Source organism: Sphingomonas sp., from assembly GCF_019746665.1.
Lineage (GTDB): Bacteria > Pseudomonadota > Alphaproteobacteria > Sphingomonadales > Sphingomonadaceae > Sphingomonas.
In genome coordinates this window covers 1-52,645 of sequence record NZ_JAIERS010000003.1, presented here as the reverse complement: position 1 = coordinate 52,645, position 52,645 = coordinate 1, and the positions used below count along the sequence as shown (strand labels likewise).

At 69.7% G+C, this 52,645-nt stretch carries 61 protein-coding genes (1 of these 61 cut by a window edge); 15 read left to right on the top strand and 46 right to left on the bottom strand.

Annotated features, from left to right (window positions below):
- On the top strand, nt 1-960 hold the 3' portion of the coding sequence (locus tag K2X73_RS01780; RefSeq protein WP_294108022.1) for an MFS transporter. Its footprint begins 294 nt before the window's first position; only the last 960 of its 1,254 coding nucleotides appear in the window; its start codon lies beyond the left edge, outside the window; its stop codon occupies nt 958-960.
- A gap of 31 nt (nt 961-991) precedes the next feature.
- A complete protein-coding gene (locus K2X73_RS01775) occupies nt 992-1,888 on the top strand; it encodes an alpha/beta hydrolase (RefSeq protein WP_294108020.1) in 897 nt (298 codons plus the stop codon).
- On the opposite strand, the gene K2X73_RS01770 is transcribed toward K2X73_RS01775, so the two are convergent.
- From K2X73_RS01770 to K2X73_RS01655, 24 genes are all read right to left on the bottom strand, one after another.
- The gene (locus tag K2X73_RS01770) at nt 1,881-3,125 is read right to left on the bottom strand and encodes a cation:proton antiporter (protein ID WP_365980185.1); all 1,245 of its coding nucleotides are present in this window, start codon (nt 3,123-3,125) and stop codon (nt 1,881-1,883) included. The two genes, K2X73_RS01775 and K2X73_RS01770, sit on opposite strands and share 8 nt — an antisense overlap.
- Nucleotides 3,126-3,219: 94 nt before the next feature.
- Nucleotides 3,220-4,362: an OmpA family protein gene (locus tag K2X73_RS01765; protein ID WP_294108018.1), complete on the bottom strand. Its 1,143-nt coding sequence runs from the start codon at nt 4,360-4,362 to the stop codon at nt 3,220-3,222.
- 121 nt (nt 4,363-4,483) lie between these two features.
- On the bottom strand, nt 4,484-4,954 hold the full coding sequence (locus K2X73_RS01760) for a DUF2793 domain-containing protein (RefSeq protein ID WP_365980184.1): 471 nt from the start codon (nt 4,952-4,954) through the stop codon (nt 4,484-4,486).
- A gap of 11 nt (nt 4,955-4,965) precedes the next feature.
- The gene (locus K2X73_RS01755) at nt 4,966-7,080 is read right to left on the bottom strand and encodes a phage tail protein (protein ID WP_294108014.1); all 2,115 of its coding nucleotides are present in this window, start codon (nt 7,078-7,080) and stop codon (nt 4,966-4,968) included.
- A gap of 26 nt (nt 7,081-7,106) precedes the next feature.
- On the bottom strand, nt 7,107-7,496 hold the full coding sequence (locus K2X73_RS01750; RefSeq protein ID WP_294108012.1) for a peptidoglycan endopeptidase: 390 nt from the start codon (nt 7,494-7,496) through the stop codon (nt 7,107-7,109).
- Nucleotides 7,493-8,293: a DUF2163 domain-containing protein gene (locus K2X73_RS01745; protein WP_294108010.1), complete on the bottom strand. Its 801-nt coding sequence runs from the start codon at nt 8,291-8,293 to the stop codon at nt 7,493-7,495. The genes K2X73_RS01750 and K2X73_RS01745 overlap by 4 nt, the downstream gene beginning before the upstream one ends.
- Nucleotides 8,294-8,297: 4 nt before the next feature.
- Nucleotides 8,298-10,568: a DUF2460 domain-containing protein gene (locus K2X73_RS01740; protein ID WP_294108008.1), complete on the bottom strand. Its 2,271-nt coding sequence runs from the start codon at nt 10,566-10,568 to the stop codon at nt 8,298-8,300.
- Between the two features lie 174 nt (nt 10,569-10,742).
- Nucleotides 10,743-11,309 (bottom strand): tail tape measure protein, encoded by a 567-nt coding sequence (locus K2X73_RS01735; protein ID WP_294108006.1) that lies wholly within the window; start codon nt 11,307-11,309, stop codon nt 10,743-10,745.
- Complete coding sequence (locus tag K2X73_RS01730; RefSeq protein ID WP_294108004.1) at nt 11,302-11,505, bottom strand: phage tail assembly chaperone; 204 nt, start codon at nt 11,503-11,505, stop codon at nt 11,302-11,304. Before K2X73_RS01730 ends, K2X73_RS01735 begins: the two co-directional genes overlap by 8 nt.
- Complete coding sequence (locus K2X73_RS01725) at nt 11,495-11,803, bottom strand: GTA-gp10 family protein (protein ID WP_294108001.1); 309 nt, start codon at nt 11,801-11,803, stop codon at nt 11,495-11,497. Before K2X73_RS01725 ends, K2X73_RS01730 begins: the two co-directional genes overlap by 11 nt.
- On the bottom strand, nt 11,800-12,201 hold the full coding sequence (locus K2X73_RS01720; RefSeq protein WP_294107999.1) for a phage major tail protein, TP901-1 family: 402 nt from the start codon (nt 12,199-12,201) through the stop codon (nt 11,800-11,802). Before K2X73_RS01720 ends, K2X73_RS01725 begins: the two co-directional genes overlap by 4 nt.
- 30 nt (nt 12,202-12,231) lie before the next feature.
- On the bottom strand, nt 12,232-12,618 hold the full coding sequence (locus tag K2X73_RS01715; protein WP_294107997.1) for a DUF3168 domain-containing protein: 387 nt from the start codon (nt 12,616-12,618) through the stop codon (nt 12,232-12,234).
- A complete protein-coding gene (locus tag K2X73_RS01710) occupies nt 12,615-12,818 on the bottom strand; it encodes a hypothetical protein (RefSeq protein WP_294107995.1) in 204 nt (67 codons plus the stop codon). Before K2X73_RS01710 ends, K2X73_RS01715 begins: the two co-directional genes overlap by 4 nt.
- Complete coding sequence (locus K2X73_RS01705) at nt 12,805-13,356, bottom strand: hypothetical protein (protein WP_294107993.1); 552 nt, start codon at nt 13,354-13,356, stop codon at nt 12,805-12,807. Before K2X73_RS01705 ends, K2X73_RS01710 begins: the two co-directional genes overlap by 14 nt.
- A gap of 68 nt (nt 13,357-13,424) precedes the next feature.
- Entirely contained in the window at nt 13,425-14,471 is a 1,047-nt protein-coding gene (locus tag K2X73_RS01700; protein ID WP_294107991.1) for a phage major capsid protein, read from the bottom strand.
- 3 nt (nt 14,472-14,474) lie between these two features.
- On the bottom strand, nt 14,475-14,852 hold the full coding sequence (locus K2X73_RS01695) for an HK97 family phage prohead protease (protein WP_294107989.1): 378 nt from the start codon (nt 14,850-14,852) through the stop codon (nt 14,475-14,477).
- A 56-nt stretch (nt 14,853-14,908) separates the two neighbouring features.
- Nucleotides 14,909-15,217, bottom strand: a complete 309-nt coding sequence (locus K2X73_RS01690; protein WP_294107987.1) for a DUF6127 family protein — start codon at nt 15,215-15,217, stop codon at nt 14,909-14,911.
- Nucleotides 15,218-15,253: 36 nt separating this feature from the next.
- Nucleotides 15,254-16,354, bottom strand: a complete 1,101-nt coding sequence (locus K2X73_RS01685) for a phage portal protein (RefSeq protein WP_294107985.1) — start codon at nt 16,352-16,354, stop codon at nt 15,254-15,256.
- 34 nt (nt 16,355-16,388) lie between these two features.
- A complete protein-coding gene (locus K2X73_RS01680) occupies nt 16,389-16,967 on the bottom strand; it encodes a PIN domain-containing protein (protein WP_294107982.1) in 579 nt (192 codons plus the stop codon).
- On the bottom strand, nt 16,964-17,413 hold the full coding sequence (locus K2X73_RS01675; protein WP_294107980.1) for a helix-turn-helix domain-containing protein: 450 nt from the start codon (nt 17,411-17,413) through the stop codon (nt 16,964-16,966). Before K2X73_RS01675 ends, K2X73_RS01680 begins: the two co-directional genes overlap by 4 nt.
- Nucleotides 17,414-17,531: 118 nt before the next feature.
- On the bottom strand, nt 17,532-18,833 hold the full coding sequence (locus K2X73_RS01670) for a terminase family protein (RefSeq protein WP_294107979.1): 1,302 nt from the start codon (nt 18,831-18,833) through the stop codon (nt 17,532-17,534).
- The gene (locus tag K2X73_RS01665) at nt 18,817-19,209 is read right to left on the bottom strand and encodes a hypothetical protein (RefSeq protein WP_294107977.1); all 393 of its coding nucleotides are present in this window, start codon (nt 19,207-19,209) and stop codon (nt 18,817-18,819) included. The genes K2X73_RS01670 and K2X73_RS01665 overlap by 17 nt, the downstream gene beginning before the upstream one ends.
- 238 nt (nt 19,210-19,447) lie before the next feature.
- On the bottom strand, nt 19,448-20,380 hold the full coding sequence (dapF, locus tag K2X73_RS01660) for a diaminopimelate epimerase (protein ID WP_294107975.1): 933 nt from the start codon (nt 20,378-20,380) through the stop codon (nt 19,448-19,450).
- 197 nt (nt 20,381-20,577) lie between these two features.
- Entirely contained in the window at nt 20,578-21,054 is a 477-nt protein-coding gene (locus K2X73_RS01655) for a DUF6456 domain-containing protein (RefSeq protein ID WP_294107973.1), read from the bottom strand.
- 89 nt (nt 21,055-21,143) lie between these two features.
- Here K2X73_RS01655 and K2X73_RS01650 point away from each other — a divergent pair, with 89 nt between their 5' ends.
- Nucleotides 21,144-21,746: a helix-turn-helix transcriptional regulator gene (locus K2X73_RS01650; RefSeq protein WP_294107970.1), complete on the top strand. Its 603-nt coding sequence runs from the start codon at nt 21,144-21,146 to the stop codon at nt 21,744-21,746.
- Here the strand turns inward: K2X73_RS01650 and K2X73_RS01645 are convergent.
- From K2X73_RS01645 to K2X73_RS01620, 6 genes are all read right to left on the bottom strand, one after another.
- Nucleotides 21,701-22,450: a hypothetical protein gene (locus K2X73_RS01645; protein ID WP_294107969.1), complete on the bottom strand. Its 750-nt coding sequence runs from the start codon at nt 22,448-22,450 to the stop codon at nt 21,701-21,703. The two genes, K2X73_RS01650 and K2X73_RS01645, sit on opposite strands and share 46 nt — an antisense overlap.
- Nucleotides 22,451-22,466: 16 nt before the next feature.
- On the bottom strand, nt 22,467-22,790 hold the full coding sequence (locus K2X73_RS01640; RefSeq protein ID WP_294107967.1) for a hypothetical protein: 324 nt from the start codon (nt 22,788-22,790) through the stop codon (nt 22,467-22,469).
- A gap of 109 nt (nt 22,791-22,899) precedes the next feature.
- Nucleotides 22,900-24,456 carry an alpha,alpha-trehalase TreF gene (gene treF, locus K2X73_RS01635; RefSeq protein WP_294107965.1) on the bottom strand — a complete coding sequence of 519 codons (1,557 nt, stop codon included), beginning with the start codon at nt 24,454-24,456 and terminating at the stop codon, nt 22,900-22,902.
- Nucleotides 24,457-24,653: 197 nt separating this feature from the next.
- Nucleotides 24,654-27,344, bottom strand: a complete 2,691-nt coding sequence (locus tag K2X73_RS01630) for a TonB-dependent receptor (RefSeq protein ID WP_294107963.1) — start codon at nt 27,342-27,344, stop codon at nt 24,654-24,656.
- Between the two features lie 87 nt (nt 27,345-27,431).
- Nucleotides 27,432-28,403, bottom strand: a complete 972-nt coding sequence (locus tag K2X73_RS01625) for a FecR domain-containing protein (protein ID WP_294107961.1) — start codon at nt 28,401-28,403, stop codon at nt 27,432-27,434.
- Nucleotides 28,400-28,942: a sigma-70 family RNA polymerase sigma factor gene (locus K2X73_RS01620; RefSeq protein WP_294107959.1), complete on the bottom strand. Its 543-nt coding sequence runs from the start codon at nt 28,940-28,942 to the stop codon at nt 28,400-28,402. The genes K2X73_RS01625 and K2X73_RS01620 overlap by 4 nt, the downstream gene beginning before the upstream one ends.
- A gap of 99 nt (nt 28,943-29,041) precedes the next feature.
- Here K2X73_RS01620 and purE point away from each other — a divergent pair, with 99 nt between their 5' ends.
- Nucleotides 29,042-29,521 carry a 5-(carboxyamino)imidazole ribonucleotide mutase gene (gene purE, locus K2X73_RS01615; RefSeq protein WP_294107957.1) on the top strand — a complete coding sequence of 160 codons (480 nt, stop codon included), beginning with the start codon at nt 29,042-29,044 and terminating at the stop codon, nt 29,519-29,521.
- Nucleotides 29,514-30,587 (top strand): 5-(carboxyamino)imidazole ribonucleotide synthase, encoded by a 1,074-nt coding sequence (locus tag K2X73_RS01610; RefSeq protein ID WP_294107956.1) that lies wholly within the window; start codon nt 29,514-29,516, stop codon nt 30,585-30,587. The genes purE and K2X73_RS01610 overlap by 8 nt, the downstream gene beginning before the upstream one ends.
- A gap of 129 nt (nt 30,588-30,716) precedes the next feature.
- Here K2X73_RS01610 and K2X73_RS01605 read toward each other — a convergent pair whose 3' ends face one another.
- The 5 genes from K2X73_RS01605 to K2X73_RS01585 all read right to left on the bottom strand — a co-directional run bounded on the left by K2X73_RS01605 (nt 30,717) and on the right by K2X73_RS01585 (nt 35,492).
- Nucleotides 30,717-31,268: a methyltransferase gene (locus K2X73_RS01605; protein ID WP_294107954.1), complete on the bottom strand. Its 552-nt coding sequence runs from the start codon at nt 31,266-31,268 to the stop codon at nt 30,717-30,719.
- Complete coding sequence (locus K2X73_RS01600; RefSeq protein WP_294107952.1) at nt 31,265-31,654, bottom strand: acyl-CoA thioesterase; 390 nt, start codon at nt 31,652-31,654, stop codon at nt 31,265-31,267. Before K2X73_RS01600 ends, K2X73_RS01605 begins: the two co-directional genes overlap by 4 nt.
- Before the next feature lie 112 nt (nt 31,655-31,766).
- A complete protein-coding gene (locus tag K2X73_RS01595; RefSeq protein WP_294107950.1) occupies nt 31,767-33,815 on the bottom strand; it encodes a S9 family peptidase in 2,049 nt (682 codons plus the stop codon).
- A 45-nt stretch (nt 33,816-33,860) separates the two neighbouring features.
- Entirely contained in the window at nt 33,861-34,499 is a 639-nt protein-coding gene (locus K2X73_RS01590) for a hypothetical protein (RefSeq protein ID WP_294107948.1), read from the bottom strand.
- Between the two features lie 48 nt (nt 34,500-34,547).
- Nucleotides 34,548-35,492: an alpha/beta fold hydrolase gene (locus K2X73_RS01585; protein ID WP_294107946.1), complete on the bottom strand. Its 945-nt coding sequence runs from the start codon at nt 35,490-35,492 to the stop codon at nt 34,548-34,550.
- Nucleotides 35,493-35,640: 148 nt separating this feature from the next.
- On the opposite strand from K2X73_RS01585, the gene K2X73_RS01580 reads away from it, so the two are divergent.
- The 5 genes from K2X73_RS01580 (at nt 35,641) to K2X73_RS01560 (ending at nt 39,201) form a co-directional block, all read left to right on the top strand.
- Complete coding sequence (locus K2X73_RS01580) at nt 35,641-36,495, top strand: SMP-30/gluconolactonase/LRE family protein (RefSeq protein ID WP_294107944.1); 855 nt, start codon at nt 35,641-35,643, stop codon at nt 36,493-36,495.
- A complete protein-coding gene (locus tag K2X73_RS01575) occupies nt 36,492-37,349 on the top strand; it encodes a 2-dehydro-3-deoxygalactonokinase (RefSeq protein WP_294107943.1) in 858 nt (285 codons plus the stop codon). Before K2X73_RS01580 ends, K2X73_RS01575 begins: the two co-directional genes overlap by 4 nt.
- On the top strand, nt 37,346-37,978 hold the full coding sequence (locus tag K2X73_RS01570; protein WP_294107942.1) for a 2-dehydro-3-deoxy-6-phosphogalactonate aldolase: 633 nt from the start codon (nt 37,346-37,348) through the stop codon (nt 37,976-37,978). The genes K2X73_RS01575 and K2X73_RS01570 overlap by 4 nt, the downstream gene beginning before the upstream one ends.
- Before the next feature lie 72 nt (nt 37,979-38,050).
- Nucleotides 38,051-38,767, top strand: coding sequence for an FCD domain-containing protein (locus K2X73_RS01565; protein ID WP_294107940.1), 717 nt, complete (start codon nt 38,051-38,053; stop codon nt 38,765-38,767).
- An 11-nt stretch (nt 38,768-38,778) separates the two neighbouring features.
- Nucleotides 38,779-39,201 carry a hypothetical protein gene (locus tag K2X73_RS01560; RefSeq protein WP_294107938.1) on the top strand — a complete coding sequence of 141 codons (423 nt, stop codon included), beginning with the start codon at nt 38,779-38,781 and terminating at the stop codon, nt 39,199-39,201.
- A 343-nt stretch (nt 39,202-39,544) separates the two neighbouring features.
- Here the strand turns inward: K2X73_RS01560 and K2X73_RS01555 are convergent, their stop codons facing one another.
- Both K2X73_RS01555 and K2X73_RS01550 read right to left on the bottom strand, forming a co-directional pair.
- Complete coding sequence (locus tag K2X73_RS01555) at nt 39,545-39,871, bottom strand: hypothetical protein (RefSeq protein WP_294107936.1); 327 nt, start codon at nt 39,869-39,871, stop codon at nt 39,545-39,547.
- Between the two features lie 106 nt (nt 39,872-39,977).
- Nucleotides 39,978-40,568 carry an ankyrin repeat domain-containing protein gene (locus K2X73_RS01550; RefSeq protein WP_294107934.1) on the bottom strand — a complete coding sequence of 197 codons (591 nt, stop codon included), beginning with the start codon at nt 40,566-40,568 and terminating at the stop codon, nt 39,978-39,980.
- 59 nt (nt 40,569-40,627) lie between these two features.
- On the opposite strand from K2X73_RS01550, the gene K2X73_RS01545 reads away from it, so the two are divergent.
- Genes K2X73_RS01545 through K2X73_RS01535 form a run of 3 tightly spaced genes read left to right on the top strand, consistent with a single transcriptional unit; the run spans nt 40,628 to nt 42,335 of the window.
- The gene (locus K2X73_RS01545; RefSeq protein ID WP_294107932.1) at nt 40,628-41,227 is read left to right on the top strand and encodes an SCO family protein; all 600 of its coding nucleotides are present in this window, start codon (nt 40,628-40,630) and stop codon (nt 41,225-41,227) included.
- Nucleotides 41,224-41,655 carry a YcgN family cysteine cluster protein gene (locus K2X73_RS01540; protein ID WP_294107930.1) on the top strand — a complete coding sequence of 144 codons (432 nt, stop codon included), beginning with the start codon at nt 41,224-41,226 and terminating at the stop codon, nt 41,653-41,655. The genes K2X73_RS01545 and K2X73_RS01540 overlap by 4 nt, the downstream gene beginning before the upstream one ends.
- Nucleotides 41,652-42,335 carry a SprT family zinc-dependent metalloprotease gene (locus K2X73_RS01535; protein ID WP_294107928.1) on the top strand — a complete coding sequence of 228 codons (684 nt, stop codon included), beginning with the start codon at nt 41,652-41,654 and terminating at the stop codon, nt 42,333-42,335. The genes K2X73_RS01540 and K2X73_RS01535 overlap by 4 nt, the downstream gene beginning before the upstream one ends.
- Here K2X73_RS01535 and K2X73_RS01530 read toward each other — a convergent pair.
- The 6 genes from K2X73_RS01530 to K2X73_RS01505 all read right to left on the bottom strand — a co-directional run bounded on the left by K2X73_RS01530 (nt 42,305) and on the right by K2X73_RS01505 (nt 48,714).
- On the bottom strand, nt 42,305-44,434 hold the full coding sequence (locus K2X73_RS01530) for a PBP1A family penicillin-binding protein (RefSeq protein WP_294107926.1): 2,130 nt from the start codon (nt 44,432-44,434) through the stop codon (nt 42,305-42,307). The two genes, K2X73_RS01535 and K2X73_RS01530, sit on opposite strands and share 31 nt — an antisense overlap.
- A 149-nt stretch (nt 44,435-44,583) precedes the next feature.
- On the bottom strand, nt 44,584-44,976 hold the full coding sequence (gene msrB, locus K2X73_RS01525; RefSeq protein WP_294107925.1) for a peptide-methionine (R)-S-oxide reductase MsrB: 393 nt from the start codon (nt 44,974-44,976) through the stop codon (nt 44,584-44,586).
- A 66-nt stretch (nt 44,977-45,042) separates the two neighbouring features.
- A complete protein-coding gene (locus tag K2X73_RS01520; protein WP_294107923.1) occupies nt 45,043-45,924 on the bottom strand; it encodes an AraC family transcriptional regulator in 882 nt (293 codons plus the stop codon).
- Between the two features lie 487 nt (nt 45,925-46,411).
- On the bottom strand, nt 46,412-46,591 hold the full coding sequence (locus tag K2X73_RS01515; protein ID WP_294107921.1) for a hypothetical protein: 180 nt from the start codon (nt 46,589-46,591) through the stop codon (nt 46,412-46,414).
- 465 nt (nt 46,592-47,056) lie between these two features.
- Complete coding sequence (locus K2X73_RS01510; RefSeq protein WP_294107919.1) at nt 47,057-48,118, bottom strand: VacJ family lipoprotein; 1,062 nt, start codon at nt 48,116-48,118, stop codon at nt 47,057-47,059.
- A gap of 2 nt (nt 48,119-48,120) precedes the next feature.
- Entirely contained in the window at nt 48,121-48,714 is a 594-nt protein-coding gene (locus tag K2X73_RS01505; protein WP_294107917.1) for an ABC transporter substrate-binding protein, read from the bottom strand.
- A gap of 305 nt (nt 48,715-49,019) precedes the next feature.
- Here K2X73_RS01505 and ispH point away from each other — a divergent pair, with 305 nt between their 5' ends.
- Together ispH and hpnH are read left to right on the top strand one after the other, a co-directional pair.
- Nucleotides 49,020-49,991, top strand: a complete 972-nt coding sequence (gene ispH, locus K2X73_RS01500) for a 4-hydroxy-3-methylbut-2-enyl diphosphate reductase (RefSeq protein WP_294107915.1) — start codon at nt 49,020-49,022, stop codon at nt 49,989-49,991.
- A gap of 12 nt (nt 49,992-50,003) precedes the next feature.
- Entirely contained in the window at nt 50,004-51,149 is a 1,146-nt protein-coding gene (hpnH, locus tag K2X73_RS01495) for an adenosyl-hopene transferase HpnH (RefSeq protein WP_294107913.1), read from the top strand.
- 73 nt (nt 51,150-51,222) lie between these two features.
- Here the strand turns inward: hpnH and K2X73_RS01490 are convergent, their stop codons facing one another.
- The 3 genes from K2X73_RS01490 to K2X73_RS01485 all read right to left on the bottom strand — a co-directional run bounded on the left by K2X73_RS01490 (nt 51,223) and on the right by K2X73_RS01485 (nt 52,490).
- Nucleotides 51,223-51,474: a BrnA antitoxin family protein gene (locus K2X73_RS01490; RefSeq protein WP_294107911.1), complete on the bottom strand. Its 252-nt coding sequence runs from the start codon at nt 51,472-51,474 to the stop codon at nt 51,223-51,225.
- Nucleotides 51,431-51,712 carry a BrnT family toxin gene (locus K2X73_RS15480; RefSeq protein ID WP_365980173.1) on the bottom strand — a complete coding sequence of 94 codons (282 nt, stop codon included), beginning with the start codon at nt 51,710-51,712 and terminating at the stop codon, nt 51,431-51,433. Before K2X73_RS15480 ends, K2X73_RS01490 begins: the two co-directional genes overlap by 44 nt.
- A gap of 160 nt (nt 51,713-51,872) precedes the next feature.
- Nucleotides 51,873-52,490 carry a phosphorylase gene (locus K2X73_RS01485; RefSeq protein ID WP_294107909.1) on the bottom strand — a complete coding sequence of 206 codons (618 nt, stop codon included), beginning with the start codon at nt 52,488-52,490 and terminating at the stop codon, nt 51,873-51,875.
- Nucleotides 52,491-52,645: the final 155 nt, after the last annotated feature.

Genomic DNA, 52,645 nt, shown 5'->3' with positions numbered 1-52,645 from the left:
GGCTATGCCGGCGGCTTTTTGGCGCTGCTGGTGCTGCGGCTGCTGCTGGGGCTGGGCGAGGCGGCGATGTTCCCGTGCGCCTCGAAGCTCATCACCGATCATGTGCCGCCCGAACGCTATGGCCAGGCCAATTCGGTGACCGCGCTGGGTCTGTCGATCGGCCCCGCCTTCGGCACCTATGTCGGCGGGCTGGTGATGGCGCATTATGGCTGGCGGCCAAGCTTCGTGCTGTTCGGCACGCTCTCGCTGCTGTGGTTGCTGCCCTGGCTGCGGCTGAGGCGCGATACCGCGCGCCCGCACGCGGCGTCGGCGCCGGCGCCCTCGCTGCTCGCCATCGCCCGGCGGCGGCCGGCGATCGCGGCGGCGCTCGGGCATTTCTGCGTCAATTACAGCTTCTACTTCATGCTCGCCTGGCTGCCGGTGTATCTGGTGAAGGTGCACGGCTATTCGATCGCCGGGATGGCCGCGATGGGCGGGCTGCTCTATCTGGTCGAGGCGGGGAGCGCGCTGCTGTTCGGCTATCTGCCCGATCGCTGGATCGCCGCCGGCGCCAGCGCCAATCTGGCGCGCAAGACGATGATGACCGGGGGAACGCTGATCAGTGCCGCCGCGCTGGTGGGCGCCGCGTTGGGCGACGCGCGGGTCGCGCTGATCGCCCTGTTCGTCGCCAAGCTGTTCGGCGGGATGACCGGGAGCAACATCTACGCGACCGGCCAGACGCTCGCCGGCCCCGCCGCCGCCGGCAAATGGATCGGCTTCCAGAACGCGGTGGGGAACGCCGCCGGCATCGTCGCGCCGTTGCTCGCGGGGTGGCTGGTCGATCGCGCGGGCAATTTCACCGCCGCGTTCCTGGTCGCGGCCACGATCTCGCTCTGTGGCGCCTTTTGCTGGAGCGTCATGATAGGGCGGATCGAACCGCTCGATTGGCCGGGGGTTCCCCGCGCCGACGCCACCCGCTAGCCTCGGCCTCCGCGCTCAGGAGATTGGCTGCATGACCGAGGCTTTTCCGCTCACCCGCATCGCGCTGCCCACCGGCGTCTCGCTCGATGTCGCGACCGCGGGCGATCCGGCCGCGCCGGCGATGATCTTCCTCCACGGCTTTCCCGAATCGCACCGCACCTGGCGGCACCAGATCCCCGAATTCGCGCGCGATCATTTCGTCATCGCGCCCGATCAGCGCGGCTTCGCGCGGTCTGACAAGCCCGAGCGGGTCGAGAATTACACCCCCGACAAGCCCGTCGGCGACATGCTCGCGCTCGCCCGGCATTTCGGCAAGGAGCGCTTCACCCTGATCGGCCATGATTGGGGCGGCGCGATCGCCTGGATGGCGGCGCTCCAGAATCCGCAGGCGGTCGAGCGGCTGATCATCCTCAACGCGCCGCACCCGCTCGTCTTCCAGCGCAGCATGTTCGATGGGCTCGATCAGCGCCGCGCGAGCCAGTATATCCGCGCTTTCCGTGATCCGGCGATCGAGACGATGATCGCCGGGATCGGGGTGGAGGCGTTCTTCGACAAGACCTTTGTCGGCCACGCCGATGCCGACAAGCTCGCGGCCGAGCGGCCGTTCTACGTTGATCAATGGTCGCAGCCGGGCGCGCTGACGGCGATGTTCAACTGGTACCGCGCGAGCGCGATCCAGGTGCCGGCGATGGACGAGAACCCGCCGCGTCCCGCTTTTGTCGACGCGCCTTTCCCGCCGGTCATCCCGCCGACGCTGGTGATCTGGGGGATGGGCGACACCGCGCTGCTGCCCTGCCAGCTGGAGGGGCTCGACGCGCTGGTCCCGCGCCTGACCGTCGTGCGCGTGCCGGAGGCGGGGCATTTCGTGCCGTGGGAAGCGCCCGACGCGGTGAACCGCGCGATCCGCGATTGGCTGGCGGCTAGCTGACCGCCGGCGCCGGGCGGCGCTGGACCAGCTCGAACAGCGGCGCCGCCATCAGCGTGGTGACGATCGCCATCACCACCAGCATTGCGAACAGCGGCGGCCCGATCAGCCCGCGCTGCAGGCCGATATTGATGATGATCAGCTCCATCAGCCCGCGCGCGTTCATCAGCGCGCCGATGCCGAGCGCGGTCGGCTGATCCTGGCCGGTAAGCCGCGCGGCGAGCCAGCAGGCGCCGAACTTCGCGGCGATCGAGGCGGCGAGGATCGTCAGCGTCACCAGCGCGAGCGCGGGATCTGCGACAAGCGCGAGCTGGGTGTTGAGCCCTGAATAGGTGAAGAAGATCGGCAGCAGCAGCACCACGGTAAGCGGCAACAGCCGGGCGCGGAGCTGACCGGCGAAGGCGCCGCGCGGCATCGCGGTGCCAAGCAGAAAGCCCCCGAACACCGCATGCATCCCGACCCAATCCATCAGGAAGGCGGCAAGGAGGAACAGGATCAGCGCGGTGGCAAGGCCCGCATCGGTGGATAGCCTCGCGATACCCCCGACCAGCCGCCGGCCGGGGCCGAGCATCAGCACAGCGAAGGCGAGCCCGCCACCGATCGCCTTCACCGCGACGAGCGGCCCGTCGCCGAAACTCGCCAGCACGATCGCGAGCACCGCCCAGGCGGCCGCGTCGTCCATCGCTCCCGCCGCGAGCGCCAGCGCGCCGAGCGGCGATCCGGCGAGGCCGCGCTCCTGAATGATCCGGGCGAGCATAGGGAAGGCGGTGATCGAGATGCACGCACCGGTGAAGAGCACCGCCTGGGCAAGCGTGAAATTGGGCGCGAACAGGCCGGGCAGGCTGAGCAGCCAGGGCGCGAGCAGTAGGGCGAGGCCGAACGGCGCCGCCATCCCCGAGAGCGATACCGCGAGCGCGCTGCCGCGGTGCGCCCGAAATTCGCGGGCGTCGAAGCCGAGCCCGACGATGAACATGTAAAGCCCCACGCCAAGCTGGGCGAGGACATAGAGCAGCCGTTTGATTTCGACCGGAAACAAAAAGCCGGTGAGCGCGGGGGCGGCGAGACCGAGGAGCGACGGCCCCAGCAAGACCCCGGCGATCATCTCGCCCACCACCGGCGGCTGGCCGAGCCAGCGGCGCCCGGCGTAGCCGCAGAGCCGCGCCGCGAGCAGGATGAGCGCGAGATCGAGAAAGAACCTGACGCTGAGTTCGGCGACGGGAAGCGGGGTGGGGGTCATCATCCGCGCTCCTGCGTTACTCGTGTTAAGCCGCGCAAGGCAAAAGAAAAGGGAGGCAGGTCGCCCTGCCTCCCCAATCTTGTCCCGAGCGGAAGACTTACTGGCCCGAACCGGGGCCGTAAGTGATTTCCACGCGACGGTTCTGCACTTCGCGCACGCCATCGGCGGTCTGCACGCGCAGGCGGGTCGGGTCTTCGCCGAACGCCTGGGTGGTGACGACGCCCTCAGCGATGCCGTGCGAGGTCATGTACGCCTTGACCGCGTCCGAACGGCGCTGCGACAGGCCGAGATTGTACTTCGGCGTGCCCGAACGGTCGGTGAAGCCGGCGAGCATCACCTGCGCGCTGCCGCAATTCTGGTACTGCGAAACGGCGTTGTCGAGGATCGACGCCGCTTCCGGCGTGATGTCCGACTTATCCCACTCGAAGAACACGATGAACGGACCCGGCGAGCACGGCACCGCAGCGGGCGGCGGCGGCGGCGGCGGGGGAGGCGGCGGCGGGGGAGGCGGCGGCGGCGGGGGAGGCGGCGGCGGCGGCGGCGGAGTCGGCGCGCCGAAGTTATAGGTGATGCCGCCCATCAGCGAGTGCGAACGGAACGTTCCCTCGAACCGGTTGCCGCGCACGTCGACGAAGCGCGTGTTCGGCGCCGTGAAGAAGCGATACTTCAGCGAAACGTCGATGTTCTTGGTGACCGGCGCGCGGATACCGGCGAGGCCCTGATAGGCGAAGCGCGTGTCCGAATCGTCAAGGAAGCTGCCATTCTGGTTCAGCGCGTACTGGCCGGCCTTGACGCGAGCGACGCCGACGCCACCGCCGACAAAGCCCTGCAGCCCGTCTTCGTCGCCGAAGTCGAACAGCGCATTGGCCATGAAGCTGAGCGCCGAGGTGTTGCCGCCGACGCCACGATAGCTGCCGGCAGGCGCATTGCCCAGCGTGCCGTTGGCCGCAAAAGCCGGCGTTGCAACTTGCGAGGTGTAGTCGCGCACATGCGCACGGCGATAACCAACTTCGGCTTCCAGACGGAAAACACCGAAATCATAGCCAATGTTGCCCGAAACGTCGAAACCATATTCATGCGACGTGTTGGCGGCCTGGCGCTGCGCGCCAATGTCATAACGGATATTTTCGACGATCGTCCCGCCGCCTTCGACACCGACATACCAAGCCTTGTCGCGCGCGAGCGCCGGCGTGGCAATGGCGGTGGAGGCGAGCGCCATAATAACGGCAAGCTTCCGCATCATTGTCCCCTTTCTTGAGTGTCACTACGGACAGCCCAAACTCACTAGCCAATGGTTGGTTTCGGCGCAAGCGCGCAAATGGGGAGAAGTGTGGCATGAAGGCCACAGGGACATGAATCCGTCAAGTCGCGATTATACCTAGTGCGGTGAGCGCGGCGATCACCGCGGCGAGCGTCGCACGCGCTTCAACGTCGATCGTGGCGCCGCCGCTCGGCGCCGCGATGGTCGGGCGCGCCGCCCCAAGCGCGGCGCCCGCCCCGCTCCGCCACGCTCCGGCGCGATAGCGCGCGGGCAGGCCGGGTTCGCTCAGCCACAGCGCCAGCCCCTCGCGCGGCGCGATGAAGCGCCAGCCGCCGCCCGTCCAGCCGGCTAGGTTGCGCTCCTGCCCCGCCCAGGCGCCGCTCGCGCCATCACCGACGATCCAGGCATCGCCGGGTTGCGGGGTCGCGGGCGGCACGGCGGCGATCGCGCGCACCGTACCGGGCACGATCAGATCGAGCAGGGCGAGCGCTTCGTTGTGATAGAGTTCCTTCTGCGCCTGGCCCGGCTGGAGCAGGGGCAGCGCGAGGCATGGCGTGGTCTGATCGAGCATCATCCTCTCCTTCAATCACGCCGCAACCGCGCCGGCGGCGAGAGCCCCGCGGCGCCTTGCTGGCGCACCTCGATCCAGCCGCGCCCCGCATCGCCCGGCAGCGCGAGCGACGGAGCGGCGGTGGTTATGATGGCGCCGCTCGGCAGCGTGACCTGATAGCCCTCGCTCTCCTCGCCGAGCGGGGCATCGGTGCCATCGAGCCAGCGCCAGCCGAGCCGACTGCGCCGTGTCCAGCGCAGCACGCCATCATGATCCAGGCGCAGCTGCACCGGCGCCGGAGGCAGCAGGCTCGCGCCGGTGAGGGCGACGGGCAAGCGCACCGGCGCGCTGTCCCCCTGGCCGGCGCCGAGCAGTACGGCTTGGCCGCCGAGGCTCGCGAGCGGCACCGTCAGGCTGGCGAGGCTATCGCTCGCGAGCAGCACGAAGCGGTCGCCAATGGCTTGCACCCCCGCCGCCGCCTCGGTCCCACGCCGGCCGCGCAGCAGCTGTGTCAGGCGCCAGCGATTGCCGCCCAGTGGCTCGGCGCGGCCGAACTGCACCAGCTCGTCGCCCGCGAGCGCCAGGTTCGCGCCGGCATCGAGCGCGGCCGCGTCGGCGTCGCCGAGCTGCATCGCGTCATGCGCCAGCCGCACCTCGATCACGCCGGCGGTGTCGAGCAAAGCGCCGCCGGCCGGGCGGGGCGGAGTGAGCACCGTGCCGATCACCGCCGGCGGCGCGGTGACGCCGACGGGATCGAAGCGCGCGCCATCGGTGCTGAGCAACAAGCTTGCCCGCCGCCAGCCGGGCGCGGTGCCGGCGGCGGCGACGATCAGGCGCGGCGCGCTCGGCGGCGTATCGTCGAGCGGGGGGAGTTCGGCGGCGACGAGCAGCGTCGTGCCGATCACCGCGTCGGGGCTTGCGAGGACGCGGCCGGAACTCGCCGCCGGCGCCGGGCCAGGGGCGGCGAGGCGGACGAGGTCGAGGCTCAGCACCATCGCCTCGAGCGACCAGCCGCTCACGCGCCACAGCCCGGGCGCGCCCGCGATCGTCACCACTTCGCCCGGGCGTACCGCGAGGTCGGCGAGGCTCAGCGCCACTTGCCGCCGCTCGCGCCCGGCTTCGGCGCGGGCGAGCGCCGCCTCGGCCACCGCGCGGGCGACGCCGGCATCCAGCGCGGCGGCGAGCGTCAGCGTCTCCTCACGCCCGCCCGCGCCCGGGCGCAGCGCGCTTTGCCGCCCGGCCTGATAGTCGCGCGCCGGATCATAATGCGCGACCGACAAGCTTTTCGGGATGCGCTCGATCGCGGTGATCGCGTGCGCGCGGCGGCGGCCTTGGCCGCGCGCGGCGAAGCCGGCGTCGGCGAGCGCGCGGGTCGCGACCGGCATGTCGCGCAACGCGAGCCGGCCCCCGGCGGGCGCGACCCAGGCGCCGCTCGCCTCGGCCAGCACCTCGACCACCCCGCGCAGACTGTCGCCATAGGCCGAGAAGCCGGTGAGGCGGAGCGCGGCATCCCCGGTGATCGCGCCATCGCTCAGCGCCGTGGCGATCGCGCCGGCGGTGATCGCGGCTTCGTCGGCGATCACTTCGAAAGTGAGCGAGGGGATGCGATTGCCATAATCGGCGAGCTGGAACTGTTCGAACACCGCATAGGCCAGGCCGCGATAGGCGGGGGTCGCGCCTTCGGCCGAGGCGATCAGCGGATCGGGCGGCTGATCTTCGCCGCCCAGGTGCAGGCGGAACCCGGTCGGTGTCTTGAAGTCGCCCGCCGCGCCGCGCAGCAGCTTGCCATCGGCCCAGATCCGCCCGACACCCCGGATCGGCCGCGACGACAGCGCCACCGCGAACGATACCGCGTAGCTATAGGTCGTCACGTCGGGCTGGCCCTTGGCGCCCCGGGTGCTGCGGCTTTCGATCAGGTCGGTCGACCAGATCACCGTGCCCGCCACGCGCAGCGTGCCGAACAGCTTGGGCAGCGGCGTGCCATAGGACGAGGTCTGCACCGCCAGCTCGGTGAGGCGTGGCCCCTGCCGGCCCTTGGGCTTGAACAGCAGATTCTGGTCGATCGCCTGCCCGGCGAGCGCGCCGATCGAGGCGCCGATCGGTCCGCCGATCACCCCGCCGACGACGGTGAGCACTAAGGTAGCCATGAAACGCCTCGCTCGAACAGGTTTGGCTAGGGCTCGCAGCGCAGCCGCCACGCGCCGAGCAGCGGCCAGGGCGCGGGGCCGGGACGCTCGACGACGCGGCGCAGATGCGCGTCGGCGTGGATGATGCCGGCCTCGCTCGCGATCGCGAGGTGCAGTTGCGCGGGGCCGGGCTGGAACAGCAACAGGTCGCCCGGCACCGGGTCGCGCGCGCACGCCAGCACCGCGTCGAGCCGGGCGATCACTGCCTCGGCATCGGCGGTGCGCAGCGCATAGCCGGTGGGGATCGTCGCCGTGACACCCCCCGCCCGCGCCGCCAGCCCGGCGAGGCCGACGCAATCGAGCCCGCTTTCCGGCGCGCGCCCATGGAGCCGGAACCGCGCCCCGATCGCCGCGCGCGCGGCCGCGAGCGGGCTCATGCGCCGGGATAGCGGGTGAGCAGGTCGATGCCGGGCAGATGCGGCTCGCCCCGGAAGTTGAGCGCGTTGGCGAAGCGATCGCGGCAGGTCTCGAAACGCTTGTCGCAGCCCTCGATCAGCTCGATCAGCGTGCCTGGCGCGGGTGCGTGGCGCGGCGGCAGGCGCAGCGTCACGCTCGCGCCGTCCGACGCGGCGACCGCGCTTTCCAGGCCGGCATTTTCCCCGCCGAACCAGCGCAGCAAGCCCGCGCCATAGGCGTTGGCGGAAGGCTCTTCGCGGTCGAGCGTCAGCAGCCGGTCCTCGGCCGCCGTCACCCGCGCGAAGCGGCGGCGCGCCGCCATCGCCACCCGGCAGCGCGCGTCGCCCAGTTCGGCGCGACAGGCGGGGCTCGTCGCCTCTACCACCGCGCGGTCGAGCAGCGCCGCTGGCCCGCGCAGTTCGGCGGTGAAGCCGCCATCCTGCGTCTCGATCGCGCCGAGCAACCCTTCGCCGAGCGGCACCGGCGCCCCGCCTCCCGCCCAATCATAAGCGAAGATCGCCACCCGCGCCCCGTCCCACCGCCCGTCGAGCAGATCGGTTTCGCCGAGCGCCGCGCTGGTGAGCGCGCCGGTCACGTCCATCGTATCGGCGTCGAACCCGTCGCCGCGCTTGATCGCCGATGGGGTGATCCCCGGCGCGGCGCGGTGGATCAGGCCCTCCACCGCCAGATCGCGGTCATGGTCGGTCAAGGCGATCGTCACGCCATCGCGCCGCGCGATCCGCCAGCACAGCGCGTAGCTGGTGAGGCTGTCCGCCATCGCCTCAATCCTCGCGCAGTTCGACGAGCGGCACCGAGGGCGCCGCACCCGCCAGGAAAGTGGCGCGGGTGACGCTCAGCCGATCCTCGGCGAAGCGCACCGGCACGTCGAAGCGGAACCCCGCCGTCACCGCGACGCCCGCCGCGGGTGCCGTATCGAGCACCACCCAGCCGCCGGGTTCCAGCGTGAAGCCGCTCGTCTCGGCGCCACCGACGGCGACGCGCACGCTGCCGGCAACCGGCCGGGTGATCCGCCGCGCCTGCTCGCCATAATGTTTGACGAGCGCGAAGCGGACGTTCTGCCCGTCGCCGATGCCGAGCCGCGCATCGAGCGGGGTCGGCGGCTCGGCGCTCGCCTGATCGAACGGATCGCGCAGGCGAAACCCGCGCGCGGGGCCGAGCCGGGCACGGAAAAAGGCGAGCAGCGTGGCGATATCGGCCTCGCCGCGCACCCCCGGCCCCACGTCATAGCGGGTGCGCGCGCCCGCCCAGCTGGCGTTGCGCGCCTCATGTCCGCCCGCGCTGGTGACGATCGCGGTGGAGAAAGCCGGGCTCACTTCCGCCTCGCGCCCCAGCGCCAGCGGGAACAGCACATCGTCGAAAGCCTGCACGTCATCCTCGCCCGCGAAATGGAGATAGCCGTCCCGCAGCACTTGGGGTGCCGCCCAGATAAAGGTCGCCGCCACCCCGCGCGCGTGCGCCGCGCCGGCGGCGGCGTCGATCAGCCGCCACTGCGCCGTTTGATCGGGTCGCAGCACGAAGCCGCTGAGATAATGCTGTTCCCCCGGCGGATAGCCGAGCCGCGCCGCCGCCGCCGCCACGCCACGCGCGCTCTGCGCGGTGTCGCCGGCGGTGACCCAGTCATAATCCTCGAGCTGGAGTATATCGAAGGCGGGCCGCGCCCAGCCGATCGGCAGGTTGAGCCGGTACGCCTCGGGCCGCGCGCGATCGAGCAGGGTGGGCAGGTAGATCAGCAGATGCGTCACGCACTTCGGCGCCGCGGCGCGCGCGGCCGCCGCCAGATCAGCGGTGGATCGGGCGAGCAGCGCGCCCGCCGCTTCCAGCACCGCGATCGTCGCGGCGCTTTGCGGCCCGTTCAGGTCGATCGGCGGTGGATCGCCGAGCGCGGCGCGGGCGGCGCCGTCATAAAGGCAGGGCTTGCCGTCCGCCGGCAGCCACCACCATGGCTCCCCCACCTGGAATTTGGGCGGCAGTTCGGCCGCGAGCGCGATTTCCATGAACGCGCGCGCCACCGCCTGAAGATACGCCATCGCTTCTGCATTGGCGGGCGAGAGCAAGGTCGAGGGCGGCACCCAGCCCGTGAGCGCGGGGCCGCCATCCGCCGCGCGCTGCTTCCAGCTTTCGGGGCAATGCGCGTCGAACAGTTCGTAGCTCAGCGACCAGATGATGCCGAAACCGAGCGCCTTCGCGCCTTCCGCGAAGGCGCGGTGCCATGCGGCGCACGGGGCGCAGAGCGCGCCGCCGTCGAGCGTCACCAGCGCCCCGTCGAGCCGGAAATAATGGCTCATCCCCACATAATGATTGATGTCGCCGCGATAGCCGAGGTGCAGCATATTGCGCAGCAAACGCTGCGGCGTGAGGTTATAGCTGTCGTCATAACCGCTCGCGATCGACAGGCCGTGCTCGGGCACGATCGCGTCGCCGATCGCGATCACCGCACCGGGGCCATCGACGGTGATCTCGCTCAGCTCGACCCAGCTTTCCGCCGGCGCGGCGAGCGGCACGGCGGCGCCGCTATAGCCGGCGGGGACGAGCGAGACGAACAGCCGGTCGATATCGCCCGCCCATACCGGATCGGCCTCGCCCGGCAGTAGGAAGCCGCCTTGCAGCCTGGCGAAATCGAGCGTGACGCGCGCGTCTTCGGGCGTGCCCTGGGCATAGTTCCACAGCCGTACATACCAGGCGCGGGGGTTGCCGCTGGCATCGCGCCCCTCGATGGTGAGGACGGGGCCGTTGACCGCGTCGAGCGCCCGGACCCCGCTCGATCGCCAGCGGAACGACAGGCGGACCTCGCGGAAATCGCGCCGCGTCTCATAAGCGAGCAGCGGATGGTCGAAGCGATCCTCGGCTTCCCAGATCAGCCCGGCGAGATCGTCCTGCCGGTAGAACACCGCGTCCACCCGCAGCGCGTCGGGCGCGGTGGCGATGACCGAGGCCATCATCGGGCGCGGGAAGTTCACCGTCCAGAAGCGCGGATCGAAGCGGGTGAGGAAGCCCTCGCGCGGGTGATCGCGCGGGACGATGCTGTGGGGCATGGCTGGGCTCCGTTGAGGGGTTTGCGCGGAGAGGCGGCGGAGGGGTGCCGACATGCCGTCGTCCCCGGCGTTCGCCGGGGAAGACATTTCTCGGGCAAGATGGCGCGACAGATCGCGCTTGGCCCTCTCTCGCTTGCGCGGGAGCGGGCTTAAGCGTGGACCGTCTGCGTGACCCTATTCCGCCAGAGCCGCGCGCACCGCGCGCGCGACCTGGCGCGACGACTGCGCCAGCGCCTGCGGCTCGGCGCCGGGGGCGTTCACCGTGATCGCCACGCGCACCTCACGCGCGCCGCCCGCGCCCGCCACTATCGGCGCGACCGAGCCCGCGGAGGTCGGCACGAACAGCTCCGGCCCGCGCTCGCCGACCAGATAGCCGCGCCCGGGCGCCACCGGGCCACCGGTCGCGCGGCCGGGCAAACCGAACAGCGCGCCGATCCCGGCGAGCAGGCCACCCGCGCCGCCGCTCCCGCCCCCACCGCCGAACAGCGCGTCGAGGCCGCTCTTCACCGCGCTCGCGGCGATCTCGGCGAGTACCGAGAGCGCGACGCGCTGCAAATCCTCGAAGCCGAGCTGCCCGGTACGCGCGGCGCGCAGCAGCGCGCGCTCGATCCCGCGCCCGGCCAGCTCGGCCCCGCGCGCGAGCGGCCCTTCCAGCTCGCCGCGCATCGCCGCCACGTCGCGCGCGAAGCCGCTGGTATCGGCGCGCACGCTCACCACCAGCCGGTCGATTTCTTCATCCATCGGGGAATTGCTCCATCAGCCGGGCGATTTGCGCGGGATCGGGCGGGGCGCCGGGATCGTCCCCGCGCGCGGCAGCGACGAGCGCGGCGAGTTCGGCCGGGGTCGCGCGCCAGAACTCATCCGGGCGCCAGCCAAAGGCGAGCCCAGCGAACCCCGCCAGCTGCGCCGCGCGCGCCGCGAAACGCTCAGCGTCCACCCAGAATCTGCCCGAGCAGCAGCTTGAGCGGCGGGGTGAGCGTCGCCAGGCCCTGCGCCGCCAGTGCCTCGCCGAAACCCTCGCGCGTCAGCCCCTCGGGCCGCTCGGCGAGGCAGTGCCAGAACAGCGCCACCAGCTCGCTCAGGCGCAGTTCCCGCGCGGCGGCGCGCTCGACCAGCGCGAACAGCGGCCCCAGCTCCTCCTCGGCGGCGACCAGGGCGGCGAAGCTCGGCCGCAGCACCAGCGCCGCGCCCGCGATCCGGAGCGCCGCCTCGCCGCGCGCGGGATTGGCGCTCACGCCACCGCCCCCGAGCTTTCGAGCGACAAAGTATAGGTCCGCTCGCCGTTGAAATCGCCGGCATATTCCAGCCGGGTGACGAGGAACTTGCCGGTCATCGTCTCGCCGCTTTCGAAGCTCAGCCGGTAATCGTCGATCCGGCCCGAGAGCGCGTTGGCCTTCAGCCGCGCCTCCGCCGCCGAGCCCGTGAACAGCCCCGCGCCCGACACGCTGACCGAACGCACCCCCGCGCCCGACAGCAATTCGCGCCAGCCCCCCGAATCCTTGCTGGTGATGACCACCGCCTCGCCGTTGATCTGCAGCTGCGTGGTGCGCAGCCCGGCGACGGTGGTGAAGGCGGGCGGCGTCGCGCCGTCGCCGATCTTGAGCAGGAAGGCGGAGCCTTTTTCAGCGGGCATGGTCGGTCCTTTCGAGCGAGAGGGTGGGCATTATCCGGCGAGCAGCCGGGCGCGGTGTTCGAGCAGCACCAGCCAACCGGGGCGCTCGCGCACCAGGCGGCGGCGAACGAGGACGAGGCTCACCAGCCGCCAGTCGCCGAGTGCGGGGCCGAGCGTCGCCAGCGCGGCTTCGGCGGTGTCGCCCAGCGCCTGCGCGCGATCGGGCACGTCGCTCGCGTCGCGGATCAGCACCAGGCTGCGCAGTTCGCGCCCCGCCGCGTCCTTGGTGCTCCAGTCGCCCGCGAGCAGTTCGCCAAGCTCGACATAGGGCGCGGTGGCGGTCGCGCTCGGCCCCTGGACGATGGCGTTGACCTGGCCTGCCAGCCCGGCGCGCAACCCGGCGAGCAGCGCGGCGTGGAAGCTGCGTTCGGCGCTCATCGCAGCAGCCCCGCGATCCAGCGCAGCCGGGCATCGGTGCGCGCGCGGGCGGCGAGGCGGCGCCCGGTGAGCCGCACGCCGCCCGCGACGATCTCGGCACGCACCCCCGGCACCGCGCCGAGCGCCGCCGCCAGTCGCCCGACCACCCGCCGCCGCCTAGCCTCGGCAAGCCGCGCCGCGTGTTGCTCAAGCGCGCGCATCGGCGGCCTCCAGTCGCAGCCCGCGATAGGGGCGCCACAAGGCGGTCACTGCCCCCGGCGGCGGCTGGTTGGTGTCGCGCGCGGCGTAGAGATAGCCCGCGAGCAGCGCCGCGCCCTGGCGGATCGGCGCGGGGAGCCCGGCCCAGGCGTCGGCGATGCCGGCGCGGGCGTTCACCGTCACCAAAGCCTGGGGTGCCGCGTGGAGCCGCACCCAGCCGCCGCCGCGCGCGTCGAGCTCGATCTCATAGCCATCGACCGCGAGCGGCGCCCCGCCCGCGCTCACCCCGGTGATGGCGCGCACCGGGGTGACGGGGAGCAATTGCCACCCCGTCACCGCCGGCAGGCTCAGCGCGAAATCGCGCACGATCAGCGCCGCGCCGACGAATTGCTCGGCCAGCCCCAGCGCGGTTTCGGCGAACGCCGCGATCAGCGCATCGTCGTCGGCGAGCGTCACGTTGCTCGCCGCTTTCACCGCCGCCACCGCCGCGGCACGATCGGCGGCGGACAGCGTCAGCACGCCCAGGCCTTCGCCTTGCATGGTTGTTTTCCTTGTTGTGGGTGGGATGGCTCAAGCTCCCCCCCTGGAAGGGGAGGAGCTAAAGAGGCTCAGCTCGCCGAGAAGCGCATCAGCTTGATCGCCTCGCTGTTCGTCACGCAGCCGCCGATGCGCTTGCTGGCGTAGAAGGCGACGAACGGCTTGTTGCTGTACGGATCGCGCAGGATCGTCGTCTCGCGCCGCTCGGCGATCAGATAGCCGAGCGCGAAATTGCCGAAGCCGATCGACAGGCTGTTGGCGGCGATGTCGGGCATGTCTTCCGCCTCGACCACCGGATAGCCGAGCAGCGTCGCTGGCTGGCCGGCGGTGAGCGCGGGCGACCAGAGGAACTGGCCGTCGCTCGTCTTCAGCTTGCGGATGCGCGCGAGCGTCGCCGAGTTCATCACCCAACTCGCGCCCTGGCGGTAGGGCGCGCGCAGCGTCTGGACGAGGTCGATCAGCCGGTCCGCCGGGTTGGCGCCGAAATCGCCCGCCGCGCCGCTCGCCAGATATTGCAGCGTGCCGAAGGCGCGGGTCGCGTCGCCGGTCGCCGCGACCGGCTGCTGGAGGAAGCCGCGCGGGCGGTTGCTGCCGCTGCCGTTCACGAACGCGGCGCCTTCGGCGCGGGCGAATTCGGTCGCGATCTCGCTCGCGAGCCATTCCTCGACATCGAACTGGGCATCGTCGAGCATCGCCTGGGTGGCGCTGGGGTTAGCCCACAGCTCGCCCATCGGCGGCGCGATCTCGACGAAGCTCGGCGTCGCGGTATCGGGGCGGGTGCCGTCCTCGGCCGCCCAGCCCGAGACGATGCCGCCCGTCGTCACCAGCTTGCGATAGCCCGCCGAGCCGACTTGCACCACATTGGCGATCGCGCGGATCGGCGAGATCGTCTTGAGCGTGGCGTCGATCCGCGCGTCGATCTCCTCGGGGATGGCGACGCCGCCGCTCGCGTCGCTGGTGCCGGCGAACGCCTTCACCTCGATCGCGGTGCCGGCGCGCAGGAAGCGGGCGAAGCCGGGATCGGCGGCGCTTTCCGCCCCGGACAGCGCCGGGCGAGCGACGGCGGCGGGCAAGGCGAGCCCGCTCAATTGCGTGTTCAACGGATCGGGTGCGGTCATGGCTCAGTTCTCCTCGATGAAATAGACGCGCGCGAGCGGCTGCATCGGCGCCGACACCAGGCTCACCTCGATCAGATCGAGGCTAAAGAGTTCACGATATGTTCCTTGGCGCGCCGCGCGCTTGACGCGGTAGCCGAAGGACAGGCCCGGGGGCGCCGCGCGCAGCCGGTCGGCGCGGGGGCCATCGGGCAGCGCGCCGATCACGCGCAGCCCGCGCGCATCCTCGGCGAGCGTCTCGATCGTGCCGATCGGCGGCCCGGCATGGTCCCACAACAGCGGCACGCGCTCCGGCAGCGGCTGGAAGGCGCCGGCGCGGATCACGTCGCCCCCGCGATCGGGGCGATCGAACAACGCCGCGTACCCCGCGAAGCGCAGGCTCATTTGGGCCAGCCTCACTTGGGCCAGCCTCACTTGGGCCAGATTCATTTGGGCCAGATTCATTTGGGGATGTCCACGAAGCCCACCTTGATCGCGACGCCCGCGAGCAGCACCGCGGCGGCGACGCGCCCGGCCCAGCTGAGAAAGGCGCGCCACAAGGTGCTGCGCGCATCGCGCCACGCGGCAAGCAGCTCGCGCAGTTCGCCCATGTCGTGCCCGGCCTGGGGATCATCGAGCCCGAGCCGCGCCAGCGCGCGCTGCGCGGCAAGCTCGCCCGCCTGCTCCACCAGCCCGCGCAACGTGGCGAGATCGGCGCCCTGGTTCTGCGCCTGCGCGATCAGCTGCGCGAGGACGAGAGGTTCGCTCATGCTATCACTCCTGAATGGGGGGACGGGGGGACGGGGTTACAGCCCCACCGCCGCGCGCTTTTCCTCGGGCGTCAGGAAATCGGCCGCGCTCACCTGCGCCCACAGCCGCTCGCGATCCTCGGCGAGCGCCGGGACGCGGTCGAGATCGATCCGCAATTCGGCGTCGGGGAACCAGTCGCGCGCGGCCTGCACCAGCGCGGCGAACAACGTGTCGGCGATCGGCAGGATCGTCTGGCGCCACAGCGCCCGGCTCGCCTCGCGGTAATTGGCATAGGTCGCGTCGCCGGGCAGGCCGAGCAGCATCGGCGGCACCCCGAAGGCGGTGGCGATCTCGCGCGCCGCCGCCGCCTTCAGCCCGACGAAATCCATGTCGGCGGGGGACAGGCTCAGCGCCTGCCATTTTAGCCCGCCTTCCAGCAGCAGCGGCCGCCCGGCATTGGCGGCGCCGGCGAAACTCGCGTCGAGTTCGGCGCGCAGCCGATCGAACTGATCGGGGGCGAGCGGCGAACCGTCGCCGGGCTCGTAGACCAAAGCCCCCGAAGGCCGCGCGCCATTCGCCAGCAGCGCGCGGTTCCACGCGCTCGCCGCATTGTGCAGCGCGATCGCCGGCGCGGCGGCGCCGAGGCAGCCGAGCCCCTTGTGATCGTCGAGCGGGTTGAACAGCTTCACATGCGCGATCTGCGGCCGGGGGGCGGCGGGCGAGAGCCGCGTCGCGCGCCCCTCGCAGCGGTAGAGATAGGCCGCCGGCCAGCCCTGCGCGTCGGGCTCGATGCCGACACGCTCGGGGCGGAGCGCGAACAGCTCGGCGAGGTGCCCGTCCGCGTCGGTCAGCAGCTGGACATAGGCGTTGCCGCTCAGCAGCAATTGCGCGGTCGCGGTTTCGACCAGCGCCTGCGCGCCGCTGCGGGTGCGGATCAGCGTGGCGAACGGCGCGGGGGCGGCGATCAGCGGTGCGCCGGAGACCGCCTCCGCCACCAGCCGCACCGCGCGCTGCGCGATGGGGTTGCGGCAATAGCCCTCGCGCACCTGCGCTTCATAGCTCTGCTCGCCCGTGGGCCAACCGGCGGTGCCGGCGCCAAAGCGCGTGAGTTCAGGCCGCGCCGCACGCGGCGCGGCCTTGCGACCGAACAGGTTCATGGGAACTCCTTTTTGGTGGAAGGATGCGCCGGCCCTAAAGCAAGTCGATGCTGCCCTTCAGCAACGATGCCAGTTTCGGCAGGCCCTTCGCCTGGAGATCGGCCACGAAGGCGCCGGGCGAAAAAGGCGGATTGGCATAATCGCGACGCATCCGCACCATCGCCCGCAATGCGTCACTCGGGTAAAGTTCGAAGCTACTCGCCAAGAAATCATCGGCGGTGACGGCAGTTATGCCGAAAGGGCGGAGCGCTTCGTCGGGAAAATCCTTCAGATTCTCGGTCACGATATGCTCCGCGCCTGCGCGGATCGCGGTCGCCAGCACGTGCCGGTCGTCGGGATCGGGCAGCGCTAAACTGGCGATCAGCGCCTCGCCGCCCTCCACGTTACCCTCTGGAAAGGCGCGCGCGATGGCCGCGATCTGAGCGTCGATGCTCGCCGTCAGCTCGGGCCGACGCGCCAAGAGACTCCGCCGCCACTCGTCGATAATGGTTGGCGACCAGCGTGCCCGGAACAACCCGATTTCGGCGAACCGCAACAAGGCGTCGCGCACCCGGAACGAATAAAGGACGTTGGCGTCGAGCACGACGACAAACCGGTCCGCTATGCTCCTCAAGCCGCGTCGAACTCCTGGCCCAGTCGCTGCAGCTCGCGAAGCGCCTCCGCGCGAGCGGCGTCTCGCGCTTCGCGATAGACCAGCAGGTCCGCCGCGCGAATTCGGCGATGCGATCCCACCTTGTGAAAAGGAATTTCGCCGCGATCGAGCATCGCGATCAGAAACGGCCGCGACACATTCAACAAATCCGCCGCCTCCTTGGTGGTGAGTTCAGCCGCATAGGGCACGAACGTCACCATCTCGCCGCGACCGACATGCGTGAGCACATCGAGCACCAGCTGCGCCAGCGCGGGCGGTAGCTCCACCTGCGCGGTATCGCCATCGCGGCTGACGCTGACCGGCAACCCTTCGGGCGTAAGCGCGGTCGCCAGTAACCTTGCCGCCTCGGATGCCTGTCGAATCTCGCGGTCGGTCGGCGGCCGTTCAGAGAGCGCAGGATCACGCATGTTATGCTCCTAAAGGCTGCTGACTGCATGATATAGCCGCCGCGCTCGCAAATGCAATAAACGAAACAAGTGAAATATCGATATCGAGTGGCACGTGGATGTTCATCATCGCCTCGCATCAAACCCGCCGCACCCCCGCCTCGCCGGCGCGGCGCAGCAGCAGCGCGGTGAGCGCCCAGACCAGGGCGTCGGCGCGGTCGGGGGAGCCGCGCCCGGCATAGCCCTCGGCGGTGAAGGCGCACATCTGGTCCTCGAGCGCCTCGAAGCGGCCGACATGCGCCACTTTCCCCTCGCCATAGAGCATCGACACCGGCTCGGCGCGGACGTGCTTGCCGTGGCTCGCGTGCACCAGCTGCAGCGGCAGGCGGTGATTGGCCGCGCGCAGCACCGCGCCCACCATCTCGCCGCCATGGTTCTTCTCGGCCACCACCCGGTCGGCGCGGCAGCGCGCGGCGGCGGTGGCGACCGCGCGCGCCCAGCCTTCGGGGGCGAGGCCCGCGACGCTCGCATCGGCGAGCACATAGCCGCGCCCGTCCTCGCCCAGCGCCGCGACGACGATGCCGCACGCATCGCCCCCCGCCGAGCCGGGCGGATCGACCCCGATCACCACCCGCCTCACTCCCGGCGCCGCCGCGACCCGGCACGCCTCGATCCCGGCGCGGGTCCACAGCGCGCCCGCCAGATCCTCGACCAGTTCACCCGCCAGCTCCTGCCGGCCGAGCGCGGTGCCGGCGTAGAGCCGCTCGGCCGCCTCGACGAAGCTGCGCGGCAGATGCGGATTGTCGCGCGTCGCGCCGTGCGTCTCGACCAGACCCGGCATCGCGAGCAGCCGGCGCATCAGCGCGGTCGGGCGCGGGGTGGTCGTCACCAGCGCGCGGGGGCGCTCGCCCAGCCGCAGGCCGAGCAGCAGATTGTCCCACGCCGCCTCGCCGCGCCATTTGCCGAGTTCGTCCGCCCAGGCGAAATGATGTTCGGGGCCGCGCAAGCCCTCCGCCGCCTCGGCCGAAAAGAGCTGCGCGATCGCGCCCGAGGCGAAGTGCACCTCGTTATGGCTCGCCCGCCACGCCGGCGCCTCGCCATGCCGCGCGACGCGGAGCAGCCCGCTTTCGCCGAGCACCATCACCCGCCGCGCCTCGTCGAGCGTCGCCCCGACCAGGGCGATCCGGGCGTCGGGGTGGGTGCGCGCCAGCGCGCTCACCCATTCGGCGCCCGCGCGGGTCTTGCCGAAGCCGCGCCCGGCCCGGATTAGCCACACATGCCAGTCGCCCGGCGGCGCCAACTGCCCGCGATGCGCCCAGAACCACCAGCGCTCGACGAATTCGCGCTGTTCGGCGGGGCGCAACGCACGAACCAATTCGGCACGTTCGGCCGGCGTGAGCGCGAGCAGCCGGGCGAGCAGCGCGTCAGTCTTGGGAGTCACGGGCCTTGCGCCTTTCGATGGCGGCGAGCTTCTTCAGGATCGCGGCGTCGACCTGTTCGGCGGTCGGCGGGGTCATGGTCTTGGGCGGCCGGCGCGCGGGCTTGGCGGCGCCGTGCCGGAACTGGAGCAGCTGCAGCGCGAGCTGGGTCGCGGGCGGCGTTCCCGGCCCCGGCGTCTCCCCGGTGTCGAGCGCATGGCCCATCAGCCGAGTTTCGAGCAGCTGATAGCCGGCGGCGAGCGCTTCCTGCCATTGCTCGCGAAACCGCGCGTCGCGGCGGTAAAGCGCGTAAATCTGGATGGGCTCGACCCCGATCGCCGCCGCCGCCTGCGCCACGTCGCAACTGGCGGCGAGCTGATCGAGAAAGGCGGTTTTCATCGTCCGGGTCCAGCGCAGCCAATTCGGCAGGCGCCGCGACTTACGTTTGGAGCGCCCCGGCGCGCGGGTGCCGGCGGAGGATTGGCTCATCGGAATTCCTGGCGGAGGCGGGGCGCGGTGGCTGCGAGGCCCAATTCGTCAGTGTTCCTGTTATGTACCGAAACAGCGTCGCGCTGTCAAGCGGAAAATCACCAATCCGGTTCGTGAGCTGCGGCTTCATCCGCACCGCCGCGCGCGCCTACCGCGCCAGGCCGTCCACCAGCGCGCTCCACGCCGCGATCTCGTCGCCATAATGGCGCTCGACCACCAGCTCCCCCGCGCGCCCGGTCGCGAAATCGACCTCGGCCGATCCCGCCCATTCGAAGGTGGCGTTGCCCGACAGCGTGACCATCGCATCGTCGCCGACCACCGCGCGCACCAGCCCGCCGGCGTTGAACACCTTGAGCGGCACCCGGTAAGGCAGCCGCCCGGTGAGGCACGCGGCGAAGCTCGCCGCCGCCATCGCCGAGCCGCAGCTGTTGGTGAGGCCGACGCCGCGTTCGAAGGTGCGCACGAACAGATCGCCCCCGCGCTGTTCGACGAACGAGACATTGGCGCGCCCCGGCAGCCAGGCGGGCGCCGCCTCGCAAATCGTGCCGAGCGCGACCAGCTCGGCCTCGTCGATCCGCTCGACGAAAGTGATCAGGTGCGGGTTGGGCATCGCGACCGCGGTGAACGCGCGTGCGCTGCCGAGGGGGGCGATCGGCGCTTCGACGATGCGTTCGGCGCCCGCCACCCAGCGCGCGTCCAGGTCGGCCGGGCCGACCGTCTCGCGCACCGTCACCACGCCGTCGCCGAGCGGCGGATCGAGCGCGACTTCGGCGTGCGACGCCTTCAGCCGCACCGGCGCCTCGTGCAGCCCCAGCGCCTCGAACCCCGCGCGCGCGACGCAGCGCAGCCCGTTGAGGCAGGTCTCGGCCTCCGAACCATCCGGGTTCCACATCCGCATCTGGAGCGTCCCCGGCGCGGGGGTGAGCAGGGCGAGCAGCCCGTCGCCGCCCACCGGCCCGGCGCGGTCGGCGAGCGCGCGCGCGGCGGCGGACCATTCGGCATCGCTCAGCGCGAGGCCGCGCGCGTCGATCAGCGGGAAATCATTGCCGGAGCCGTGGCATTTGATGAAGGAGAGGCGCATGGCCGCCTAGATAGGCGATCCTTCGCGCGCGCCCAAGCGCTGCACGTAACGCTTCATCCACCCCTTCCCCGGCGAAGGCCGGGGTCCAGCCTCGTGCCGCCGGCGATTGGGCGCCGCGATCCGCCGGGCTTATGCTGGACCCCGGCCTTCGCCGGGGAAGGTGAGCGGGGATGATTCGCACCATGCAGCGATCCGGCTCACCCCACCGGCAGCCCGTAATGCGCCGCGAGCCGATCGAGCGCCATGCCGAGCACCAGCCGCCCCGCGCGCGCCGGCCAGCCGAGCGCTTTCTCCGCCCCCGGCACGCTTTCCCCCGCGCACACCACGCGCCACAATATGTCGCCAAGGCCCGGCCCGACTTCGGCGAGCGCGGCGTCGAAGCGGCGCTTCGCGGCGATCGCGCCGAGCCCGGGTTCGGGCGCGCCGCCGCCGCGTACCCCGGCGGGGGTCGCGTCCCAGCGCATCGTCACCCGCGCGCCGAGCTGGGCGGCTTCATAATCGGCGCGGAGCCGTTCGCCCGCCTCGAGCTGCGCCACGCTCAGCAGCCCGCGCGCGGCGAGCCAGGCGAGCGGCGATTCGGCGAGGTTCACCGTCACCCCGCGCTGGCCGCGCCGCGGCGGCGCACGGCCGACCACGCCGTCCGCATCGATCGACCGCTGCACCAGTTCGCGCATCACCAACTCCTCCATCCGCTCCATGCCCCCTTGCCAGAGGGCGGCCGATGTAGGACAGCGAAATAACCAATCCGGTACAAGGGGGCGCCATGATCACCGCTCTTCGCGATCTGCGCCTGGCGCGCGGGATGACGCTCGATCAGGTCGCGCGCGCCTGTGTGCCGCCGACCACGCCGCAAACGATCGGCCGGCTGGAGATGGGGACGCGCACCGTCTCGCTCGCCTGGCTCGCGCGGATCGCGCCGGCGCTCGGCGTCACGCCGGGCGAGCTGCTTCAGCTGCCAACCACCGCCGAGCTGCCGGTCGTCGCGCTGGTCGGGCCGCAGGGTGCGTCCGCGCCGCGCAAAAGCGAGCTATACGCCCCGCTCCGGCCCCCCGCGGGCGCGCTCGCGCTGCGGGTGGTGGCGACGACTGGCGAGTATCGCGCGGGCGATGTGCTGTGGTGCGATCGGCTCGCCCCCGATCGTCTGCCCCAGGCGCTCAACCGCGACATTCTGGTGCCACGCGCGGCGGGGCGCTTCGCGTTCGGGCGGCTGACGGGGGTGGAGGCGGCGCGGCTGCAGCTGCAACCCTTGCTGCCGGGGGCGCGCCAGATGTGGCTCGCGACACCAGCCTGGTTCGCGCGCGTCGCGACGCTGGTGCGCGATTACGGCCGCGATGCTTCCAGCGTGGCGGGCGGCGCCGCAGCATAAGGCAGCGTCCGCACCCCCGGGAACACCGCCTCCAGCGGGCTCGCTTCGGGGATGACATAGACATAGCCGCCCTTACGCGTGAACAGCGGCCGCACCCGCCGGGCATAGAAGCGGCCCGGTACGTTGATGCAGCCAAAGGTGATGCGGTTGTCGGCGGCGGTTGGCGAGGCCATTCGCGCGGCGCGGCGCTCGCGCTTGTTCGCGTCGCTCGGGATCGGATGGAGCGCGACCGAGTCGGTGTAATCGACCCACAGCACGCGCTGCCGGCCCGCCGCCAGGCCGTACCGCGCGAGGAAGCGGCCGGCGGGGGTGGTTTTCTCGGCGGGGCCGATCTCGGCGAGCTTCTTCGCCCCCACGCCCGGCGTCGCTTCGTCGCCGGGGGCGATGCCGAGCAGCACCGGCACCCGCGCCAGCGGGCGGTGGCGCGCGTCGAACAACCACGCGGTCGCGCTCGGCTTGTCGACGATCAGATAGGGAAGGGCGTTATTGTCACCCGCGAACGCCACCCAGTCGCGGATGCGCAGCGCATCGGGCGAGGGATCGGGTATGGCCAGATCGGGCGCCAGGATCGGGGGCGACACCGACGCGCGCGGCTTGGCGACGCGCGGCGCCTTGTCCGCGCGTGTCGCCGCCAGCGCGGGCGGTGTCCCCAACAGGATCACCGCGACCGCGACCGCCCGATGCCACCACCATTTGCTCTTCATCGGGCGGTCGGCGCGATCAATGCCGGGGGCGCTTGCGGCGGGTTTCCTGCATCCGCTGTTCGATGCCATCGACGCGCGCGTTGAGCTGATCGAGCCGCTGCGCGTTGTTCTGCGCCTGGCCGCCCGCCGCCTGCGCCTGAGCCTGCGCCGCCTGGGCCGTCGTCAGCCCCGAGCGCGCCGCGCCATCGGTATCGCGCAGCCGCGCCTCCAGCGCATCGACGCGCTGGTTCACGACACCGACCTGTTCGCGCACGAAACCGCGCGTCGCGCAGCCGCCGACGCCGAGCGCCGAGGCCAGCATCACCGTGGCGCTCGCCGCCTTGATAAGGGGTAGGGGCATGGTCTTCTCCGTCTTGCCAACGAAACGCGCAACGGCAGGGCGGATGGTTGGTTCCGCCGGCGGCGGCGGCGGGACCGCGCGGTGCGACGGAGTGATGACAGCCCCCGGGCTAGGGCTTCGCCGGCGCGAGATCGGGGTAGCGATCGAGCAACGCGCTCGCGACGCCGTTGGTCCAGCCGAAGCCATCCTGCAGCGGATATTCGCCGCCGCCGCCCGGCCGGCGTTCCTCGACATCATATTTTTCGAGCAGCTTGCCCGTCTCGGCGAAGGCGGCGTTCACGGTCGTCAGCCAGCGGCGGGCGATGTCGCGGGCGAGCGTCGGTTGGCCGCCGCGGGCGAGGCCGTCGATCGCGATCCATTGCAGCGGCGCCCAGCCATTGGGCCGGTCCCATTGCTGGCCGGTTGCGACTTCGGTGGTGCGCAGCCCGCCGGGCGCGAGCAGTCGCGCCTGGACGGTGCGAGCGACCGCCTGCGCTTCCGTTGGTCCGGCGACGCCGGTGAACAAGGGATAGAGCGTCGCCGCCGACAGGCGATCGCTCGGCTTGCCGGTCGCGCGGTCGAAATCGGCGTACCAGCCACGCGCGGCGGACCAGAGGTAGCGCGCCATCGCCGCCTTGCGCGCCCCCGCGCGGCCCGCGAACTCGGCGGCGCAGGCGCGGTCACCCGCCGCCTGGCAGCGCGCGGCGATCCGCGCTTCCACCGCGAAGAGCAGGCTGTTGAGATCGACCGGCACGATGTCGGTCGTGTGGATCGTCGCGAGTGTCCTGCCGTCCGCCAGCCAGCGCGAGCTGAAGTCCCAGCCGCTCTCCGCCGCCGAGCGCAGATCGCGCCACAGCCGTGGCTGTTCGGCGGCGCCGGCGGCGGTCGCGCTGTCCTCGGCGAAGCTTTCGTCGCGCGGGGTGGCTTTCGCGTCCCAATAGCGGTTGAGCAGCGATCCGTCGGGCATCCGCACGACATGCTCGCAGGCGCCCGCGCCGCCGAGACAGGCGGCACCGCGCATCCAGAAGGCATATTCGCGCCGCAGCGCCCGCAGCCGCCGGGCGGCGACGGCTGGATCGCGGTTGGCCGACAGATCGAGCATCAGCGCGAAAAAGGGCGGCTGCGAGCGGCTGAGATAATAGCTGCGCGTGCCATTGGGGATGTGGCCGTAACGCTCGATCAGCGACGTGAAGTTATCGAGCATCGCCTCGATCAGCGCGTCCTCGCCATCGGCCTTCAGCCCGAGCAGGGTGAAATAGCTGTCCCAGTAGTAAATCTCGCGGAACCGCCCGCCGGGCACGACATAGGGCCGGGGCAAGGCGAGCGCCGAGCCGCCGGGCGCGGGGGTGAGCGGGGGTCGGGTGAGGATCGGCCACAGCGCGCGGATATGCGCGCGAAGCGGGTCCGCCGCCATGTCGTTGACGCCGGGCACGGTGAAATTGGCGAGGACGAAGGCGCGCAGCGCGGCGGCATCGCTCGGCTGCTCGCGCGCGTAATCGGCGAGGATCGCGGCGACCGGGCGCTTGGGCACCGCGTCGACGAAGGTCTTGTTGTCGGGGAAGACGCGGCCGAGCTGCACCTCGCGGAACAGCGCGCCATAATGTTCGGCGGGCGTGGGCGGGGCGGCGGCGGGCGTTTGCGCCACGGCGGGCGCGGCGAGCAGGAAGGCGGCAATCAACGCGCGCATCGGCACCTCTACAATCACGGCGGTCGCCAGTCTTCGCAGTTCCTCCTCTGCAAGGGGAGGGGGACCATTCGCGCGAGCGAATGGTGGAGGGGTGAGGCCGTTGATCCGCCGGGGACACCCCTCCGTCACCCGCTGCGCGGGTGCCACCTCCCCCGCCGGGGGAGGAACTGGTTACGTCACCCGTTCAGCCACCGCGCTCAAAAACGCACCGTGCCGGCAAAGCGCACCGATCGCCCGACGATCGGCCGCGCGAAGATCGCGCCGCCGCCCTGCGCGCCGATCACGCGCGGGTTGCCCTCGGTCAGCCCGATCGTGTCGGTCAGATTGTCGCCCAGCACCGCGAACTGCACCGGCCCGACATCGATCGTGATCCCGGCATCGACCTTGTAATAGCTTGGCAGCACCTGCTGGTTCTGCACGTCGGAGAAGCGGCGGCCGATATAGCCCACGGTCAGGAAAGCGCCCGCCTTGGTGCGGTTGCCGAAGTCATAGTCATAGGAAGGCGTCACCCGCCACTGCCAGCGCGGCTGGCGCTGCACCGTGTTGCCCGACAGGTTGGTGCGCCCGCCATCGGTGAAGAAGTTGCGGTAGGTCGCGTCGAGATAGGTCGCCGAACCCGTCACCGACAGCCCGCGCACCGGCCGCACCGCGCCTTCGAACTCGACGCCGGTCGCGCTCGCCCCGCCGATCGAGGCGATCGGCGCGCCATTGGTGATGACCGTGGTGGCGAGGCCGTTGAAGTCGTTGTGGAAGGCGGTGACATAGGCGCTCACCTTGCCCGCCGACACTTTCACCCCGCCTTCATAGCTATCGACGCGCGGCGCCACGGTGATGCCGTCGCGCAGATTGTCGAAGAAGGGGAAGCTGTTGCCCCGGCTATAGCGGAAGAACGCGCCGACCTGGCGGGTGAAGTCGTAATTGACGCCCGCCGTCCACGACCAGGCATCGCCGCGATAGCGGATCGTGCGGAAGGTGCCGTTCAGCACCGCGTCGTTATTGTCATAGAGCGTCAGCGGGTTGCCATCGAGCCCCGCCGCGCCGGTGCTGCCGTTATTCTCCAGCCGGCCATCGACGCTGTGATTCTGGTAGCGCACGCCGGCGTCGATCCGCAGCTTGTCGGTGATCTGCCATTCGTCGACCAGATAGCCGGCGATGTCCTCGCCCGAATAATTGGCGTTGACGTTGAAGAACGAGCCGCCGGTATAGCCGTCGCGCGTCACCACACGGCCGTCGTTCAGCACCAGGTTGAGGCGGCGGGCATTGGGTTCGGCGGTGAGCAACAGGCTGTTGCCCAGGTTCCAGCGATCGCGCGAGCTGTAGCTGGTGTAGAAGATGCCGCCGGTCAGCTTGTTGCGGCCATATTTCCATTCGAGCGCGGCGTCGTTGACGTAAGACTCGATGCGCTTGGTGACGCTCCACTGCCCGGCCTGGACGATCTGGGTGTTGGGGTCCGCCGCCGCGCCGCCGGTCACGAAATTGAGCGAGCGGATCGTGCCGCCAAGGCCGGCCGCGAAGGCGGCGGCGCTTTGCGGCGCGGTGCCGCCGGGCACCAGCCCGAAGGTATCGGCGCGGCCGACCAGATAGCTGAAGCGGTCGCGGAACTGGAGCCCGTCGGCCAGGCGGTACTCTGCGTTGAAGCCGACATTGCCGATCTGCGCGCCGCGCCCGTTGCCGAGATCGATCCGTGAGCCATCGTTGCGCGTGCCGAAGCGGTTATCGGGGCCGAGCAACGTGCCGGTGCCGGCGGAAAAGCCGGGATAGGCGCTGATCCGGTCGCCGTTCTGGATCACCGGGATCGGCAGCAGCCACTGGCCGCGATCGTCGAGATAACGCCCGAACACCAGCACGCTGCCACGGCTGAAATCGTGGCGGATATTGCCGCTGATCTGCCCGCCGCGCTCCGCCTCGAAGCGCGGGTCGCGGATGCCGTTCGCGACATTGTAGAAGCCGCCGACCAGGAAGGTGGTGTTGCTGTCGATCGGGCCGGAGGCGACCGCGTCGGCGCGGAACTCGCCGAAATCGGTACCTTGCAGCTTCACCAGCCCCTCGCGCTTCTGGCTGCCCTCGCGCTGGACGAAGTTGACGGTGAGGCCCGGCTGCCCGTTCGAGAACAAGGCGCCGGTGCCGCCGCGCACTGCCTCGACCCGGCCGAGCGTTTCGTCGGTGCGGATCAGCTGGGTATTTTCGAGGAACGACAGGGTTGGCGGCGGGAAGAAGGGGACGCCTTCATATTGCAGCGTCACATATTCGGCATCGCCGCCCGAGGGGTAGCCACGCACGAAAATGTTCGCGCCGTTCTTGCCGCCCGAGCTTTCGGTGCTGACGCCGGGGACGACGCGCAGCACTTCGGCGGTGCTCTGCGCGCCGAGCCGCTGCGCGGTGGTGCTGTCGATGCTCGTCACCGCGAAGGCGGCGTTCTGGCGCCGGGTGCCGCCGCCCGCGGTGCCGACGACGACGATATCCTCCTGCACCGGCGGCTCGGCGGCGGCATCGGCGGCGGGGGTCTCGGTGGGGTTGGGGGCCGGGGTCTGGGCGCCGCCCGGCGCCGGGGCGGGATCGGCGGGGGACTGGGTCGCGCGCGCCGGCTCGATCAGCAGCGTGCCGCCATTGGCCTCGCGATAGTGCAGGCCCGATCCGCGCAGCAGCGCCGCGAGCGCGCGCGTCGGCTCCATCCGCCCGCGCAAGGGGCGCGCGGTCTTGCCGCGCACCAGTTCGGGCGCGAACAGCACCTGGCGCCCGCTCTGGCGCGAAAAGGCGATCAGCGCGGTGCCGAGTTCCTGGCGGTCGATCCGCCACTCGATGGTGCTTTGCGCGGCGGCGCGTACCGGCAGCGCGGAAGCGAGCGCCGCGAGCGCGGCCCCATGCAGCAAAAGCCAGCGCTTGGTCATCGATCCATCTCCCTGCGTCAGGGCGCCCTCAATCGGGGCGCTCAAGTCTCAAAACGCAGCGAGCGGGGAAACCCGAACCAGGGATGGTTATTTTTTTGGCGCCGCCGGAACCAGCACGATCGCGCCATCGGGCCCGCGTTCGGCGCGCACCGGGAAGCCGAGCGCGAGTGCCTCGGCGAAACTCTCGGTCGCGCCCGCCCGGAAGGCGCCGCTCACCCGGATCCGCGCGGCGGCGCCCTCGACCCGGATCGGGCGGCGGGCATAGCGGCTCATCTCGGCGGCGACGGTGGCGAGCGGTTCGTCCTGCGCGATCACCAGCCCCTCGTTCCAGCTGGTGAGCGCCTCCACCGCGCGGGGATCGCGCTTCAGCATCCGGCCACGCGCGCCGGTCACCAGCAGCTCGCCCGGGCGCATCGCCACCACCGGGGCGCCTGGCACGGCGACCGTCACCCGCCCCTCGATCAGCGCGACGCGGGTCTGCGCCGGATCGAGCCGCACGTCGAATTCGGTGCCGTGCGCCGTCACCTGCTGCTCGCCCGCCTCGACGATGAAGGGGCGCGGCTGGTGCTTGGCGACCTCGAACCGGGCCTGTCCCGCGAGCAGTACCAGCCGCCGCTCGCGCGCCGTATAGGCAAGGCGCACCCGGCTGTCGGTATCGAGCGTCACCCGCGAGCCATCCTCGAGCGTCACGTCGAGCTTCTGGCCGCGATCGGTGCGATACTCGGTCGCCGCCGCCATCGGCGCGCGGACCACGAGGCTGAGCGGCAGCGCGACGACGAGCAACGCCGCCGCCGCCGCCGCGAGCCGGGGCGCGATCGCCGCGCGCCGCACCCCGCGCCGGGCGACGCGGCTAAGGCTCGCCCGCCGCAGCGCCTGCAAGTCCGGACTGTCCGCCAGCCCGCGCGTCAAGGCGAGCGTCGCCGCCGCTTCCCGATAGGCGTCGGCGTTGAGCGGATCGGCGTGCCACCGCGCGAAGCGGCGCTCCGCCTCGGCGCCGGCATCGGGCTCGGCGCGCCGCGCCGCCCAGCTTGCCGCCTCGATCCCCCGCCGCTCGCTCATCGCCAACCCCGCAGCCGTTCGGCGAGATGGGCGAGCGCGCGCGCCTGGTGCTTTTCCGCCGCCCGGGTCGAAATGCCGAGCGCGGCGGCGACATCGGCCATCTTCCAACCCTCCATCAGACGCAGCACGATCACATCGCGGCTGCGCTCGGGCAGTTCGAGCAGCGCCGCGTGCAGTTGCGCCGCGATCTTCCTGCTCGCCAAGACGCGGTCGGGCGGAATCTCCGAACCGGGAAGTGTCTCGGCATGGGGCTCGATCGGTTCGTGCTGCCCCGCGCCGCGTACCCGGCCGCGCCGGGCATGGTCCTTCAGCACATTGGCGGCGGTGACGAAGACGAAGCTTTCGGCGCGCTGGATCGCGCCCGGATCGTCGAGCCGGCTCAGCCGCTCGAACACATCCTGCACCAGATCGGCGACATCGGCCTCGTTGCCCAGCCGGCGCGCGAAGAAGCGCCGCAGCGGCCCGGCGAAGCGGCGGGCGAAATCGCCCAGGCCCGCGCGCTCGTCGGCGGCCGGGGATTGGCTGTCGGGCAAGGACATGGTCGCAAGCTAACGCACCCGCCCGCCGCTGGCGAGCCCCGCCTTGCTCCGCGCCGTCCCGGTCGCTAAGGGGCGGGGCTTCCCGCAGCGGGGGCGAGCATGGCGTTGGTCGGCATCATCATGGGCAGCACCTCCGATTGGGAGACGATGCGCCACGCCGCCGATCTGCTCGATACGCTGGGCGTGGCGCATGAGCGCCGCGTCGTCTCGGCGCACCGCACCCCGGACCGGCTCTATGATTACGCCAAAAGCGCGGCGGCGCGCGGGCTGAAGGTGATCATCGCCGGCGCGGGCGGGGCGGCGCATCTGCCCGGCATGGCGGCGGCGATGACCGCGCTGCCGGTGCTGGGGGTGCCGGTGCAATCGAAAAGCCTGAACGGGCTCGATAGCCTGCTCTCGATCGTGCAGATGCCCGCCGGGATTCCGGTCGGCACGCTCGCGATCGGGGTAGCGGGGGCGAAGAACGCCGCTTTGCTCGCCGCCGCGATCCTGGCGCTGAACGACGCGGCGCTGGGCGAACGGCTCGCGGCATGGCGCGCGGCGCAGACCGAGAGCGTGGCCGAGGCGCCCGATGCCTGAGCGCGCGCTGCTGGAGCCCGGCGCCACCATCGGCATCCTGGGCGGCGGCCAGCTCGGGCGGATGCTGGCGGCCGCCGCCGCGCAGCTCGGCTATCGCACGCTGGTGCTGGCCCCCGATGAGGAGAGCGTCGCGGCGCAGACCGCCTCAAGCTTTATCCGCGCCGATTACCATAACCATATCGTGCTCGATGATTTCGCCGCCTCGTGCGACGTGGTGACCTACGAGTTCGAGAATATCGCCCTTGCGCCCGTTAGTTACCTGGCGACCAAGGTGCCGGTGCATCCCAATCCCGGCGCGCTCGGCGTCGCGCAGGACCGGGCGAACGAGAAGCGCTTCGTCGGCGGGCTCGGCGGGCGCACCGCGCCGTGGCGGCGGGTCGAAAGCCTCGCCGAGCTGGAAGCCGCGCTGGCGGCGATCGGGACGCCCGCGATCCTGAAGACGCTGACGCTTGGCTATGACGGCAAGGGCCAGGTGCGCATCGCCGATCCGGGCGCGGCGGCGGATGCCTGGGCGGCGGTCGGCGGGCGCGCGGCGATCGTCGAGGGGCTGGTCGATTTCGCGCACGAATTCTCGATCCTGCTCGCGCGCGGTGCCGATGGCGCGATGGTGAGCTACGCCCCGCCGCACAACGAGCATGAGCAGGGCATCCTGAAGCGCTCGACCTTGCCCGCCCCTCCGCAAGTCGCGGCGTTGTGGACCGAGGCGGCGGCGCTGACCGGGCGGATCGCCGATCGGCTCGATTATGTCGGCGTGCTCGCCTGCGAATATTTCGCGGGGGCGGACGGGCCGGTGTTCAACGAAATGGCGCCGCGCGTCCATAATTCGGGGCACTGGACGATCGAGGGCGCGCGCACCTCGCAGTTCGAAAACCATATCCGCGCGATCTGCGGCCTGCCGCTGGGCGATACCGGGCTCACCGCCAGCCGGGTGGTGATGGAGAATCTGATCGGCGATCTTGGCGATTGGCGCGGCGCGCTCGGCGCGCACGACACCCATCTCCACCTCTATGGCAAAAGCCGCCGCGCCGGGCGCAAGATGGGGCATGTGACGCGGCTGGAGCGGTAGGCCGCGGCGGCCCCCCGACCGGACCCACTCCCGGCCCCTCCCTTTCAGGGAGGGGAGACGCGACAAAAGGCTCCGCTAGCCCCTCCCTGAAAGGGAGGGGTTGGGGTGGGTGGAAGCCGGGAGCCCCGCTCAGCGATTATCGCACCCCAGCACCCAGGCGGGCGGCAGGTTCGCCCATACCCGCCGCGCCTCGATCCGGGCGAAGTGGCGGCTGATGAGCCCGATCCGCGCGCGCGAATATTGGAACAGCACGAAGCGCCCCTCGGCACCGAGCAGCCGCGCGGTCTCCGCCAGGATCGTCTCGCCAAGCGCGGCGGGCAGCGAGGTGAAAGGCAGGCCCGAGACGATCGCCTCCGGCGCGCTTAGCCCGCGCGCGGCGAGGATCGCGGCCACGTCCGCCGCCGATCCCAGCACCGGCTCCGTCAGCGGATCCCCCGCGAAGCGCGCGGCGAGCGCGGCGTGGAAGGCGGGGTTATACTCGATCGCGACCAGCCGCGCCTGGGGATGCGCGCGGCGCAGCGCGGCGGTGAACACGCCGGTGCCGGGGCCATATTCCACGATCAGCAGCGCCTCCGCCGGCACCGCCGCCGCCATCGCCGCCGCCAGCGCGGGCGAGGACGGCCACACCGCCCCCGTCGATCGCGGGTGGCGCAGGAACTGGCCGAGGAACTTCAGGCTCATGCCGAAAGGAACCGGGCGGCGAGTTCGGCCGGCACCCGCATCGGCCGGCCGCTCGCGCGTTCGATCATCGCCCAGGTGGTGACGGCGCGCACCAGTTCCTTGCCGCCCGCATCCACGAAGCGGACATGGCGATCGAAGCGCGCGCCCTTGGGCGGATCGGCGACCCAGGTTTCGCCGGTCGCGGTCTCGCCGGCGCGCAGATTGCCGCGATAGTCGATCTCGTGCCGGGTGATCACCCAGAAGAACGCCGCCTGCTCCTCGGGCGTCGCGAGATGCGCCCAGTGCGCGACCGCGATCTCCTGAATCCAGCGCACCCAGACCGCGTTGTTGACATGGCCAAGCTCGTCGATGTCGGCGGGGGTGGCGGTGAAGGGGTGGGTGAACATCAACCCCTCTCCCCCTGGGGGGAGAGGGGAGGGGCTTTAAAAGCCCGACGCGCGCCTGGCTTCCCCCTCACCCAAACCCTCTCCCCTGAAGGGGAGAGGGCTTCGCCGCGCCTCACGCTTCCACCCCCAGCTGCCACAGCACGAAGGCGTGCTCCTCGGCGAGTTCGCGCAAACTCTCGAACCGGCCCGATTTGCCGCCATGCCCGGCGCCCATATTGGTCTTGAGCAGCAGCAGATTGGCGTCGGTCTTGGTCGCGCGCAGTTTCGCCGCCCATTTGGCGGGCTCCCAATAGGTCACGCGCGGATCGTTGAGCCCGCCCGAGATGAACAAGGGCGGATAGGCCTTGGCCGCCACATTGTCATAGGGGCTGTACGATCGGATCAGCTCGAACGCGGCCTTGTCCTCGATCGGGTTGCCCCATTCGGGCCATTCGCCCGGGGTGAGCGGCAGTTCGGCGTCGAGCATGGTGTTCAGCACGTCGACGAACGGCACATCGGCGATCACCGCGCCCCACAGCTCGGGATCGCTGTTGACCACCGCCCCCATCAGCTCGCCCCCCGCCGAGCGCCCGGCGATGGCGATCCGGCCGGCGCTGGTCCAGCCGCCGTCGATCAACGCCTTCGCCACATCGACGAAATCGTTGAAGCTGTTGGTGCGTTTTTCCAGCTTGCCGTCGAGATACCATTGCTGGCCGAGATCGTCGCCACCGCGGATATGCGCGATCGCGAAGGCGAAGCCGCGATCGAGCAGCGACAGCCGCCCGGTCGAAAAGCCCGGCGGCACCGCATAGCCATAGGCGCCGTACGCATAGAGGTAGAGCGGGCGCGAGCCATCGCGCGGGAAGCCCAGCGGATAGACGATCGAAACGGGCACCATCGTCCCGTCGCGCGCGCGGATCTTCAGCCGCTCGGTCGCGTATTGCGCCGCCTCATAGCCCGAGGGGATTTCCTGGACCTTCAGCACCTGAAGCCGGTCGTCGGAGACGTGATAATCATAGACGGTGCCGGGCGTGACCATCGATTCATAGCCGATGCGCAGCACGTCCATCGCATATTCGGGATTGTCGCCCAGCCCCGCGACATAGCTCGCCTCGGGGAAAGCGATCCGCTTGGCGGCGCCCCCTTCGTAGCGGTGCAGTTCGATCTGATCGAGCCCGTCCTCGCGGCCCTCCACCACGAAGAAATCGCGGAAGATCGTCACCCCGGTCATGTAGAATTGATCGGAAGGCGCGATCCGTTCCTCCCACATGTCCGGCGCGTCGATGCTCGCGGTGCAGAGGCGGAAATTGGGGTGGGTGTCGTTGGTGTGGATGAACAGCGTCCCCTCGCGCGCATCGACATCATATTCGCGCCCCGGCTGCCGCGCCGAGACGAGCTTCAGCGGCGCGAGCGGATCGCCCGCCGGAAGGAGATAGACCTCGCTCGTCACATGATCGCCGGTCGAGACGACCAGCCATTGCCGGTCGCTCGTCTCGCCGACGCCGACGCGGAAGCCCTCATCGGCTTCCTTGAACAATTCGACATCGTTCGCCGGATCGTCGCCCAGCCGGTGGAAGCGGGCATTGTCGGTGCGCCACTGCGCGTTGGCGAGGCCGTAGAGGAAGCCGGCATCGTCGGCGGTCCAGACGATTTCGGAGAGGATGCCGGGGATCACGTCGGGCAGATGCGCGCCCGTCGCCAGATCCTTCACCCGCAGCTCGAAGCGTTCGGAGCCATTGTCGTCGATCGCGTAAGCGAGCCAGCGGCCATTGTTGCTCACCGCCAAAGCACCGAGGCGGAAATATTCCTTGCCTTCCGCCAGCGCGGGTTCGTCGAGGATCAGCTGGTCGGCCCCGCCCGCGACGGGCTTGCGCCACCATTTGCGATACTGCCCGCCGGTTTCGAACGCGGTCCAGTAGAGCCAGTCGCCATCCTTTTGCGGGACAGAGGCGTCGTCTTCCTTGATGCGCCCCTTCAGCTCTTCATAGAGCCGGTCGATCAGCGGCCGGTGGGGCGCCATCGCGGCTTCGAAATAGGCGTTCTCGGCCTCCAGATAGCCCAGGATTTCGGCGTCCTTCACCTCGGGATAGCCGGGGTCCTTCAGCCAGGCATAGGGGTCTTCGAGGGTGATGCCGTGATGGGTTGCGGTCTGCGGGCGGCGCGGGGCGACGGGGGGCTGCATGGTGGCTGCTCTAGACGCGGGCGAGGCCAGCCGTCGAGAGGGGGGTCAGGCGGCGGGCTTGCTCAGCCGTTCGAGCCGCGCCTGATAATGCTGGAGAATCCGCGTCGCCTCGCGCTGGCGGTCGAGCGCCTGGAGCCAGCCGCGCTGTTCGCGGCGCAGCGCAGCCGGATTGGCTACAGTGGCGAGCGCGCGGCGATAAGCGAGCGCCAGATTATAGTCGACCGTCGCCAGTTCCCAATGGTTGCACACCAGCTGGCGGGCGGGGCTGGCATTGGCGCTGGCGCAGGAAAAGCTTTGCACGCGCTGCGCCGCGCGGGGATCGGCGGGGCCGAACAATCCGGCGGGAATCGCGATCCCGCCAATGCCGCCCGCCGCGCTCGGTGCCGTCGCGGGCGCTGTCGCGCCGCTCGACGCGGCCACCGGAAGCTGCTCGGTATCGGTCGCGGCGATGCTGTTGTCGGCTTCCGGCGCGAAGGGGCTGGCCACTTCCTCGACCGGCTGATGTCGGCTGACGAGCAGATAGGCGAGGCCGACCACGCTCGCCGCGAGCAGCAGCGCCGGAATCAGCAGCCGCAGCACGCGCGCGCTGCCGCCACCCTGTTTCTCCGGGCAGTGCGGCACCATGCACCGAGCGATCCCCGCGCGGCTGAGCTCGTCTCCACACAAATTGCATGCCCGTGCCATGATCCGGGCATAAGCCCGGGATGGTTAAGAACCGATCAACCGCGACTGTCAGCGGGCGGGGTTGGTGACGAAGCTCGCGATCCCGTCCACCACTTCGCGCGCGATCGGGCGATCGGGGATGGAATAGCTGGCGAGATTGTCGCCCGGGGTGCCATCGACATGCTTCAGCACATGATTGACGCCCGGCACCAGCAGCAGTTCGGCGAAGGGCGCGCCGCCCTTCAGCGCGGCGGCGTCGGCCTGCGTCACCTGGAGATCGGCCTGGCCCTGGACGATCATCACCGGGCCTTTCAGCGCGGCGGCCAGCTCGCGCGGGTTCTGGCGGAAAGCGTCGATCAGGAAGGGCTGGACCGCGGGGTTGAACAGTTGCTGCAGCGCGGGGTGGAAGCCGCTGACGTCGATCGTCTTGCCCGCCGCGAGGGCATCGAGCGCGCGATAGGCGTCGGCGAGCACCGGCGCGTTCGCCGGGTTGGCCTTGAGCTGCGCCCGGATCACCTCGCCATAGGGCCGGCCGAGCGAGCTCACCAGCACCTGGCCGCAGATCGTCGGCGCGTTGCCGGCGGCGAGCGCGACCAGCCCGCCCTCGCTATGCCCGACCAGCCAGGCGCAGGGCAGGCCCGCTTCCTTCGCCGCGAACGCCGCCCAGGCGCGCGCGTCGGCGGCGTAATCGGCGATCGTCACCGCATTGGCGTTGGCGATCGCGGCAGCGCTGGAGAACAGGCCGCGCTTGTCGATGCGGATGCTGGCGACGCCCTGTTGCGCCAGCCCCTCCGCGAGCAGTTTCAGATTCTGGGCGCGCACCCCCAGCGGGTTGTTGCCGTCGCGATCGGTGGGGCCGGAGCCGGGGATGATGACCACCACCGCCTTCGCCTGCTTGGGCGTGAGCAACGCGCCGTGGAGCGCGCCCTGCGGCCCGGGGATGCTCACCTCGCGGTCCTGCGCCAGCGCGGGCGTGGCGAGGGTCAGCAGCGCGGCAAATAGCGGCAGGCGCATGGAAATTCCTTTCGTGGCGGCCAGCCGAAGCTGGCGCAAAGCGCGGTCCGGATCAAGCGGACGCGGCGGTTGACGCCGTCGCGCGATTCGTGAGGAAATTCAGAATGCTATATGGGCCAGCGCGGGCAACTAGCGTAAGGCATGGCCGATGAAAGCTGAATTGGTCTGGTCGGTTGGCGCGCGCCTGGGCGAGGGGCCGCTATGGGTGCCCGAGCGCGGCTGGCTGTGGTTCGTCGACATCAAGCAGGGGGTGCTCCACCGCTTCACGCCCGAGGGCGGCGCGCGCAACAGTTTCCCCTTGGGCGGCCAGCCGAGCTTCGTCGTCGCGGCCGATGATGGCGGTCTGGTGATCGGCAGCGACTTGCAGCTGTTTGGCTTCCGCCCGGAAACGGGCCTGACGCCGCTCGTCGCCGTGCCGGCGACGCCCGGGGATCGCACCAATGATGGCTGCGTCGATCGCGCCGGCCGGCTGTGGTTCGGCACGATGCACGATGGCGAGCGCGACGCGACCGGGCGCATCTGGTGCTACCGCCACGGCGCCGCCGCGCCCGAGCCGCTCGCCGGGGGCTGCGTGATCACCAACGGCCCGGCGGTGAGCCCCGATGGCGCGTGGCTCTATCACGTCGATACGCTCGCCGGGATCATCTGGCGCCACGCCTTGCACGACGATGGCGGGCTGGGGCCGGGCACGCGCTTCGCCGAGATCGCGCCGAGCGAGGGGCATCCCGATGGCATCGTCTGCGATGCCGAAGGGGGGCTGTGGGTGGCGCTGTGGGGCGGGGCGGCGGCGGTGCGCTATTCGCCCGCGGGCCAGCGAACCGACCGAGTCGCGCTGCCCTGCGCGCAGCCGACCAAGCTCGCGCTCGGCGGGCGCGATTTGCGCACCGCTTATGTCACGAGCGCCGCGATCGGGCTCGATCCCGCCGCGCACCCGCACGCCGGCGGGCTGTTCGCGTTCGAGGTGGCGGTGCCGGGCTTCGCCGCGCCGAAGGTGGCGCTGTGATCCTGGGCGACTGGGGCACCAGCCGGCTGCGGCTGTTCCGCGCCGATGGGCAGGGCGGCTGGACGCGGCGCGACGGGCCGGGAATCGGCGCGCTCGAAGCGCCCGCCGCCGATGCGCTGCGGGAGGCGTTGGGCGATTGGGCGGGCACCGCGCCGGTGCGGCTCGCCGGGATGGTCGGCGCGCGCGGGGCGCTGCACGAGGTGCCCTATGTCGATTGCCCCGCCGATCGCGCCGCCTGGGCGGCGGGCGCGGCGCGGTTGACGCTCGCGGGCCAGCCGCTCACGATCGCCGCCGGGCTGGCGATGCCGCCGGGCGCCGCGCCCGACGTGATGCGCGGCGAGGAGACGCAGATTTTCGGCGCGCTGGCGCTTGATCCCGCGCTCGCGCACGGGCGCCAGCTGATCGTCCACCCCGGCACCCACAGCAAATGGGCGTGGCTGGAGGATGGCGTGGTCCGCGCGTTCCGCACCTTCTTCACCGGCGAGCTCTACGCGCTGCTCCAGCAATCGACGCTGACCCGGCTGCCGGGCGCGGCGAGCGGCGAGGCGGAGGGCTTCGCCGCCGGGCTCGACCGCGCGCGAGACCGCGATCTGCTCGGCGCGCTGTTCGCGGCGCGCGCCGCGCAATTGCGCGAGGGGCGGACTCCGGGCTGGGCCAAGGGTTATCTCTCGGGGCTGCTGATCGGCCACGAACTCGCCGCCGCCGGTGATGGCGCGGCGGTGACGCTGATCGGCGCGCCCGGCTTGACCGACGCCTATGCCCGCGCCTGCGACCATCAGGGCCGTGCCCATCGCACGCTCGACGGCGACGCCTGCGTGATCGCTGGGCTCGAATTGCTGGAGGAAAGCCGATGACGCTCGCCGATCTGCTCGCCCAGGGCGCGCCGCCGATCGTCGCGATCCTGCGCGGTCTCACCCCCGCCGAGGCGCCCGCGATCGGCCGCGCGCTGATCGAGGCCGGCATCCGCGCGATCGAGGTGCCGTTCAACTCGCCCGAGCCGACGACGAGCATCGCCCGGCTTCAGGCCGAGTTCGGCCGTACCGCGCTGATCGGCGGCGGCACGGTGCTGACGGTCGAGGCGGCCGAGGCGCTCGCCGGCACCGGCGCGCGGCTGATGGTGACGCCCAATACCGACGCGGCGGTGATCGCGCGCGGGGTGGCGCTGGGGCTCGATCTGCTCCCCGGCTGCCTCACCCCGAGCGAGGCGTTCATCGCATTGGCCGCCGGGGCGAAGGCGCTGAAGCTGTTTCCGGCGGGAACGCTCGGCACCGCGCATCTGAAGGCGGTGCGCGAGGTGCTGCCCGCCGGCACGCCGTTCTGGGCGGTGGGCGGCACCAACGCCGAGACGCTCGCCGAATGGCTTGGCGCCGGGGCGGCGGGGATCGGCGTCGGCGGCGCGCTCTACCGCGCGGGGGACACCGCCGAGCTGGTCGCGGGCCGGGCGCGCGCGCTGGTCGAGGCGTGGCGCGCGATGCCGAGCTGACGCCGTGGTTCGCGCGCGACCGTCTTGCCCCATTGCAAGCCACGCGCATCTGCGCGACGTTGCAGCATGGCAATGAGTTTTGACCGGGCGGCAGCCCCGATTCTTGGCCGGAACCTTACCTACGGGATGCTCGACACGCTCGGCCGCGCGATCGTGACGGGTACGTACGAGGAACGCGATTTCCCGACCGAGGCGGACCTGTCGCGGGACTATGGCGTCAGCCGATCGGTGACGCGTGAGGCGGTGAAGATGCTCACCGCCAAGGGCCTGCTCAGCGCCCGCCCGCGCCAGGGAACCGTGGTGCAGCCGGCGAGCGCGTGGAGCTTGCTCGATGCCGATGTGCTGCGCTGGCTGATGGAGCGCAAATTCTCGCGGCGGCTGCTGCGCGAATTCACCGAGCTGCGCCACGCGATCGAGCCCGCCGCCGCCGCGCTCGCCGCCGAACGCGCCGATGACCTGCGCCGCGCCGGGATCGAGCGCGGTTTCCGCCGGATGGTCGCGGCCGAGCGCGGCGACGACGATGTGCTCGGCGCTGACATCGCCTTCCACGTCGCGATCCTCCAGGCGGCCGACAATCCCTTTTTCGCGCAGTTCGAGCCGGTCGTCGCGAGCGCGCTCCACAGCTCGATCCGCTTCACCAACCGGATCAAGGGGCATAGCGCCAGCCTGGAACAGCATGACGCGGTGCGCCACGCGATCATGGCGTGCGATCCCGCCGCCGCGCGCGCGGCGATGGACAAGCTGATCGCCGATGTGCTCGCGCTGATCGGGGCGGCGAGCGGGGCGTAACGCCGCGGGCCGTGCCGGCGATGCTTGCCGCGCCGGCCACCAAGAAAATGGGGGCCGATCTCGCGATCGACCCCCTGTCGCCGGACTTCGTTGGCGTCTCCCGCGCCGCGCATCCCGAGGGATATTCGGTCCGGGCGCCGCCATCTGGTTTCGGCGGCATGGCGACCCAGCGCGGCCTCGCGGCCGATGGGCGCCGTCACCGCTCTCGTCCGTCGGTCGAGACCCGAAGGCCCCGGCTGGCAGCCGCGAACGATCGCAAAGCTTGGACTCCCGCCACTCTCGTCAAAAAATGGCGCTTGCCGGCTTTGCCGAATGCCGTTTCGCCATCCGCCTTGGGCTTGCACCCGCCGCGCCAGCTTCCCGGCATTCCCCCGGATTTCGCCGCGCCGACCAAGGCTCTCGCCGCGCCCAGCACCTGCTATTTCCAGGTATAAGCCCTTGATCTTGCTTCCGTTTCCGTCCGCTCGACCGCTTGGCCTATGCCCAGAGCTTGTCACGCGCGCCGAGTCGCCCCAAGCATAAAAGGCGGGGGCCAGCCTGTGGATAACGTGGATAACGGGGAGCGAATCGCAGGGATGATCGCCCCGCTGTCCGTGGACCTTCCCGCTTGCCCTTGGGGAGTTTGGGGTCGGCCATGCGCGCGGCACCGCTCACCCTCTCCAAGCTTCGCTATCCTCTCCCTTCGAGGGAGAGGGAGGGAATGGCTGCTTTCGCCTGCAAAAGCTGGACACTTAGCATCGCGAGATTGCCAGCCCAAACCAGACGCGCGGACACCTGCTATTTTGCGCGAGAATTCTCGATAGCCTGCTTAGCGAGGCCGAAGTGCGTGGCATCGTATTCAGCAACCGTCGGGAAAATTACTGGTACACCTTTTAAAGCCAGCGCCTTTTCTCGTAAATCCCGACAACCATCGACTGCTCGTTTCGCGAGAACATCTACGCCGTCCATTTGAGACGCCAGCTTCCGCGCGGCAATATCGACACAGTCTGCGTAGGCAAGTGTTGCCTTCTCGATTGTCGGAAGTGGCGGGAGTGTATCCGAAGCTTTTCCGGAACATGCTGAGACGGCGACGGCGCAAATCGCCGCAACAGCCGGTATTTTCATTGCGCCCTCCCGATCGCCTGATGACTTGGGTGGTCGGCTAAAAGCCGCCGTTCCGCCTCCCACCCCATCCCGGCCCGTCAGCCACAGCGCGGAAAGCCTCTCCCCCTCAGGGCGTCGGCCCCGCCACGCCCCGGCTGCTACGCTTCGGAACATCCTTGAACGCCTCGGCGAGCTGGGGGTAGCGTTTATCGTCGATCGCATAGTCGCGCGCCGAACGTCCGGCGAGATTGTCGGGCTGGTCGGGATTGGCGCCGGCCTTCAGCAGCACGCCCACCAGCTGCACGTCGCGGCGCTGCACCGCGCGGATCAGCGGGGTTTCGCCCGATTGGTTGGCCAGGTTCACATTGGCCTTGCCCGCGATCAGGATCGGCACCAGATCGCTCGCGCCCACCGTTATCGCCACCAGCATCGGGGTGTTGCCGCGCCCGTCGCGGGCATTGGGATCGGCGCCCTTTTGCAGCAGGAAGCGCGTCCACAGCGCGTCGCCGCGCTTGGCGACGATGTGCAGCGCGGTTTCGCCGCTGTTGTAATCCTTGTGGTTGATCACGGTCGTGCCGGGCTTGGTCAGCAGCTCGGTCGCCTCGGCGCCCTTGGCGTCCTTCACCGCCTCCAGGAACTTATAGCCGTCCGACTGGCCCAGCTGCGCCATCGCCGGCGCGCTTGCGAGCAGCAGCATCAGCCCCAACATCTTCCGCATCGTCTCTCTCGTCCCTAAAGCGCCGTGGATCGGCAGCGATATAGGATCAAGCCCGCCCCATGAACCAGTGCTTTCGTACCCTGGCGCTCGTCGCCGCCGCTCTGCTCGCTGGCTGTTCGGCGCAGCCTGGGGCGCCGGAAAAGCCGAGCCCGCCGCTCGCCGGCGCGCGACTCGGCGGGCCGCTCGATCTGGTCGATCAGGATGGCCGCCGCGTTTCGGAGCGCGATTTCGCCGGCCAGTACCGGGTGATCTATTTCGGCTATACCTATTGCCCCGATGTCTGCCCCACCGATCTGCAAAAGGTGGCGGGCGCGCTGAAGCTGCTCGAGCGCGACGCGCCCGCGCTCGCCAAGCGGGTGACGCCGATCTTCGTGACGGTCGATCCCGAACGCGATTCCCCCGCGCAGGTGAAGCAGTTCGTCCGCGCCTTCCACCCCCGGATCGTCGGCCTCACCGGCACCCCGGCGGAAATCACCAAGGTGGAGAAGGATTTCGCGATCTTCGCGCAGAAGCAGCCGGGCACCAGCCCCGGCAGCTATCTGATGGAGCATTCGACCGCGGTCTATCTGTTCGATCCCGCCGGCAAGCCGCTCGCGGTGCTGCCCAACGACAAGGGGCCGGAGGAGATCGCCGCCGACATCAAGCGCTGGGCGGCATGAGCCGCTTCTGGGAAACCACCCCGCTCGACAAGCTCGACCGCGCGCAGTGGGAATCGCTGTGCGACGGCTGCGGCAAATGCTGCGTCCACAAGCTGGAGGACGAGGTGACGGGCGAGCTGTTTCCCACCAACGTCGCCTGCCGGCTGCTCGATCGCCGCAACGCGCGCTGCACCAATTACCGCCAGCGCCACGCCTTCGTCCCTGATTGCGTGCGGCTGACCCCCGCCAAGCTCGCGACGATCGACTGGCTGCCGTCGAGCTGCGCCTATCGCCTGGTCGCGGACGGCAAGCCGCTCCCCGAATGGCACCATCTGGTGTGCGGCGACCCCGAGGCGATCCACCGCGCCGGCCAATCGGTGCGCGGCTGGACGATCTCCGAGGATGACGCGGGCGATCTCGAGCATCATCTGATCGACCGGGACTTGTGACCCGGGGCGACATCGACATCATCCGTCGCGCCGGCGCCCGGCGGCTGCGGCTCGCGGTCGATCCGGTGAGCGGGGCGGTGCGGCTGACGCTCCCCAAGCGCGCCGCGCTCGGCCCCGCGCTCGAATGGGTGGAAAGCCAGGCGCCGTGGATCGCGGCGCAGCGCGCGCGGCTGCCTCAGCCAACGCCGTTCGTGCCGGGGGCGTCGTTCCCGTTCGGCGATTCGCGTCTGACGATCGACTGGGCCGCCGATCGCCCCCGTCGGGTCGAGCGGATCGGCGATCGGCTGATGGTCGGCGGGCCGGCGGTGGGGCTCGCGGCAAGGGTCACCGCCTGGCTGAAGCGCGAGGCGCTGGCGGTGCTCACCGCCGAAACGCATGAGTTCGCCGCGCGACTCGGCGTCTCGGTCGCCAAGGTCGCGGTCGGCGATCCGCGCAGCCGCTGGGGGAGCTGCGCCGCGTCGGGGGCGATTCGCTATAGCTGGCGGCTGATCCTGGCGCCCGCGCGGGTCCGCCGCGCGACCGTGGCGCATGAAGTGGCGCACCGGGTGCACATGCACCACGGCCCGGCCTTCCACGCGCTGGTCGCCGAACTGGTCGGCCGCGATGCGGAGGTCGCGCGCGCCTGGCTACGCCGCGAAGGGGCGGGGCTTCACTGGTTGGGACGCGACTCGGTCGGCTGACGCGGGGCGGGGCGGGGTTGGTCGCCGCGCGGCGGCCGGTCGCGCCCGCCGAGCACACGGTCGATCCAGGCCTGATCGAGCTGTTGGGGATCGCCTTCACGCGGTGACTGGCCAGGAGCGGGCGCGCGGCTGTCCGGCAGGGGCGCGGGCGGGGATGGGAGCGGCCCGGCGTCGTCCTCGGGCTGCCCGGGCGTGCCCCCCGTTGCCGGAGGGAGGCCATCGGGGCCGACGAACAGGCCATTGTCGGGGCCGCCGAAATACTCTTCCTCGCCAAGTCCCGCCGCCGCGTCGGGCAGCGTCACCCCGGTTTCGAACGGTTCGACCGGCCGCTTGGCGACCGCGACCTTCATGTAATCGGCGAACGCCCGCGCCGGCGCCGTCCCACCATGCAGCCCCGCGACCGGCCGCGCATCGTCGCGTCCCATCCACACGCCGGTCGTCAAGCCACTGGAAAAGCCCAGGAACCAGCCATCCTTGGTCGAGGTGGTGGTGCCCGTCTTGCCCGCGACCGGGCGCCCGATCTGCGCCGCCTTGCCGGTGCCGGTGTTGACCGCCGTCTGCAGCAGATCGGTCATCGCCTCGGCGACGAACGGGGCGACGAGCACGTGGCTGCGATCGACCTCATGCGCGTAGATCGTCACCCCATTCGCGGTAACTTTTGTTATACCATAAGGGGTTACCGCGACTCCCTTGTTCCCGATCGAGGCGAAGGCGCGGGTCAGCTCGATCAGCCGCACCTCGCTGGTGCCCAGCACCATCGCCGGGTGGGTGTTGATCGGCGTGGTGATGCCAAAGCGCTTGGCCATGTCCGCGATCGTCGCGAAACCCACTTCCTGCCCGATCTTCGCCGCGACCGTGTTGATCGAATAAGCGAAAGCGGTGCGCAGCGTGGTCTGGCCGATATTGCGGCGCGAATCGTTGCGTGGGCTCCACCCGTCGATCGTCACCGGCTCGTCGACCACCTGGTCGTCGGGCTTATGCCCCGCTTCGAGCGCCGCCAGATAGACGAACAGCTTGAACGCCGAGCCCGGCTGGCGCGTCGCCTGGGTCGCGCGGTTATAGATCGACGAGACATAATCCTTGCCGCCGACCAATGCCCGCACCGCGCCGTCGCGATCGAGCGAGACCAGCGCGCCCTGCACGCCCGCCGGAGCGTTGCCGCGGATCGCCGTGTCGGCGGCGCGCTGGGCGTTGAGATCGAGCGTCGTCCACACCTCCAGCGGGCGCTGATGCTCGTCGATCAGCACGTCGAGCTGGGGCAGCGCCCAATCGGTGAAATAGCGCACGCTGTTCTGCTTGGGCTCGGGCACGAAACTGATCGCGCCGATGTCGGCGGCGGCCGCCGCCTCTGGCGTCACCGCGCCGGTTTCGCGCATCAGCCCCAGCACCACCCGGCCACGATCGCGCGCGGCATCGATGTCGGCGGTCGGCGAATAGTTGGAGGGTGCCTTGACGAGGCCAGCGATGATCGCCGCTTCGGACAACGAAAGATGATCCGCCCCGTGGCCGAAGAACTTGCGCGACGCGGCATCGATCCCGTACGCGCCGCCGCCGAAATAAACCTTGTTCAGATAGAGTTCGAGGATCTGATCCTTGCTGAACTTGCGTTCGAGCGCGAGCGCGATCACGCCCTCGCGCAGCTTGCGGGTTACGGTGTAGCGGTTCGAGAGGAAAATCGTCCGCGCGACCTGCTGGGTGATCGTCGAGGCACCCTGGAGGCGCCGCCCGGTGCCGCGATTGTCGATCGCGAACTTCGTGATGCGCGCCAGCGCCACTGGATCGACGCCAGGATGCTGGCGGAAGCGGCGATCCTCCACCGCGATGATCGCCGCGCGCATCACCGACGGAATTCGGTCATAAGGCAGCCACTCGCCATAGCTTGGCCCGAGCGAGACGATCACCGTGCCATCGGCGGCGTGGACGCGGATCATCTGACCGTTCGGCGACGATTTCAGCTCGTCATAGCTCGGCAGCTGGCCGACCGCGACATAGACCGTCACCGCCAAGGCGATCGCCGCCGCGATTCCCAGGCCGATCAAGAGTTGCAGCGCCAGCACCAGCCGCCGGCGCCAAAGCGGTTTGGAGGAAGTTCGAGCCATTGTCGTCTCGCGGCATAGGGCTTCGCGCGGCGGTGAACAAGCGCGCGCGGGGTGGGGGCGCGGTGGGTTGAGGCTGGTTCAGCGCCGGCGCAGGCTACCGTGCCGGACCTGGTCCGGCACGGTAGCGGGGTGATCCGCGCGTGGTCAGCTCAGCGCGGCTTGAAGCCGAGCGACACCGAATTGATGCAATAGCGCAGGCCCGTGGGCGGTGGACCATCGGGGAAAACGTGGCCGAGATGGCTGTCGCACCGCGCGCAGCGATTTTCCACGCGGCGCATCCCATAGCTTTCGTCTCTATGGTCGCTCACGTGATCGGGCGCGATTGGCTGGGTGAAGCTGGGCCACCCCGAGCCCGAATCATACTTGTCGGCACTGTCGAACAGGTCGAGCCCGCAGGCGGCGCAAGTGAAGATGCCGTCACCCTTGAAGCTGTTGTAATCGCCGGTGAAAGCCCGTTCGGTGCCGGCCTCGCGCAGCACATGATATTGTACCGGGGTCAGCCGTTCGCGCCATTCGGCCTCGCTCAGGTTCAGCTTGTCCATCATCACTCCAGTCACGCGGTTGTCTCGCCCGATGTGGGATGGCGGCCCGTCCCTGCCAATGGCGCTTTAGCCGACCGTGCGCAGATCGCCGCGATACCGCCCGGGCGTCGTGCCGGTCGCGCGGCGGAAGGTGGAGGTGAAATGGCTCTGATCGGCGAAACCGCATTGCACTGCCACTTCGGCGAGCGGCGAGTCACCCGCCGCCAGCAGCTCGCGCGCGGCATCGATTCGCCGGCGTAGCAGCCATTGGTGCGGCGGCACGCCAACCGATTGGCGGAAGGCGCGCGCGAAATGGCGCGGCGAGATGCCGATCTGGCGCGCGACATCGTCGAGCGTGAGCGCGGTCGCAAGGTGAGCATCCATGTAATCCTGCGCCCGGCGCAACAGATGTGGCGGCAGTCTGCCCCGCGCGACGGTGGGGGCGGGGCTGTCCTGATCGCCATGCGCGACGAGCAACCGCAGCGCGAGCGCCAGCCCCACGGAGGCGGTGAACATCGCAACGCCGCGGGGCCATTTCATCGTCGCCAGCAGCAGTTGCATTCCCTGAGTCAGGAACGCGTCATCGGGGAGCAGCCCTCCGCGCAGGTGGATGCGGTCTGCGTCCAGCCCGTGCTGCCCGGCAGCGCGCCGCAGCCAATCCTGCGGCAGATAAAGCTGCAGACAATCGACCGGATCGGGGAAGCTCCAGCTGCCGCCAAAGTCCGCCGGCATATACCCGATCGCGCCCTGCGGAACTTCAAAGCGATGACGACCGTGGCCATCCTCTAACACCACCGCGAAACTGTTCAGCGCCAGTGTCAACGCACCAGCGCTCAACGACCTTTCGGGCATGACACGCGGGGAGAAGGTCCAGCGCACAAGTTGGGGGCGCCCCTGCACGCCGGGAGCCATTACTTCGGGCTTGACGTTCAGCGCTTCAGCCAGTGCTTCGATCGATGCGGCGCTCATGATCGGCCTCCCTCGTGGACCCGCAACACAACACGGTCCGTCGGCGCTTGGCGGGTCGAGCGGTCCCATACTCCTTGTTTGCCAACACGGGTGATAATGCCCGTGTCGTTCGTCGGGTCAATGGGTTTGTCGTTACTTGTACAGCCCATCCGACACAAAACTATGTCTAGCAGAAGGATCGCGTAGGGAAAATGCGCTTTGAGGGGGTGCCGATATACAGCGACAAGATTACGCAAAACCAAGGGGATGTGAATCCGTCCTCGAGCGATTTCGAGGCAGACGGACCACCCTGTCGGCTGAGAAATCGCTTTTGGTCAAACGTCTAGAGTAGTCATACCCTGCGATCGAAGCAGAAGCCGTCCTGTGCGGGTGGGCATGGCACGCTATCCGAGCGAGCGTCGTTAATATTCTCGAAAAGCCACAGCGTCCCACGGCTTTGTGCCTACCCCTCAAGGGGTTATCGCCTTGTTGCCGATGCCACCGATGGTTAGTGGAGCGAGGCGCCATCGCGAACGTGGCGGCCTTCATAATCGAGGATCGCTTCGATCAGATCCTGCAGTCCTTCGGTCTCCGGGGTGCCAAGCGGGGCGCATTGCAGGCGGTCCATCTCGCGCAGAGCGGAACGATATTCCTCCAAGGTGCGGATCACGCGCGGCGGATCGACCATGAACTGCTCCCAGAGCGCCGGCGCGTTCGCCCCGGCCACGGTGCCAAGGTGGACCGATAACGGTCGAATTTCTGGTTAGGTTTCCGCCTTTTTGCGCAAAAAGCGCACGAAGCGTGCGCTTTATCACTATCGGGGAACCGGCAGCCCGCTCCAGCTGAAGCACAACGTCGGCCAAGGCGAAGTTTTTCGGTTATTAAGCATGAGCTTATCGTGGTGGCACGTCTTCTTGCGTGGTTTGGAAAAGCCAATGTCCTTTCACGCTATTCTTCGCGCCGTCGATGCCCGAGATTATGGATGTCGTCGGTGGCTCTCCCCCGCCCTCCTCCACCGGCGGCCATGTCCGGAGGTTGCCATCCCCGGACCACAGGCGGGCGCGCCCGGCGATTCTCCCCCAAATCGTCTCGCGCGTCCGCCAATTTTCCCCGATTCCGCGCCGTGGTGCTTGAATCCGATCAAACGAGTCGTTCAGCGAGGCGGGGCGGGCAGCTGTTCTGGAGGTGTTACATTGGCGGCAGGTCCCTGGCTGGTCCCACCATCGTCCGATGGCGTGCCGGTCCCCGGATCGCCAGGATCGGTAAGCGGATCGTCGAGCGGCGAGCGCTGCTTGCGTCCGCGTAGCTCTTCCACCTCAACCTTGCGATCCTGCAAATAAAGCGAGCGGATTGTCGCATAAGGATCGGCGGCGGTGCGGGTGATCATCTTGAACTGGGTATCGGTCTCGATCCGCTGCTGTAGTCCCAGCACCAGCGCGCGACCGATCGTATAATCCCATCGATCGAACGGCTCGCCGATCGCGAGCGGATAGATCAGTCCTTGCGCCTGATCGCCAAGGGTATCGCGCAGCGTCGAAGGGCCGATCAGCGGCAGGAACAGATACGGCCCCGGTCCAACGCCATAGCGCGCCAGTGTGTTGCCGAACCCGTTATTGCGATGTGGCAGTCCCTCGTCTTTGGCGACATCGATCGCGCCGCCCAAGCCAAGCGTGGTGTTGATCGTAAACCGCCCCAAGGTGCGGGCCGCGCGCCCCGGCTTCAGCTGAAGCAGATCGTTCAGGAACACCAATGGCTCGCCAACATTGGTGAGAATATTGCGAAGCGCCAGCCGGATCGGCTTGGGAATGATAGTCTTGTAGACGACCGATAGCGGCCGAAAAAACAGCCGGTCGAGCGTCAGGTTGAGCTTGTACATCGACCGGTTGAACTTCTCATACCGGTCGCCGGCGGCGTGGCCGCTCGGGGCGGCGAGCGGTTCAGCCGGTGGGGCGATAAGCGGCTTGGGATCAAGCTGCTCGCCCGGCTGGGCAATGGCGTAAGCAACGGGCGGGGGCGGGGCCGCAGTGATGACCAGCGGGTTGTCCGCCGTCGGCGTCGGGGCGAGCGGGGCCGGGTCGGCGGCTGTCTGAACCGCCGCGCTTGCAGCAAGAACCGCCCCAAGCGGCAGCGCCTGGGCATGTGCTTCGGCGCCAGCAGCCAGCAACAGCCCGGCGGACGCCAGGCGGCGCGCCGTCACACCAACGCCGCGCGCCATCGTCAGCGCGCCGCCTTATCGGCGAGGGCGTTGACGTGGGTGACGAGTGCCCGCACCCCACCGGTGCGGACAATGCCTTCGAAATCCGACCGCCGCGTCGTCAGCTGGCTGATCGAGTTCTTGTAGTAAACGTCGATGATGCGCCACTGCCCGGCATTTTCGCGCAGGCGATAAGCGATCGCGACCGGCGCATCGCGGGGCACGACCAGCATGGTCTTCACCAGCCGGTCGCCGCCGCGCGCGTCGACATTGGGATCGATCCGAAAGGTTTCGCCCCCCCAGCTATCGAAGTTATGCGCATATTCGTTGATCGTCAGCCGGCGGAACGCGGCGACCAGCGCGGCGCGATCGGCGGGGGCGGCCTCCGCCCAGGCACCACCGACCGCGAGCCGCGCCATCAGCGGCAGATCGAAACTGCGGTCGATTATCCCGGCGATCTGGCTGGCACGGCCGCTCTGGCCAAGCTTGCCGCCGCCCTTCATGATCGCGATCAGCCCGTCGGAAAGCGCCTCCACCGGTGCCTTGGGGTCGCTCTGTGCGAAGGCTGGGCTGGCGATGGCCAGGCTGGCGGCGACGGCGGGAAACAAGATCCGCATGAAAAATTGCTCCTTGCGTAATTACCTCGATAGGTTTGGCAGCGTGCGACGTCTAGGCAATTCGCCGAACGCACCGATTGGCGCGCGCCCTAGGCCGGCCAAGCTGAACGCAAGCCATATGGCATTCGATTATGCTTTCGCCACGCTCCGCGCACGCCTCTTTCCTTTGGCCGGGGGCTGCCTAAAAAAGGAAGCGGGGCTTGGGAAGATGCCGGGCGGCGCGGCCGGGGAAGGCCACGTTCTTGCCCGAATCTTCGGGAACAGGGCGTGGTGGCAGCATCCGGGGGTGAGGAAAGGGCTGGTCGTTGGAAGTGATTTTGGCGAAGCCGCGCGGTTTTTGTGCCGGAGTCGTGCGGGCGATCGACATTGTCGAGCGCGCGCTGGAGCGGTACGGCGCGCCCGTTTATGTGCGGCATGAGATCGTCCATAACCGCCATGTCGTGGAAAAGTTGCGTCGCAAGGGCGCGATTTTCGTCGATGAACTGAGCGAAGTGCCAGACGGTGCCCGCACCATCTTTTCCGCCCACGGCGTATCGCGCACGGTGGAGCGCGAGGCGGCGGCGCGGGGGTTGCCGGTTATCGACGCGACCTGCCCGCTCGTCACCAAGGTGCATATCCAGGGCCGGCGCTATGCGGGGCAGGGGCGCACGATCGTGCTGATCGGCCATGAAGGCCATGCCGAGGTGGAAGGCACGATCGGTCAGGTCGGCGTGCCCGTGCATTTGGTGTCGAGCGAGGCCGAGGTCGCCGCGCTGCCGATCGATGCCCACGCCCCGGTCGCCTACATCACCCAGACGACGCTGTCGGTCGACGATACCCGCGGCATCATCGCCGCGCTGGAGGCGCGCTTCACCGATCTCGCCGGCCCGGCCACCACCGAGATCTGCTACGCGACGCAGAACCGGCAAAGCGCGGTGCGCGATCTGTGCCGGGTGGTCGATCTGCTGCTCGTGGTCGGCGCCGAGAACAGCTCGAACAGCAACCGCCTGCGCGAGATCGGCGTCGACGAAGGGCTGCCGAGCTATCTGGTCGCCGATGGCGATGCGATCGACCCGGCCTGGTTCGCGGGCGTCGCGACGGTCGGCCTCACCGCCGGCGCCTCGGCGCCCGATGAATTGGTCGAAAGCGTGATCGCGGCATTGCGCCGGCTCGGTCCGGTGACGGTCTCCGAACTCGACGGAATCGAGGAAAAGGTGGAATTCAGCCTGCCGATTGAGCTAAGGCACGCCCCCACAGCCGAAACGCCGCGCGTACGTGCGCGTGCCTCGGCGGCATAGGATCAGGATTTTATGGGTCTTCCGCTAAGCCAAGTCGCGCGCATCGGGCGCTATACGGTCGTCAAGCATCTGTCAGGTAAGAAATATCCGCTGGTGCTGATGCTCGAACCGCTGCTGCGCTGCAACCTTGCCTGCGCCGGATGCGGCAAGATCGATTATCCCGATCCCATCCTCAACCAGCGCTTGAGCTTCCAGCAATGCATGGACGCGATCGACGAATGCGGCGCCCCCGCTGTCTCGATCGCGGGCGGCGAACCGCTGCTCCACCGCGAGATGCCCGAAATCGTGAAGGGCTATATCGCGAAGAAGAAGTTCGTGATCCTGTGCACCAACGCGCTGCTGCTGAAGAAGAAGATCGATCAGTACAGCCCGTCGCCCTTCTTCACCTGGTCGATCCATCTCGATGGCGACAAGGGCATGCACGATCATTCGGTGTGCCAGGAAGGCGTGTACGAAACTGCGGTCGAGGCGATCGATCTGGCGCGCTCGAAGGGCTTCCGCGTGCAGATCAACTGCACCGTGTTCGACGGGGCGGACCCTGAGCGGCTGGCGCGTTTCTTCGATCTGATGGAGGAAAAGGGCGTCGAGATCACCATCTCGCCCGGCTATGCCTATGAACGCGCGCCCGATCAGGAGCATTTCCTGAGCCGCGAGCGGACCAAGAACTTCTTCCGTGACGTGTTCAAGCGCGGCAATGGCGGCAAGGCCTGGACCTTCACCAACTCGCCCTTGTTCCTCGATTTCCTCGCCGGCAACCAGACTTATGAATGCACCCCCTGGTCGATGCCGCTACGCACCGTGTTCGGCTGGCAAAAGCCCTGCTACCTGCTGGGCGAGGGCTATGTCGATACGTTCGCCGAGCTGATGGAAGGCACCGATTGGGAGCAATACGGCGTCGGCAAGTACGAGAAATGCTCCAACTGCATGGTGCATTGCGGCTTTGAGGGGACGGCGGCGACCGATTCGATCAAGCGCCCGTGGAAGCTGGCGCAGCTCGCGCTGAACGGCATCCGCACCGAAGGCCCGTTTGCGCCGGACATCGATATTTCCAAGGCACGGCCCGCGCAGGACGTGTTCTCGACCCACGTCGAGCGCGAGCTGGAGAAGATCAAGGCGGCGGACCCGGATGGGTTTAAGCGGGTTGCTTATGTGAAGTGAGGGGTGGGGGGCAGGTAAAAACCTGACGCCCCCCCAAGTTGCCCTAGGCTGGCCACGAAGCGGGCGTGGTGGCTCAAATTCCGGCAACCTTGCGCAGTTCCTCGTTGATACGGGTTTGCCATCCGTCACCAGAAGCTTTGAACCATTCGACCAGATCATGATCCAGTCGAAGCGACACAAGCTTCTTCGGATTGCTTAGCCGAGGCCGGCCACGGCGGATGACCTTGTCACCCTCACGCAGTTCCGCCTCGGCAAACCACGCCGAAGTTAGTTTAGGGGCATCATCCGGGTCGACCCAGGGCTCTGTAGAAGTTGTCTTGCTCATCTCTCTCCGCCTCCCTCATCGAAATGATGTGGTGGCAATCTCCGCGCTGTACCCAAACTACAACGATTACCTTATCACCCAAAAGACCAATGGTAATCTCTCTATCTTCGTCATAATCAAACCGATCGTCGAGATCGGTTAGATGGACGCCGGCAAAAATCCGTGGAGCATCCTCGAAATCAAGCTGTCGATGCTTTAACGTTTTTTGCCGCTTCTTTTCATCGTAACTGATCCGCATCTGAAAATTTCCTGGTTAAGCATAGGTTAATCATTTTTGGTCCTTTCTAGTGGGGTCTGAGCGTTCATGCCCCGTCATAGTTGCCGCCGATCGCACCGGCACAAATGTAGATACACAAATTTGCGATAGTTTCAAGAGTGTAGATACGAAAAATCGCTGGCTAACCCGGCAGCACCGCCACCGCCGCCGCCACCCGCTCCAGCGCCTTGAACGCCGCCGCCGCGCTCTTCGCGGTGCGGAGTAGCGCCGGCAATTGCCCCGGCCGTGCGGCGAGCGACGCTAGCACACGGCCGAGCGCGACTTTGCCGTCCGGGCGCATCCCGACCAAAGCGGCAGGGGGCAGGCTTTCGTCGGCGCGGTCGGAGATGGTGCGGGCGAAGGCGAAGGGCAGGCCCGCCTCGTGCGCGATCCGGGCGGCGATATGCGATTCCATGTCGACGATCGTCGCGCGGGTCGCGGCGTGGAGCGCGGCCTTGGCTCCCGCCTCGGCGACGATCGCGGGCGCGCCGGTGACGGTGCCGAGCCGGGCCTCGGGAAGCGCCTCGCGCAGATATTGGGCGATCGGGCTTTCGGGCGGGCCGAGCACGATCGCGCCTGCGCCAAGCGCCGGATCGAGCGCGCCGGCAACGCCCGCCGAAAGGATCAGCGTGGCGCGGCCCGCCTGGGCGCGGAGTTCCTGCTCCAGTCGCACCGGGTCCCCGCCGCCGGCGATGGCGGTGAGGCCGAGGCGTTCGAAAATGGCGGCTTCGGCGCGCAGGCCGCAGGCGATGAGAATCATGGGCGGGCGGTGCTTTGGCGGCTTAACCCCCCGTCACCCCGGCCTTGAGCCGGGGTCCCGCTTTTCTTCGACCGGCGCGAGGCAGCGGGACCCCGGGTCAAACCCGGGGTGACGGGGGTGAGGAGGGCGCGAAATCCTCCCCGTTCACGGGGAGG

Coding starts and splice junctions, on each gene's coding strand:
- K2X73_RS01685 (WP_294107985.1), bottom strand. CDS start 16,354: ATGAACCTGTTCGGTCGCAAGGCCGCGCCGCGTGCGGCGCGGCCTGAA.
- K2X73_RS01700 (WP_294107991.1), bottom strand. CDS start 14,471: ATGACCGCACCCGATCCGTTGAACACGCAATTGAGCGGGCTCGCCTTG.
- K2X73_RS01715 (WP_294107997.1), bottom strand. CDS start 12,618: ATGAGCGCCGAACGCAGCTTCCACGCCGCGCTGCTCGCCGGGTTGCGC.
- K2X73_RS01570 (WP_294107942.1), top strand. CDS start 37,346: ATGACGCTCGCCGATCTGCTCGCCCAGGGCGCGCCGCCGATCGTCGCG.
- K2X73_RS01520 (WP_294107923.1), bottom strand. CDS start 45,924: ATGAGCGCCGCATCGATCGAAGCACTGGCTGAAGCGCTGAACGTCAAG.
- K2X73_RS01745 (WP_294108010.1), bottom strand. CDS start 8,293: ATGGCGGACAGCCTCACCAGCTACGCGCTGTGCTGGCGGATCGCGCGG.
- K2X73_RS15480 (WP_365980173.1), bottom strand. CDS start 51,712: ATGCGGATCAGTTACGATGAAAAGAAGCGGCAAAAAACGTTAAAGCAT.
- K2X73_RS01735 (WP_294108006.1), bottom strand. CDS start 11,309: ATGGATGAAGAAATCGACCGGCTGGTGGTGAGCGTGCGCGCCGATACC.
- K2X73_RS01650 (WP_294107970.1), top strand. CDS start 21,144: ATGATCACCGCTCTTCGCGATCTGCGCCTGGCGCGCGGGATGACGCTC.
- K2X73_RS01765 (WP_294108018.1), bottom strand. CDS start 4,362: ATGCGGAAGCTTGCCGTTATTATGGCGCTCGCCTCCACCGCCATTGCC.
- K2X73_RS01645 (WP_294107969.1), bottom strand. CDS start 22,450: ATGAAGAGCAAATGGTGGTGGCATCGGGCGGTCGCGGTCGCGGTGATC.
- K2X73_RS01770 (WP_365980185.1), bottom strand. CDS start 3,125: ATGATGACCCCCACCCCGCTTCCCGTCGCCGAACTCAGCGTCAGGTTC.
- K2X73_RS01655 (WP_294107973.1), bottom strand. CDS start 21,054: ATGCGCGAACTGGTGCAGCGGTCGATCGATGCGGACGGCGTGGTCGGC.
- K2X73_RS01485 (WP_294107909.1), bottom strand. CDS start 52,490: ATGATTCTCATCGCCTGCGGCCTGCGCGCCGAAGCCGCCATTTTCGAA.
- K2X73_RS01490 (WP_294107911.1), bottom strand. CDS start 51,474: ATGAGCAAGACAACTTCTACAGAGCCCTGGGTCGACCCGGATGATGCC.
- K2X73_RS01610 (WP_294107956.1), top strand. CDS start 29,514: ATGCCTGAGCGCGCGCTGCTGGAGCCCGGCGCCACCATCGGCATCCTG.
- K2X73_RS01750 (WP_294108012.1), bottom strand. CDS start 7,496: ATGAGCCCGCTCGCGGCCGCGCGCGCGGCGATCGGGGCGCGGTTCCGG.
- K2X73_RS01580 (WP_294107944.1), top strand. CDS start 35,641: ATGAAAGCTGAATTGGTCTGGTCGGTTGGCGCGCGCCTGGGCGAGGGG.
- K2X73_RS01625 (WP_294107961.1), bottom strand. CDS start 28,403: ATGAGCGAGCGGCGGGGGATCGAGGCGGCAAGCTGGGCGGCGCGGCGC.
- K2X73_RS01690 (WP_294107987.1), bottom strand. CDS start 15,217: ATGAGCGAACCTCTCGTCCTCGCGCAGCTGATCGCGCAGGCGCAGAAC.
- K2X73_RS01630 (WP_294107963.1), bottom strand. CDS start 27,344: ATGACCAAGCGCTGGCTTTTGCTGCATGGGGCCGCGCTCGCGGCGCTC.
- hpnH (WP_294107913.1), top strand. CDS start 50,004: ATGGGTCTTCCGCTAAGCCAAGTCGCGCGCATCGGGCGCTATACGGTC.
- K2X73_RS01510 (WP_294107919.1), bottom strand. CDS start 48,118: ATGGCGCGCGGCGTTGGTGTGACGGCGCGCCGCCTGGCGTCCGCCGGG.
- dapF (WP_294107975.1), bottom strand. CDS start 20,380: ATGCGCCTCTCCTTCATCAAATGCCACGGCTCCGGCAATGATTTCCCG.
- K2X73_RS01590 (WP_294107948.1), bottom strand. CDS start 34,499: ATGGCACGGGCATGCAATTTGTGTGGAGACGAGCTCAGCCGCGCGGGG.
- K2X73_RS01585 (WP_294107946.1), bottom strand. CDS start 35,492: ATGCGCCTGCCGCTATTTGCCGCGCTGCTGACCCTCGCCACGCCCGCG.
- K2X73_RS01565 (WP_294107940.1), top strand. CDS start 38,051: ATGAGTTTTGACCGGGCGGCAGCCCCGATTCTTGGCCGGAACCTTACC.
- K2X73_RS01665 (WP_294107977.1), bottom strand. CDS start 19,209: ATGAAAACCGCCTTTCTCGATCAGCTCGCCGCCAGTTGCGACGTGGCG.
- K2X73_RS01695 (WP_294107989.1), bottom strand. CDS start 14,852: ATGAGCCTGCGCTTCGCGGGGTACGCGGCGTTGTTCGATCGCCCCGAT.
- K2X73_RS01545 (WP_294107932.1), top strand. CDS start 40,628: ATGAACCAGTGCTTTCGTACCCTGGCGCTCGTCGCCGCCGCTCTGCTC.
- K2X73_RS01705 (WP_294107993.1), bottom strand. CDS start 13,356: ATGCAAGGCGAAGGCCTGGGCGTGCTGACGCTGTCCGCCGCCGATCGT.
- K2X73_RS01515 (WP_294107921.1), bottom strand. CDS start 46,591: ATGGTCGATCCGCCGCGCGTGATCCGCACCTTGGAGGAATATCGTTCC.
- K2X73_RS01540 (WP_294107930.1), top strand. CDS start 41,224: ATGAGCCGCTTCTGGGAAACCACCCCGCTCGACAAGCTCGACCGCGCG.
- treF (WP_294107965.1), bottom strand. CDS start 24,456: ATGCGCGCGTTGATTGCCGCCTTCCTGCTCGCCGCGCCCGCCGTGGCG.
- K2X73_RS01760 (WP_365980184.1), bottom strand. CDS start 4,954: ATGCTCGATCAGACCACGCCATGCCTCGCGCTGCCCCTGCTCCAGCCG.
- K2X73_RS01740 (WP_294108008.1), bottom strand. CDS start 10,568: ATGCCCCACAGCATCGTCCCGCGCGATCACCCGCGCGAGGGCTTCCTC.
- K2X73_RS01555 (WP_294107936.1), bottom strand. CDS start 39,871: ATGAAAATACCGGCTGTTGCGGCGATTTGCGCCGTCGCCGTCTCAGCA.
- K2X73_RS01710 (WP_294107995.1), bottom strand. CDS start 12,818: ATGCGCGCGCTTGAGCAACACGCGGCGCGGCTTGCCGAGGCTAGGCGG.
- K2X73_RS01530 (WP_294107926.1), bottom strand. CDS start 44,434: ATGGCTCGAACTTCCTCCAAACCGCTTTGGCGCCGGCGGCTGGTGCTG.
- K2X73_RS01775 (WP_294108020.1), top strand. CDS start 992: ATGACCGAGGCTTTTCCGCTCACCCGCATCGCGCTGCCCACCGGCGTC.
- K2X73_RS01620 (WP_294107959.1), bottom strand. CDS start 28,942: ATGTCCTTGCCCGACAGCCAATCCCCGGCCGCCGACGAGCGCGCGGGC.
- K2X73_RS01600 (WP_294107952.1), bottom strand. CDS start 31,654: ATGTTCACCCACCCCTTCACCGCCACCCCCGCCGACATCGACGAGCTT.
- K2X73_RS01505 (WP_294107917.1), bottom strand. CDS start 48,714: ATGCGGATCTTGTTTCCCGCCGTCGCCGCCAGCCTGGCCATCGCCAGC.
- K2X73_RS01550 (WP_294107934.1), bottom strand. CDS start 40,568: ATGCGGAAGATGTTGGGGCTGATGCTGCTGCTCGCAAGCGCGCCGGCG.
- K2X73_RS01595 (WP_294107950.1), bottom strand. CDS start 33,815: ATGCAGCCCCCCGTCGCCCCGCGCCGCCCGCAGACCGCAACCCATCAC.
- msrB (WP_294107925.1), bottom strand. CDS start 44,976: ATGGACAAGCTGAACCTGAGCGAGGCCGAATGGCGCGAACGGCTGACC.
- K2X73_RS01720 (WP_294107999.1), bottom strand. CDS start 12,201: ATGCCCGCTGAAAAAGGCTCCGCCTTCCTGCTCAAGATCGGCGACGGC.
- purE (WP_294107957.1), top strand. CDS start 29,042: ATGGCGTTGGTCGGCATCATCATGGGCAGCACCTCCGATTGGGAGACG.
- K2X73_RS01640 (WP_294107967.1), bottom strand. CDS start 22,790: ATGCCCCTACCCCTTATCAAGGCGGCGAGCGCCACGGTGATGCTGGCC.
- K2X73_RS01675 (WP_294107980.1), bottom strand. CDS start 17,413: ATGCGTGATCCTGCGCTCTCTGAACGGCCGCCGACCGACCGCGAGATT.
- K2X73_RS01755 (WP_294108014.1), bottom strand. CDS start 7,080: ATGGCTACCTTAGTGCTCACCGTCGTCGGCGGGGTGATCGGCGGACCG.
- K2X73_RS01605 (WP_294107954.1), bottom strand. CDS start 31,268: ATGAGCCTGAAGTTCCTCGGCCAGTTCCTGCGCCACCCGCGATCGACG.